Source organism: Paenibacillus shenyangensis, assembly GCF_000346635.1.
Taxonomy (GTDB): domain Bacteria; phylum Bacillota; class Bacilli; order Paenibacillales; family Paenibacillaceae; genus Saccharibacillus; species Saccharibacillus dauci.
This window is the reverse complement of the sequence record NZ_AOIG01000018.1, coordinates 115,343-173,013: the sequence shown is the minus strand read 5'-3', so window position 1 is coordinate 173,013 and position 57,671 is coordinate 115,343. Positions and strand designations below refer to the sequence as shown.

The following is a 57,671-nucleotide window of genomic DNA, read 5'->3' as shown; positions in this document are numbered from 1 at the left end:
TTCCTGTTCAATCTGCTGTTCGATCTTTTTCAGGTCCAAGGAAAGCACCTCCTGTAGATTACCCCTTTCACTTCTCGCCATTACCTTATATTTGAAATAGATAAAATTTGTAGTAATACATTGTTTATACCCTAAAATCATGCTCTTGATCAAGTTCCTACGGTCCCTATTTTATCCTTTTATTGGAAACAAAAAATGACAAAAAATCCGGTTTCGAATTCTGTAGTTTGCCTGCGCATTTTACAAAATTCGTCACCGGATCGTACTACACTATATTGAATTTCCTGTTATACGAATCGTTGCCGTATTCGTACCAGAAAGACTATTAAGCATTCCAGGTCTGTTTTTGACCTTCTTTGTCGGTATATTCAATTGTTTGTGGAGTAATATCCAGTACTACATAGTCGGGATCATCCGGTCCGGAGAACCAGTTTTTGAATTCATCTTTCCATACACGCTGCTTCAGCTCATCATTGGTCGATACCGCGCAGGTTGCTTCAATCTCAATCACTTCATTGTTGCCGCCTTTTTCGTAACCGAGCAGCAGATAGCAATGAGGATTTTGTTCGAGCTCATCCACTTTTTGCGTTTTGCGGTCTGTCGCCAGATGAATATTCAAACCTTCATTATATACCGCCATATAGCGTACCTTTGGTTTATTATTCTCCACTGTGCCGAATGCACAAAAACGGTTTTCTTCCAGTGCTTTTACGATAGATTGTTCAACTGATGTTTGACTCATGATCAAGCTCCTTCCGCAATATGGACTTGGATTATTCAATACACCCGATAACAGGGCGCTGAATTTTATATAGTACTTAACTTTGAGTGCCTGTATGGATACTTACCCGGTCAGCAGCAAACTGAACCTTCCCCGTATTCCTGCCTGCTCCCCGGATGCCTCACTTGCTGGACAGCAGGCAGGCTCTCGTCTATAATTACACCTAGAAAAAGCGCATACGATCTGGGGGAGCTGGGCTAGCCGGCTGAGAGTGTATTCCATCAATACAGACCCTTAATACCTGATCTGGATAATGCCAGCGTAGGAAGCGAATCAAGCATTGTATGTGTTCTCATACGATATGCACCTATGTCGTCCCGATCCGGGGCGCTTTTTTATATACAGAGGAAGAAGGGGTAGAGAAATGAATAGACACTGGAACAAGCTTCTGCCGCTGCTGGCGGTATGCCTGCTGCTCATCACTGCAGGATGCGGAGGCAAAGGAAGCAGCAGTCCGGCCAATAACAGCCAGGGAGCCGAAGGAGCAAGCAGTAGCGCCCTCAAGGATGTACAGGTTGTACTGGACTGGACACCGAACACGAACCATACCGGTTTGTATGTAGCCCAGCAAATGGGTTACTACAAGGATGCCGGGTTAAATGTAGAGATTATTACACCGGGACAGGGCGGCGCCGATACAATGGTGGCTTCCGGGAAAGTTCCGTTTGGTATCAGCTATCAGGAAAGTGTTACCCAGGCCCGTGTGCAGGGTGTACCACTCGTCTCGCTAGCCGCCGTGATTCAGCATAACAGCTCGGGCTTTGCTTCACCGGTAGACCGTAATATCAAGACGCCCAAGGATATGGAAGGCAAGTCTTACGGAGCCTGGGGCTCACCGGTCGAGGAAGCCGTGATGAAATCAATCATGACAACCGACGGCGGTGATGTCAGTAAGGTCAAAAGTGTGAATATCGGAGATGCGGACTTTTTTACAGCGGTCAAGAAAGGCATTGATTTTGCCTGGATCTTCTACGGATGGACCGGGGTCGAAGCCGAGCTGCGCGGGGAACCGCTGAACATGATGTATGTAAAAGATTATTCGCCGAATCTGGACTACTATACGCCTGTTATTGTAACTAACGAAAAACAGATCCAGCAGGACCCGGAGCTGGTGAAGGCCTTTATGTCGGCAACAGCCAAAGGATATGAATATGCCATCGCCAACCCGGACAAAGCCGCTGATATTCTGATCAAGGCTGTACCGGATCTCGATCCCGAACTGGTCAAAGCAAGCCAGAAGTGGCTGTCTCCCAAATATCAGGACGATGCCAAGCAGTGGGGAATGCAAAAACCGGAAATCTGGTCAGGCTATGCCGACTGGATGTATGAGCAGGGTCTGCTGGATGCCAAACTGGACGATTCCAAAGCATTTACCAACGATTATCTGCCGGCTGCCGGGACCAAGTAAGCTTCCGAGTTATTCCCGGCGTAACCGATGAATGATCGACAGTTCACTGCTCGTCTTTATGATTCGTACCTGTATTTATTGCGCACAACAGATCCTATTTTCCACCTAATACATCTATCAGGAGGTTATCACTATGGCTACCACTCTACTGAGCATTCAGGTTATTCCCAAAACACCCAACAATGAAAATTCCTATGATTACGTGGATGCCGCTATCGAGGTGATCCAGGCTTCCGGACTGAAATATGAAGTACATCCACTGGAAACGACGCTGGAAGGCGAGCTTCCGCAGCTATTGGAAGTTGTACAGAAGATGCACGAGGCGCTGGTGGAAAAGGGCAGCCCGAGTATCATTTCCCAGATCAAAATCGCGCATAATCCATCCGGCATCAGCATGGACGGACTAACGGAGAAATACCGCTAATGTCCATCAGAGCATGGTGGAAAGGCATATGGCCGCCCTTTGGGGCGGTCGTTTTGTTGCTGGTCCTGTGGCAGCTCGCCACTTCCCTTTTCCAGATTGAAGACTGGATTTTGCCAAGTCCTGCGCGTATCGCCCAGGAAGCAGAGAAAAGTTACACCAGTCTGCTCGGACATACGTGGGCGACCCTGAAATTGACGCTATCCGGATTTGGCATTGGAGCGGCGACCGGGCTGATCGTGGCCGGTGTGCTGCACTATATTCCTTTTCTGCGCCGGGCCCTGTATCCACTGCTGATTCTGAGTCAAAATATACCGCTGATCGCACTCGGACCGCTGCTGATTATCTGGTTCGGTTTTGGGCTGCTGTCCAAACTGATTGTAATCGTACTGGTCTGCTTTTTCCCGATCACGGTGGCAGCACTAGGCGGACTCGCCGGCACTGACCGGGTGATGATGAATTATATGCAGATGATCGGAGCCACGCGTGGACAGATTTTCTGGAAGCTGGAGCTGCCTTACAGTCTGCCTGCTGTCTTCTCGGGACTCAAAATTGCCGCCACCTACAGCATTATGGGTGCCATTATCGCCGAGTGGATCAGCAGCAGTGAAGGGCTTGGTTATTATATGCTGCTTCAGCAGTCCGCTTTTCGTACCGACCGTATGTTTGTCGCGATTATGATTGTGATTGCTTTTAGCCTGATCATGTTCTCGTTGATTGTGCTGCTGGAGAAATGGTGTATACGCTGGCAGAATGACAGTACTGCCCATCCCAAAGGAGGAATCGACCGTGTCTGATCCTATTCATCCTGCCGCATCTATCCTGGTTGAACCAGAGGTAGATGCCTCTTCTACTCCTCTCCAGCCAAACGGGAATCCCCGTCCATTCCTGGAACTACGCGGTATCAGTAAATCTTTTGCCCAGGGCAAGCAGCTGCTGCAGGTCATGGAAAATATATCGTTAACCGTACATGAAGGTGAATTTGTATCCGTGATCGGTCCTTCCGGTTCAGGGAAAAGTACCTTGCTGCAGATGATCGGCGGAGTGATGCTGCCGGATCAGGGGGATATTATACTGCAGAATCAGCGGATTAACGGACTGCAGGGCAAAGCCGGTTATATGCCACAGCAGCCTGCTCTGCTACCCTGGCGCACGATCGAAAAGAATGTAATCCTCGCCCGCGAGACTGCCGGTATGCCGCGTCAGGAATCGTTGGCTCTTGCCCGAAACTGGCTGGACAAGGTAGGATTGGGCGGATTCGCTCGTGCCTATCCACGCACTCTGTCCGGCGGTATGCAGCAGCGGGTCGCCTTTTTGCGAGCACTGCTCGGACCGCAATCACTGCTTTGTCTGGACGAGCCGTTCAGTGCACTGGATGCTTTTACCCGTAGCGAGATGCAGGCCTGGCTGCTGCGCATCTGGGAAGAGAACCGGCGATCGGTCGTTTTTATTACGCATCATATCGAAGAAGCACTGCTGCTGTCCGATACGATCTATGTATTATCCAGCCGACCGGCTCATGTTATCCAAAAGGTCCCTGTTCCTTTTCCAAGACCGCGGCGTGAAGAGCTGGTGGATACGCCGGAATTCATCGCGCTGCGCAGACAGCTGACCGAAGCGCTGCGAGCGGAGCTGAACGGATGATGAGCGAACCCTATTCCCTGCATTCTTCAGCGTCGTCTGTCTCTGCTGCTTCGGTATCCAAACTACAGGAAGAATCACCCTCTATCCCGTCTATCGACAGCCATATTCATCTGGATCAATATGAAGATGATGCTATTCGTCAGATGATGCAAAGTCTGCCGGATCATCAGGTCGAATCGGTGATCGCGGTCTCGATGAATAAAGATTCCTGCCAGCGGATCGAGCAGCTGTCCCGGCAATATCCCGGTCTGGTACACCCTGCTTATGGCTATCATCCCGAGCAGCCTCTTCCTTCCCGGCAGCAGACCAGCGAGCTGCTCGAGTGGATAGAAGTACGGATGAACCAGTTGGTAGCTGTAGGCGAGATCGGACTGCCTTACTATCTGCGACAGGAGCTGGCTGAACGTGGAGAGAAACTGGATGAAGCCGGATATATTCAGCTGCTGGAACAGTATTTGCAGCTTGCCGCCAAGCATGACAAGCCGGTTATACTCCATGCTGTCTACGAAGATGCAGATACGGTATGCCAATTGCTGGAGGATTATCGAATCCGGCGGGCACATTTCCACTGGTTCAAGGGTTCCGCAGTAACTGTCGAGCGGATGGCGCGCCAAGGATACCACATTTCGTTCACGCCGGATATTGTCTATGAGTCGGAAATCCGTGAGCTTGCTGCTGTGTATCCCCGTGAGTTGGTTATGGCGGAGACAGATGGGCCATGGCCTTTTGAAGGTCCATTTACCGGACAGTCCACTCATCCTCGTATGACCGCAGATGTCTGCCGAGAATGGGCTGTGATTCAAGGGCTGAGCGAGTACGAAGCCCGTCAGATTCTGTATGCCAACACCCGCAATTTTTATCAACTTAACGGGTGAGGTGGATTGCGCATCCATATAGGAGAAAACTTACAATAACAAAAAGCCTGATCGGTGAGAAGGTTATCCTTCTTCAGCCAGATCAGGCTTTTATTATTGTATCAGCAGTCATGAGATCAAATCATTAGAGTGTACCGAATCTTGCGGTACAGTTGACGACAACCTGTACTCGCAAATCCTTTATTTATTATTTGACCTGTATCATGTGCTGATAAGAATGAGTATACCTATTGATCACTACAAATAGCTGAATAAAACGATATCAGGCTTTGTAATCATCACTTTTGACAGATGCTGCAGGACTCAGCCATACGAGCAGCATAGAGAACAACTGCTCCATCTGCAGCGGTTTGCTGAGATAATCGGATGCTCCGGCTTGAAGACAGCGCTGACGATCATCCTTCATCGCTTTGGCAGTTAGTGCAATAATCGGCAATTCTGCCCACTGTGACTGTCGGCGGATATTCTCCATCGTCACATATCCATCCATTACAGGCATCATAATATCCATCAGGACCAGATCCGGCTGACCCTGCTCCAGCATTTCCAGGGCTTCTTTGCCGTTATAGGCACTTATTACGTTCATGCCTTTGGATTTGAGAGCACCTTCTAGTGCAAAGATATTACGGAAATCATCATCCACCACCAGGATTTTTTTGCCTTTGAGCATGTCCAGTTCTTCCGGCAGACCGGCAGGAACCGATAAAGCAGTCTCCGGGCTGTCCGGTGCAAAGTCTTCCGGCAGTGAAGGAATGTACAGGGTAAATGTACTTCCGCGGCCTACCTCACTCTCGACCGTAATAAAACCGCCCAGCAGCCTTGAGAATTCGCGGCAGATCGATAATCCCAGTCCGGTCCCGCCATAGTCCCGATCGGTTCGCGCGCCTTCTGCTTGACGGAACGCTTCAAAAACCACCTGCTGCTTGTCCGGCGCAATACCGATCCCGGTATCTTTTACCGAGATGGCGAGCATATGATCTGCCTTTTCCGGCAGGCTGTAACCTGCAGGCAGCGGAACTTTCTCTGCCGGAGCAATCCGCAATTTGATCTTGCCCTCACTCGTAAACTTGAACGCATTGGAAAGCAGATTTTTGAGAATCTGCTGCAGTCTTTTGCCATCGGTGTAAAAGGTTGGCGGTGCATCGTTATCCACTTCCGTCCAGAATTGCAGATTCTTCTGCTCGGCCAGCTTGTTAAAGTTGTAGCCCATTACTTCCGGAATATCATGGATGGAGATCAGCTCCCGCTGCACCTCTACCATGCCTGCCTCCACCTTGGACAGGTCCAGAATATCATCGATCAATGCCAGCAGATCCTGAGCCGATCGGTGAATAATATGACCATATCCCGGCATTTCGTCTTCGTGATCCCGTGGAGTGCTCTCGGCCACCAGCTGGGACAGAATCAGAATACTATTCATCGGTGTACGCAGTTCATGAGACATATTCGCGAGAAATTCCGTTTTGTAGCTGGAGCTGAGCTTAAGCTGTTCGGCGTACAATTCCAGTTCCTGACGAGTAGTTTCCAGTTCATGCGCTTTAGTCTCCGCAAAATTCGTACGTTCCCGCAGCTGTTCATTGGTCGCCTGCAATTCTTCCTGTTGGACCTGCAGTTCCTCCTGCTGGGTCTGCAGTTCTTCTTGCTGCGCCTGCAGCTCCTGATTCAGGATCCGGGTATTGCGCAGCAGTTCATCCACCTGCATCCGCTTCTCGATATTGCTGATAATCGCTCCGAAGCCTACACAGATCTGCTCGATCAGCTGACAGTAACGTGGAGCGAATTCAATCGCCGCTCCAAGCTCCAGTACTGCTATCGTACGTCCTTCAAAAACAATCGGAGTAACCACAATCTGCCGGGGCACAATATGACCCAACCCGGTCTGGATACGGATCGGATAATCTTCATTTGCTGTCAGCAGCTGTGTTTTCTGTTCCACGGCTGCACGTCCAATCAATCCCTGACCCGGTCCGAATTCATGGATGGTTCCCGTCATATTGCCATGAGCGCCGTACGAATATTCCAGCTGGAACTGATCTCCCTTGGTATCCGGATGCACATAATAGAACAATCCATAGGAAGCTTCCATCAAAGGAACGATTCTGGCAAGCAATTTCTCCGCCAGCTCCGGTGTATTGTTAATCCCCTGATATACGTTGCCGATCTGTGCCAGCTGGGTCTGTACCCAGTTATTGTCCTGCATCTGATCCGAAGCTTCCTGTACCTGGCGAGTGTGCTCTTCCAGAGCTATCGACATTTTGTTAAATGCCTCGGCGATATTCGCTACTTCATCTCCGCCTTCTACCTTGAGGCGCGGGATATCCTGTACTTTATCGAAATCCACATCATTAATAACCTGGGTGACCTGCTTGAGTCGTCCGGTTGTACGGCGTAAAGTCCAGATCGTAATTCCGATGCCTGACAACAGCAGCAGAAAAGCGAGTATACCGGTCAGTACCCATCGTTCGGACATAAGCGTATATTGTAAAAAGAAACCTTCTATAATAATGAATAGAATTGCCAGCATCAGCATAAAGCTAAATCCGATAATCTGTTGGTATTTATAATTCATAAATATTGCATTCTTCCTCTCTCATGATGTAGGCAAGATTATAGCAGAAAAGCTGGCTGAGTATACTCTCAATGATACGTGAACATTGGTACTTTGTCTGTAGAAACTTGGACTTATTTTCATTTAATAGCAGATCGTATTTAGCTTACGAAAGTAAAATAAAAGATTATCCAGCAATATCAGGTGTGGAATATCCCCTTCCGATTGGACATTGTTAGATGAATTGTAATGGTTTTTGCTTGACGCCTATCTTTGTTCCGGTATACGATTTGGAATGCTTCATGACCATGTAAAGGGTGTAATGGTATCCATTACGGATAATCCCGTACATACGAATAGACAGCAAGTATAGACATTACATTGAAAAATCAAGCAGGAGGAAGGAATCAAACTCTATGTCCAAGCAAACCAACCGGGCAATGGTAACGGTCGGATTACTGGCTGCACTTTTTATCGGTGCACTGGATTCCACGGTTGTCAGCACGGCTTCACCACGCATTATCGATTCACTGGGCGGTCTTAGCCTGATCAGCTGGATCTTCTCCATTTATACATTAACCACTTGTATTGCTACTCCCATCTTTGGCAAGCTCGGGGATCTGTACGGACGCAAGTCGGTATTCGCAATCGGACTCGGCCTGTTTATTGTGGGTTCGGTACTATGCGGATTCGCTGGTTCCATGACCGAGCTGATCTGGTACCGGGCACTGCAGGGGATTGGTGCAGGTGCGCTGACACCGGTTACCTTTACCATTGTCGGCGATCTGTATCCAGGCAAGGAACGTGCCAAAGTACAGGGGATTTTCTCCTCGGTCTGGTCGATTGCCGGCTTGTTCGGACCGCTTGTGGGCGGTTACTTTGTCGACTACATCTCATGGCGCTGGATTTTCTTTATTAATCTGCCGGTCGGTATTATCGCGGTATTGTTTATTTTTATGTACTATTATGAATCCTTTGAGAAAAAACAAAAGTCTATTGATTATGCGGGTGCTCTTACCTTTACGATCGGTATGACCGCACTTCTGCTGGCACTGCTCACCGGTGGCGAGGAGTACGCATGGACATCCCCGATTATTATCGGATTATTTATTGTCACTGTCATCTTCATGGCATTGTTCCTCCGTATTGAAAAGCGGGCAGAGGAGCCGATGCTGCCACTGTCCCTGTTCCGTACCAGTGTATTGACCGTGCCTTATATTCTGGCCTTTACGACCCGCTGGACAGTGATGGGGGTAACGGTATACTGTGCACTGTGGCTGCAGGATGTATCGGGATATAGCGCTACTTTTGCCGGACTGGCATTAATGCCGATGTCGATTGCCTGGCCAGTCGCTTCCACTCTATCAGGACGACTGATGTACAAGCTCGGTGCCAAAGCACTGATCATTTTCGGTTCGGTGCTGGCAGTGGCTGGCAGTCTGCTGGTGGCTATCATGAGTTCAGACTCGCCTTATCTGATTATTGTCGCTTCGCTGGTACTGATCGGCTTCGGAATGGGTTGTATTGTCACTCCGTCGATGGTCATTATCCAGGGAGCGGTAGGCTTCCAGATGCGCAGTGTGGCGACATCGACCAATACGCTGATGAACTCGCTCGGACAGACAGTAAGCGTCGCCGTATTCGGACTGGTGTTCAATGCGATTGTGACCCACAATACTGCCAGTGAGCTGGCGCTTGGTATTCATTATGTATTTATCCTCATGCTGGCGGTCGCTGTAGTGAATCTGCTGGTCGCCCTGCTCCTGCCACCAAGCAGCAGACTGCTGAATCATCAGCAGTAAGGAAGCACGGTTATATGTAGCTATCGAACAGATGAATGCACAAGGCAGTAGATTTATTTTCAATAAGAGACAGTATGCGGAACGATAAAAAAGGCTGCGATTCCCGAGAATGAGGAATCGCAGCCTTTTTGTGAACACGAAAAATATTATACCTTACACACTTCCATAAAAGCGAAATGCAATCATGCGTATATCAAGCTGCTTGTCTATTCTATTATTCATGTTCCGCTGCCCGGCGAGTGCGGCTGTACCAGCGGCTTACCTGATCGGCATCCCGGTGATCCAGCCGATTCGTCTGAAACGTAGCATGTCCCGCTGCTATATACAGGTGGAGGCTGAGCAGATCCTGTCTGCGCTGCAGCCGGCTGCCCGTGAAACGGAATGCTTCGATATGCTTCCATAATATACAGTGCGTCGAATGGGAGACATACCGGTTCACCAGTATCAGACGTTCTCCATCCAGTAAGGCACCGGAACGGCGATACCTGCCATAATCCAGTATCAGCAAAATGGCAGCCAATAGAATACCGATCAGTAGACCGTACCCCGACAGAAAATACGTTCCGACCGCAGCGAGTATGCCGCTGATCAGCAGACTTGGCCATACATATGCCCACAGCGCCCGCGATGGCGACCGATAGACAGGAGCCCGGTACAGAAATCCGGGGACCATCGAGTCCAGCAGACCCTGCACTTCGCTGCTGCGGATAAAGGGATGCAGTACGGGCACTTTGGCATCTTTCCCTGAAGAGACCACATGCAGCTGGATCTGGGCAAAGCCGAGCCAGCGGCGAATCAGACTTTCCTTGACCGTTACTGCCTGTACATGCTTGGGATGAAAAACGAATTGTCTTCGTTCCAGCAATCCATAACGGACAGACAATCTTTCTCCGCTACGATAGACAGAGAATCCGGCATACTTGACGATAAACAGCACCAGTGATAGCAACCAGGCGAATATCAGACCGATCAGTACGGCACCGAGCAGCGCCTGAATGCCGGTAATATACCCTCTGGCATTATCCATTAGCTGGTTTAGCAGGCCACCAGGCAATATATCTCCTGCAAAGGAATATATCCCCGCTATAAAGGCCAGTCCCAATCCCAGATTAAGCTCGGTCAGTGCTGCCCGCAGCAGCTGGGGTGTGGTCAGCCGGTAGAGCAGCTGTGCTGTGACTGGCGAAGAGCCGGCTGGTGCAGTGAGTCGACCTGCTGATGATACAGATCTACGACCAGCAGATGAATCGGCAGAAGGGTCTGCTGATTCATCTGTCTGTCTCTTTTCGTCCGAATAGGGATAATTCTCTCCCGAAGAGTACGACTGTTCCCGATCCGAAGCTTGATCCTTTTCCAGATCCTGTACCGGAAATCCGCCTTGCTCCACCGCTGCATCATTGGGTAAAGATCCAGCTTCCCGATCAACAGCTACAACCGCCTGCTCCAGCACCTGCTGTAGACGTTCTGCTTCGGCAGCGGATAACACCTCGAGTACTGCATCTCCATCCGAGCTACCTCCCGGTGTCTCGATTTTGAGCTGTACTACGCCAAGCAAGCGCTGGATCAGCGGCTGCTCAATACTGACCGAGTGAATGCGTGAATAATAGATCGCTTTCTCCCTGCGCTGGAGCAGTCCGCTCTGGATCACAAAACGGTCCTCTTCCGCGTGGTAGGTAAATCGGCGCCATGTACCCAGATGATACAAACTGCTCAGCACAAGCAGCAGTATGAATCCACCGAGCGTCCAGTAAACGGAAGCAGACAGACCATCTCCGCTCAGAATACGTACAACTGCCAGGATCAGCAGAAACGCCAGATTTTTGATAGTACGCAGTATTGCAAAAGCCACATACAACGGGTGCATTCGGCGCAGCTGCCGGCTCATTCGTCTATCCTCCTGGCCAGACGGCCGATACGCTGTTTGAGCTGCTCGGCTTCCTCCAGCTTCACGCCACCGATCGTATGCGTGGTTGCTGCTGTAACAATATGGACTTCGGCGAGATGATATCGGCGCAGAATCGGTCCAATCTCCAGCTCCACATGCTGCACCTTGCTCATGGGAACCAGCGTCTCACTAATAAAAAACAGTCCGTTATGTATCTCCAACTCTTCATCCGATACGGCAAACCGAAAGCGATTATACCGTACAGCCGGGGCTACAATTACATAGAACACAAACAGCAGCACACCGAGCGCAATCAGCCCTGTCTTGAGCCACCATGGCATCTCGAACCAACCCAACCAACCAGGCAGCAGCGCAATCGCAGCCAGAATCAGCAGGAAAATTCCGTAGCCGATGACTGCACCCTTCCGCTCTGCCGATTTCCAGTCCGGATGAAGAGGTCTCATTTCTGCTCCGGTAAATGACATCATATCCCTCCTCCATGAATCAAGTGTTATGTATTCGCAGGATCTTCGTATAACCATTCACTTGTATAGAAGTATACCTTATTAGTATATACATGCTCTGCCTGCTTAAAGTCGCATATTCTTGCCATTGCATCGAAAATAAACCAAAAAGCTGCCGGAACAGTAGCGATATTCCGCAAAGGAATACATGACTGTTCTGGCAGCTGCTGATATAACGGTAACCTGTAATACTGATATAATATCTGATCTGATATACATTGGCCGATTCATTATCTGTCCGGTCTGGCAACTAATCCGCTTAGCGTTTATTAAATCCTTTTCTTTCCAGAAAATCCTTGAGCTGCATTCGGGAAGCAGTAGTGAACTTCTGGGCCATTAGTGCAGACCATGGCGTACTCTTGGCGCCGGCTGTACGGGCTGACAAATAACTTGCCATCTGTTCATCGTACTCGGCGACCGTCTGCTCTGTCGTCACTGCATCATAAGATTCATGATGCAATACGGCTTTGAGCGGCAGGCGTGGACGCAGTCCAGGCTCCTGATTCGGATAACCTACACACATACCATATACCGGATAGACCCGGTCCGGAAGACCAAGCAGCTGTGAGACTTCTTCGATCTCGTTACGGACTCCACCGATATAGACGATACCCATTCCCATGGATTCGGCAGCTATGGCTGCATTTTGGGCAGCCAGCGTCACATCCGCCGTAGCTACGATAAAGTTCTCGACTGCATCCGTATATGATTCTTCCTGCGGAGCATGCTGCTGCACTGCCTTTTCCAGACGATACAGATCCGCACACCAGACGAGGAACACCGGGCATTCCACGATATAACGCTGGTTGCCAGCGAGCTCAGCCAGACGTGCCTTGCGCTTTGGATCACGAATAGCAATTACACTGTATGCCTGTACATTACTGGAGCTGGAAGCCACCTGGCCGGCAGCAACAATTGTCTCCAACTGCTCATCGGTAACCGGGTCCGGCTTATAACTCCGAATAGAGCGGTGACTCATTAAAAGATTAATCGTATCATTCACAGTTCAATTACACTCCTGTCTATATCATCTGATCGTATTTTAACCACGCACAAGATTCAATGAAGCAGACGATGCATCGATGATTACCCTCATCCTGTTCGGAATAGGCATCGTACGCCGCCCTACCTTTCCACCATCTCCTGCCGGGATTATGATATCGAATCTATCCAGAACATCAATCCGAAAAATCCGGCCCAGCTAACGATCTGCAACAGTCCAATCGTCAGACTGGCAATAGCGAATCCACGTCCTCGTGATGAACGAAGGGACAGAATCGAGAATACGAGCGACAATATAATAATGACAAAAGACACGATCAATCCAATCATACTCAGTACAGGCATCACACCAAATTCTGCATTACCAACAATCAACAAAATCAGTGCAAAAGTAACTGACGTCATGCTGATCAGACCGACAATACTCAGAATAAACGAAGTTAATGCCAGTACAAACCGATCCCGTCCGGGCTGCTGATCCGGACGATGCAATGGATCATATCCACCTGGAGATGGTCGATACCCCGGCGGCGCCTGGTGTGGCTCGCCCACAGGACCAAAATCATTTCCGTTCATAATACCCTCCCAAAAGACTATATCAAATGTCTTAGTTACAGCTCCAATCGGGCTGCCTTTAGGAGTATAGTATACCTTATTTCCCAGTATTCGGCTGTACCTTTTGCAGCTTGATACGCTGTAAACGCAAAGCATTCAGTACGACCGACACCGAGCTGAATGCCATCGCTGCTCCTGCCAGCCATGGTGCCAGCAGACCGGATGCCGCAATCGGAATACCAATGACATTATAGGCAAGAGCCCAGAACAGATTCTGACGGATATTACGAATCGTACGTCGGCTGATCATGATTGCGTCGGCGATACCATTCAGATCCCCGCGCATCAGCGTTACATCCGCCGCTTCCATAGCTACATCAGTACCTGTGCCGATTGCGATACCAGTATCGGCAGTTGCCAGGGCAGGGGCATCATTAATACCGTCTCCGACCATGGCGACGATGCGTCCTTCCTGCTGCAGACGCTTGATCTCGGCTGCCTTGCCTTCCGGAAGTACACCTGCCAGAATACGATCCATTCCAGTCTGCTGACCGATGGCCTGCGCAGTGCGTTCATTGTCACCGGTAATCATAATGACTTCCATACCCATCTGTTGCAGGCGCTGTATTGCTTCTTTGGATGTTTCTTTGACCGTATCGGCTACTGCCAACCAGCCGGTATATTGCCCATTTACCGCTGTCAGCATTACGGTCTTGCCTTCACTCTCGACCTGCTGCACTTCTTGCTCCACATCTTCGCCAGAGATGCCGGCTTCCTGCAACAGCAGACGTGTACCAACCAGCAACTGCTGTCCATCCATAACTGCTCGGATACCCTTGCCCGGTATATTTTCAAACGAATCTACAGATGCAGACGTAATATGCCGCTCCTGCAGCCCTTGTACAATCGCACGGGCCAGCGGATGTTCAGAAGCCGCTTCTGCACTGGCTACATGCTGCAGCCAGATCTGTTCGGTGATTCCCGAAGTTCCCGGTACAAAATGAATATCGGTCAATACAGGCTCACCGCGTGTAATTGTGCCGGTTTTGTCCAGTACCACGGTATTCACTTTGTGAGCCGCTTCCAGATGTTCGCCGCCTTTGAATAGGATGCCGTATTCCGCAGCCCGGCCCGATCCAGCCATAATAGATGTCGGTGTAGCCAGACCCAGCGCACATGGGCACGCAATAACGAGTACCGCGATTGCTTTTTCCAGAGCACTGCTAAAGTTGCCCGGTTCCAGCCACAAATACCATATTCCAAAAGTCAGCAGCGCAATCCCTACTACAATCGGTACAAATATACCCGAGATCACATCCGCCATCCGCTGAATAGGGGCTTTGGATACCTGTGCTTCTTCCACTACACGTATAATCCGGGCGAGCGCTGTATTCTGTCCAATCCGACTCACCCGAAAGCGCAACCGGCCATTCTGATTAATCGTGGCTCCAATCACGGCATCACCGATTGTCTTCTCCACCGGTAGACTCTCACCGGTGAGCATCGACTCATCGACCGAAGATTGTCCTTCCACTACTTCGCCATCTACAGGGATTTTCTCGCCCGGTTTGACGATTACAATATCATCTATCCGTACATCGTCTATTGGAATCTCCAGCTCCTGGCCTTCCCGCTCGACTCTTGCCATCTGGGCACGCAGATTCATCAGACTGCGAATCGCTTCGGATGAGCGGCCTTTGGCACGATGTTCAAACCATTTGCCCAGCAGAATCAGGGTGACCAGAATCGAGCTGACTTCGAAATAAAGCTCCACCTGGGTTCCCGGTACAAATACGGAACGGATAATCATAAACAGGCTATAAAAATAAGCCGCTGACGTACCCAGCGCAACCAGCACGTCCATATTGGCACTGCCGCTGCGAAGCGCTTTGTAAGCTCCCACATAGAACTGCCAGCCGATAATGAATTGTACTGGTGTAGCCAGAATCAGCTGGAACCATGGATTCATCAGAATGGAAGGTGTACTAATCCATGACGTAATACTAAAATGACCCAGCATCGCCCATAGCAGCGGCAAGGACAATACTGCAGCTATGATCAGTTTCCACTTGCGCATAACCGCTTCGCGTTCACGCCGCTGCTCGATGCCCTCTTCCCGCTTGAGTTGGGCTTTGTAGCCAAGCTTTTCGACTTTGTGTGTAATCTCATCCAGCGTTACACTGCCGGGATTGTATTGTACCCGTGCAGTTTCCAGTGCCAGATTCACATTAACCTCCGAAATGCCATCCATGCGCCGGATTCCTTTTTCAATACGGGTCGCGCAGGCGGCACAGGTCATGCCAATAATATCAAGATCGGCAGTCTCCTTGAGCGGCTGATAACCCAGCTGCTCGATCTTGCGTTCCACTGCTGCTCCATCGATCTGTGCAGGATCATAAATAATAGAAGCGCGTTCCAGTGCCAGATTCACGTTGGCTTCCTGTACGCCTTCGAGCCGGCGCAGTCCCTTTTCGATCCGTGCCGAGCAAGCTGCACAGGTCATGCCGCCTATTTGCAGTTGCAATTGACGTGTAGCGCTGCCGGAAGCCGGATCCGACGATGGTAAGGGAACCTGCTCCGGTGCTTCAGTAGTAGATTTGGGAGAAGTGTTCATGGCGTAACCTCCTGTCTGTAATCGTTTCGATTCATTCTTAATGAAGCATTGGATCATAATTTATTTTCTAAATACCCCCTGGGGGTAAATTTTTGTGCTAAATAAAAGCCCATTTGGGCTTTGTTGCTGGACTATCCAATGATCGGTATACAATCTGCCAATTGGAATTGGTGTCTGTGGTTTACTTTTGAATAATTACGGTTAGCACCTATCTATCGAGTCCAGTCCGCTATCCTGCATGGTTATCTGCAAAACGGATACCGGACTGTAAAGTAACCCTTGATCCATACGTATGGAATCAACAATCCTGCTGCGATAGATTATTCAATCGGTAGATGCCTTAGGCTCCAGCGGAGACTACATCATATCCTTGTTCTTCAATCGCTTCTGTCAATTTCACAACATCCAGCTGCTGCGCATCGTACTCGATATCTACAGATTTGGCTTCCAGATTCACTTTGCCATTGGCACCAATCTCTGCAAGTGCACCTTCTACGGATTTTACGCAGTGCTGGCAGGACATGCCTTCTACTTCGAGAGTAACCTGTGTCATTTGTGTCATGGGTATTCCTCCTTAAAATGTATAGGTTCTTCATCCATTTGGAATGGATGTTATTTCAATAATTTATTAATCGTAATCAGCAGCTCGTCAATCACTTCATTCTCGCCAGCTTCAATACGTTCGACTACACAGCTCTTCATATGACCTTCCAGCAGCAGGCGACCGACTGAATTCAGGGCGGACTGGGCAGCTGCAATCTGATTCAGCACATCATCGCAATACGTATCTTTCTCGATCATGCCCTTGATGCCGCGAATCTGTCCTTCGACCCGGTTAAGACGGCGAACCATGTTGGTCTTCATCTCGTCGGAATGATGACTGCGCCGGGTGCTGCTGCACTCCGTATGATCTGCCAGCGCTGTATCCTGTTGATGTCCTTCCCGGATCATTCCTGTTTCTTCCATCGCATGGCCTCCTCTGTTATTTCCCACTTGTATCCAGCTAACAGACAGCAAGAATAAATAATCTTGTTAATCCATCCTAACATACCCTATGGGGGTATTCAACTACTAATTCAAAATTCATTTTTTTCTTATAAATTAATTAAAATTTGATGTATTTACCATTCTCTTCAATTCACGAACCCTCTATAATTATGATAAAATGAGGATTGACCATTTACTATATTTGGAATTTGCGAGAAGTATTGCATATCACCGTATATGCACCTATTTTCAGATTGATATTTCTCCATTTTGATTGCCTTAGGGCTGAAATGCTTCAGGATTACGATGCATATCGTGTACACCTATCATGGAAGAAGGGAACTCCTATGTCCAAAGCAGATCGCTATGAGCGAATGATGGAACAGACCCGTATTCGTTTTCTCGAGGACGCCGAACTGAAAATGGCTGATTTGCGCACCCTTTTTCATGACTATTATAAAGATTCTTCCCAAGCCGGTATATCCGGACTCCAGTATGCTATTCATCGTCACGCGCATGCCATCAAAGGACTGGCGCTGCTTTTCTCCTACAAAGAGATGGATACGGTATGCGGAGATATTCTGATGATTGTGCTACAGGAGCCTCCGCGCGACTGTACGCCAGACGAGATCGAGCATCTGCATCGTCTGGTGACGGCACTGGAATATCTGCTTAAACAAGCCTCTATCTGATCAGTACAGCATTGGTCTCTGCAGTATTTCCTGTTACAATAGATCAGGCTGACAGAGCAAATGATACTGAGAAAGGGGCTTTTTTCCCATTGGCACAGTTATTTTTTAAATATGGCGCAATGAACAGCGGCAAGTCGATCGAGATTCTCAAGGTTGCCCATAACTACGAAGAGCAAAACAAGCATGTCCTGATCTTCACCTCGGCGCTGGATACGCGCGATGAGATGGGTTACGTCTCCTCCCGGATCGGTGTACGTCGTCAGGCTATTGCTATTCATGAAGATACGGACATCTATACAATTGTCCAGAATTATACTCCCAAGCCTTCCTGTGTACTGATCGATGAATGCCAATTCCTCAAAAAGGAAGCGGTGCTGCAGCTGGTCGGTATCGTGGACGAACTAAATATCCCGGTCATGGGGTTTGGACTGAAAAATGATTTTCAGAATCATCTGTTCGAAGGCAGCAAGTATATGCTGCTGTATGCGGACAAGATTGAGGAAATGAAGACGATCTGCTGGTTCTGCGAACGCAAAGCCACTATGAATCTGCGCATGAAAGACGGGCACCCGGTATATACGGGAGAACAGATCCAGATTGGCGGCAACGAAAGTTACTATCCGGTGTGCCGCAAGTGTTACAACAATCCACCCATTTAAATGCTTCGGATGGAAGTATAGGATAGAATAAGACCGCCTACAGAAGCTTGTCAGTACAGGACAGGAGGATGCAGGTAGGAATAGGCTGACGTTTGCACGGTAATCGGTGCGTGACGTCAGCCTATTCTTTATTTGGTAGTATTTTGATGTCTTTATTACTAATTAGCGATGCAGGCTGATATACTGCAATTCGCTTGCTGTATGGAATCCAGCTTTGTGATATAGACTTATCGCTACAGGATTATTGTTATTGACGCAGAGAGAGACTTCCTTAACCTTGATAGATCCAAATAGATGCTGCAAAGCATGATGAAGCAGGTATAATCCAATTCGGTGGCCCCGACGATCTGGTCTTACCGCAATGTATTCAATTTGTCCTTCCCGAAATGCACGACTTCCCTCCAGATAGACATAACCAGCAAGCTCATTTGCGTACAAGCATATAAACAAGCGGTCTTCAGCCAGTCGGCTCAAAATGGCCCCAGAATCATAATAAGTGGATGGGAAACATTCGTTATGCAGACTACGGAATGAAGAGAGAATAGCGTCCAGCTCAGCTGGTATGGGCAGCTCGGAAGAACTACTCATTATTTCTCCGATATCAACAATCTTTAGCTTCTGGTTATCTATTTGGTCGATAACGAGCTGCTGTCCGGACAATTCTTCCAGCTTCAATATAGTATGTTGTCCTTGTTTTACAGCTTGTTTGGTCTCCATCCAGGCAAGAGCATGATGATTATGTATATGATAGAATCCGGCAATCTTCTGAATAGAAGGGGATAATTTAGCGAGAGATGCTGCCCATAATTGATCGGCAGCAGTCTGCCATTCACCCCAATCACCTTTTATGATAAAAGGTCCCCAGAGTTCAGCCTGTCCTTCTTCTTCATCGGCATCGAGCAGCAGCAGTCCGATCAGCTCTTCATGCTCATACAGAAGCGTGACATACTGATCCAATTCATATTCCCCAAATTCTTCTTGGATGGAATGTTCGATCTCTTCTGCCTCTGTTCCACAGTAACCCACATGGTGAGCCGGATCGGCATTCAGTTCGCTGATCAGTCGAGCCATTGCCGGGACTCGTTCCAATGTACCAGCTTTCACTTGTCTCATGAATAATTTGCCTCCTTTCCCGATTAAAATTAAACTGTCGCACAGTAAAGCTTCTTTTTAGAAATCCAATTGTCTGCTCTACTGTGCGGCATATTTATTTCTCCTATACCAATGGGGGGAATGACTCTCCCATTTTTAAAAGTGTAGTTTGGCATTATTTCTATTATGACGCAGTTCCAGTAGCATAAGCATCGCCATCCATATCAGTGCAATCACATGCAGACCGGCGACGAACATGCCCCCGGTTGCCTCCAGCTGGCTGTTTACGACCTGCCACAGATTATAGGTGATTGTCAGACTGAGCAGAGCTGCCAGGCCAATCCACTTCCGATCCAGCATGGCGGTGAAGAGCAGCAGGATCAGTGCAGGAATGCTATACCGTTCGTGAATCTCTGTCGGCAGCATAAAAAAGGCAAAAGATACCCATACACCTGCTTTGAGCAGCGTTGCGGTAGTTATCGTGCGCAGCTTCCACAAATACACACCTGCATAGAGAACAGCCAGCAGCAGTAACACAAATCCGATGCTGCGCAGCGAGAGAATTCCTACTAACTGCACAGTGTCGCTCGTATCCGGTGCAGTGCCGACCAGGTAATACCAGATATTCAGTGCATTCATCGTGACCTGGGTATACATACCGACTGCACTCAGATAGGCTGCCCGGATCATCGCTTGCATGCCGCCGTAACTGGCAAAATACAGGCTCGTCACAACAAAAGGAATACATACGCCGATAACGATCCACAGCAGCGGAAGCAATCGTCTGTTCCGCAGCTCGCGCAGCACATACATACCCAGCACCGGCGCAATAATAATCGACTGCAGCTTGGTCAATAGTGCCAGTGCAAACAGAATACCTGCTCCCAGCGGAGACAGAAGCAGCAGGACAAGCGAACCGGCCATCAGCATACCATTCAGAATATCCACCTGTCCCCAAACTGCACTATTGACGATCAATACCGGATTCAGCGCAAACGCTGTTAAGGCAAGCCAGCGAAGACGTTTATCCGCGTTTCCTGCCGACCACCCTGTTACTACTGCCAGCGCCAGCATATCCAGCACGATCAGAATACTTTTATAAGAGAGTGACCCAGGGTCTACAGTGATGCCCAGCAGCTGCATCAGTGCTCCATATCCGCTAAGCAGCCAGAGAAACAGCGGCGGATAATTGATGCCACTATTATGAAGATAGACGCTCCCGAGTCCATATTCTCTCACCTGATTCATCCACTGCACAAACAGTTCCTGATCGCTTACAAAACCGGCGTATCGTCCACCGTACCCTATCCGTATTCCCAGCCCTGCAACCAGCAGCACAGCCAGTCCCCACCATTCCTGCCGGGTCATCTCTTTGCTATGGTTGCGCTGTATAGATGGTTCTGCGGGAACGGTTCTATTTCGGATTGCTTTGATTCTCATCTGCCATCCCTCCCTGTTATTCACAAGAGACAGACGTTCCTCCAAGGAAAGCAGGGCTTGTTCACCACCCATGCCAGAAACGTTGCTGCGTCCATTATACAGCGGATCAAGGTACAGGTTGCAACCTTGCGGTAATAGCGAAAACCAGTTGTCGTGCAGAGTGAGTCATAAGGCTGTAATCTGTCTTTCTTTATGTATAATTAGCTGGTGCATCTGTACCTGATCCACCTATAGAATCAGTCTGGTTAATATTTCCTGTTTGCAACTAGGGCTTTTTATCGGAAAATGGAAATTGTGCATCTTTTTATGACAGAATGCGTAAACATGGGTGTACTTGATAATGAAAGATTCAAAAGGGAGTGAACATCATGCAATATCCTCTACGATACATAGAATGGTCAGAGGACAAACAGCGCGAACTGGGCCGGATTCACGAGTATCCGTCCATGAATTCGGATGAGCTTTTTGTGCATAAGCTTGTAGACGCTATCAAACTGAATCACCGGATCTGGGTACATATCTCCCATGAATCCGAAGACACCGGGCAACATATTGTATATGCCCGTCCTTTCGCAGAGGAACTGCCTTATCCGTATCAGAAAAGTCTCGCCCGCATCATTACCGGACAAAAGGATTATCCTTCTTCTCTGCAGCCCGAATACTGGGTATGGAATGGGGACAGCTTTGAACGGATCAGCGGCTATGATTACTCCATGGCTGCACTGGATATTGCCCGCCGGCTGTTGGATCATTACTGGGTAGAGAATGGGGTAACCTACGATATGCTCTATACGGTACTGGATGCAGATCGCCAGAAAGTCATGTTTTTCCTGAGTGAGGTGAGATACGGATGACGAACAATTCACAGAACCAACCTTCTACCCAGCTGCCGGACCCATCAATACGTTCCATGCATCCATCATCCACTGCCATGGCTCATGTAGGCAAGCCCGAACCGCTGCCGGAGATTACCGGCACACTGGCAGAGATGTCTGCTGCCTCGCATCCTTCTACGGACAAGCCGGCTCGAACGCTTGGCTCCAAAGCACGTATGGCGGCGTTCTCCCTTATGCTGGTCGTGCCTGTCGCACTGACCGGCTGCGGAGACGATGACGATTACTGCCAATATGACCAGAATGGCAATCCATACAACTGCGATGATAACTACAGCGGTGGCAGCCATGGAGGGTCCTACTTCTTTGGCGGGTATAGCTCTTCCCACAAAAGCAGCTCATCCGGATCGCATAGCGGCTTTGGCAGTAGCGGATCGTCCAGCTCCTTTTTTGGAGGGTAACGGTTATGCGCAAGACATTCACTATCCCGTTATCCCGGGAACAACTGTTTACCGGCGAGATTGCCCGTCGTATCCCTTACCATGCCATGTATGGACAGCCGTACTGTCTGCCGGCTATGACAATCTATACTACCGATGAATATGAACAGCTACGGCTGGGGTCCGAGCGGGTCGATCATCTATACCGTAAGACACTGCATTTTATTCAGGAATATCTGCCAGACGAGTATCTGGTCGAGCAGCTGGGCATCCATCCTCTACTCGCCCATACAGCACGGCAGTCGATCCCATGGGATGGATTGACCCGACTGGACTGGATTATCAGCCCGGATGGCGAACTGAAATGTATAGAAAATAATACCGATACTCCGAGTGGTGTACCCGAGGTTGCTGTTCTCGAACAAGAACTGCTTCGATATGCACCCGGACTGCTGCCCGCTTCGGATAAAATGAATACACAGATTCAGCATATGTTTCGGGAAGCATTCTCTTATTATTCGAAGCATGGTCTCGGACCGAAGATTTATTTCACCAGCTATGACTGGCATGAGGAAGACCGGATGAATACGATGTATCTGCTGGAACAATGCCAGGCTGCCGGAATCCATGCCGCCTATGTACCGCTGGAGCAGCTGACTATCGTGCCAGAGCAGGGATTGTATTATCAGGAGGAACAGATTACAATCCTGTACCGCCTCTACCCGCTTGAATATCTGGTTGAGGATCGGGAAGAAGATACCGGCCGGGCAGTCGGGGAAGATCTGCTGCAGCTCGTTGCCGACGGAAGACTTGGTCTGATCAATCCGGCGCAGCATATTCTTACACAGAGCAAAGGATTTATGGCGACGCTATGGTCGCTGTATGAGCGCAATGACCAGATGCAGGATTATGCCGGATTCACCCTGTACAGTGACGAGGAATGCAGCTGGATCAGCCAGTATTTGCTGCCAACCTATTTCACGGATGAGCCGTTTCGGCAGAGTGGTATCCCGTATGTATCCAAAGGGTACTTTGGACGTGAAGGGCAGGGCACCCGGCTTATCGAGCAGGCTGAGCCAGAGCAGATGCCGCAGGAAAAAGATCTGGCGATAGACGGAGCAGATGCAGAAAATGGGGCTTCCAGCTTACAGGGTTCCGGTGAGCAGAATGCTTCGAACATGCGCTTTGGCAGCAATGCTGTGCCCGAGAATCCTCAGGATGCCGATCACACCGAGACTGATCCTGATGTGACTGAACAAGAGCGGCTAGCCGCAGAAGCTATTACTGCCTATTACGAGCAGCAGCCCAAAATTTATCAGCAGCTGCATCCAATGGAGCCGATTCGGGCAGTGACGGATACCGGTACGCATGAGGGATATCTACTAACTGGAGCTTTTGTAATCGGTGGTACCTTTGCCGGACTGCTGCCACGGATTGGTGGTAAAGTAACCGACAATCTGGCCTGCTACTGCGCAGCAGCCATTGCTCCAGGAAGGGTACAGGATTAATATTCGGTCTGTATTGAACGGTATCCTTGCATGGACTAAACCGGATTATTGAACTGATTAAAATACCGCATAACTGCAAAATCATACAGGATGCACAAAAGCATCTCATTTACAGGAGGGTTAATGTTGAGACATTTTGGAACAGATTTATTGCATGTCGGGATTGGACTGGTTATTCTATTCGCCGTACTGCTGGTCGGCTATTACATATTCAGTCTGATTACCCGCTATAACGATAACAAGGAGATCGCCGAAGGCAATGAAGCCGCCGGAATGTATATGGGCAGCAAATTGCTCGGTCTCTGCATTATCGTAGGACTGGTATCCATTAACTCGAGCAACTGGCTGGATGTTATTATCTGGTCCGCCGTCGGCATCGTTATTTTATGTCTGGTATACATCATATTTGATTTGATCACCCCCAGCACCAAAGTCTGCGAACAGATCAAAAATGGCAATATGGCCATGGCACAGCTGCTGCGCTCGCTGATCATCGGTATTTCCTTTGTGATTGGGACTTTTCTGATGTAAAAGCAGCTCTACCGACAACAAATATACTTCTGACGATATCAGGCAATATACGATGAGTAATGAAGGAAATTAGCGCATAACAAACAGCCTCTTTCTCTGTAGATCTACAGGGAAAGAGGCTGTTTTGTTGTATCCAGTTGTCCTCAGAAACGCTTGGAAACGTTACGCGACCTAGGAAGAGTCATAGCAGCGATGTACTTGCTGCCGGATGATCCCAAGTTGTCTGTATGTGCCACTTGACGATTGGGCTTAGGAAGCGGCACCGTAAGAACCGGCTTTGTAGGTTTTTGGATCATACCATTTGTAGCCTGCTTGCGGAGCTGCCCATGGTTCTGCCTGCGGCTCTGTAGAAGAAGCAGGTGTCTCGATTGGCAGTAGTGGCGTCGGGCTGTCCAGAGTCAGACCGCTGACGCTGCTGAAGCTGGTGTAGCTTTCTTTGTTAGCGAGCCATCTCACTGTCTGTACGAGCAGTGTGGCATCGTCCACTTCTTTGAATCCATCATAGGTTTTCTTGGATGCGCCTGTCTCTTCACGCAGATATTTTGGTGATGCATCTTCAACAGGAGAAGAGTCCCCGATAAAGGCTGCTTTACCAGCACCCACTTTGGAGATTGCTGCATACGGACCTTCACTGCGTCCGCCACCATTGTATACGCCCTGATCTACCGCGTTACCCCATTTGGAGACGCCGGATGGTACGTAGACAATCCCTTTGGCTTTGCTAGGATCGAGAATAGCCAGCGTAGAGCCTGCATGCATGGCTACCGATTTCACACCTGCTGTGATACCAAACGATTGGTTGGATGCGGCAATATCTGTCGCGTTCACATCGCCCAGCGCGTTATAACGGAAACGAATACCGAAGTTCGCGCCCAGCCAGTCAGAGCTGCTCACGCCCTGCATTGCTGGAGAAGCTGCTTCTTCTGCAGTCATGCCTTTGGCCGGATTGCTGTAAGCTCCGCGGCGGTAACCGTTCATTGATTCAGAACCATCCCAGCGGTTTTTGTTGCGGTCGGCATTGTAGTGGTCACCGATAAAGAAAATACTGCCGCCTGCTTTGACATACTGCAGCATCGCTGCCTGTTCGCTCGATTTGAAAGGAACATTCGGTTCAGCCAGAACAAATACATCGTAATTTTTGAGTTTGTCATACGTGATCGCCTGCTCGCCAAATGTGTAAGGAATCGGACGTTCTAGGGATTCCACGGTAAACCCGACAGCACGCAGCCCACTGGCAAAGTCGGAGAATCCGCCGTTGATTACCCAATCTGCCGCTCCGGCAGTCTGTCCATGCGTATTGTCGAACAGCACTTTTTTGCCTGTGCCATCCGGCAATGTTGTTCCTGTGCCCGGTGTACCCGGTGTCGGTTCTGTTGGCTCGGTTGGCGTTGTACCGCCTACTGTCATGGACGTCGGGCTTTTTACACCGGGATAATTATTGTATGTACCCGCTGTACCTGTCACTGTAATCGTCTGACCAATCAGCCCCGGATTGGATTGCAGTCCAAATTGGGAGCGGAAGCTGCTCGGAATCTGTACATCCAGCAGCTTGCTGTTGCTGGTCTCACCTTTGCTGTCTGCCAGCAGCAGATTATAGTCATTGGCAAATGGACTGCTGAAATCAGCGGTCTGTGCACCACTCGCATGTCCTACCACAACTCCGGTAACTGTAATCGTACCTGCTGTCTGCGACTGGATCGCCTGTGCGACAGTCAGCGTCGTTGCTGCTTCTGCTTTGGAACCAGGCATACCTCCGAACAAGGATACCGCTGTCAGCATCAGGGCAAGAAAAATCAGATGAAACCTTCGGGATACTGCATTTTGCATATACGTTCCTCCTCTGGCTAAATGGTCAAACGATACAACAGTTGATTCTTAATTATCATAATTCGTTTTTATCTAGCGTATTCCTCTTTTATGTAAAAATTAAATAAAAAGGAATTTAAATTTGGAGTGGGGTGTGGAGTGGAGAATAGTTACAGCGCTGCGGGAATGGATCCTTCTGTCGCCCTCTGTTAAGAACGGATATCTGGAATAACTGCTTTCAGCAGTAGATATCCGTTCTTAAAGGATGGCTTTAGAAGGATTCCATTCCCTCCGCTACGTGCCCGCCTCTCCCTTCGCCGCATTCCAGAAAAGATTTAAATTCCTTTTTATTAGGGGGAGTGGCCGGGAAGCAAGGCTATAGACGAAAGATGTACAGAGACGCGTTATAGTTTGGCATTAGGTTGTAGGTTATTGACTGCTGATTGTTAGTTGTTAGTTATTGGTTACTGGCTATTGTTTATGGACAGATGGTTGTTATTTTTTTGTTTGTTAATTGTTGTCTATTGATTGTTGGTTTTTTATTAGTTAGTTATTGGCTTTTGAATGTTAGTTTTTGTTGATTGATTGTTATCTACGAATTATTAGTTGCTTATTACTGATTGCCACAAAGTGCATTTATAAATGTTAAATTCTCCCTTCCCCCTTGGTAAGGGATTACCTCTTTGACATAGTCACATCGCGATACGGAGCGGAGGAAAGGAAATAAGGGCAAAGGACGACATTTAAGCCTGGAGATTCTCATTCCCAATATGCAATTCAAGAATCTCCAGGCTTAACCGGAGGACGTGCCCTTATTCCTTTCTGCAGCGGCTGAACTTCAAACCAGAGTAATCCCTCCCCCACTGCCAAATTAAGTTGCGTAATGCAGAAGATTCTTATAGAATAGCCAATGTACCAATCATCCTACCTTTAGGAGTGAGTGTTTTGTTTGACAAATTGGAGAAAAAGTCGTTGGTCGATCAGGTGTATGCGCAGATTGAACAGCGGATCAAGGATGGACAGTGGGAGATTGGCACTCGGATTCCGCGGGAAGCGGAACTGATGGAGCAGTTTGGGGTCAGCCGCAATACGTTACGTGAAGCGGTACGGGCGTTGGTGCATGTGGGCCTGCTCTCTACCCGGCAGGGAGACGGAACCTTTGTGACGGCGAGCAGTGAACTCAGTTCGGTTCTGCAAAAGCGTGTGCAGCGTTCGACGATGGTCGAGATTATGGAGGTACGTCATGCACTGGATCGGGAAGCCGTACGGCTAGCCTGTCTGCGGCGTACCGACGAAGATCTTCAGGCGATGGATCAGTATGCGGATTTATGTCATCAGCATACCGAAGCGGGCGATGTAGAGGCGTTTGTGGAAGCGGATATGAAGCTGCATCAGGCGATTGTAGCCGCATCTTATAATGGACTGCTGATCGATCTGTACGCTAATTTATTTGAGCAGATCCAGATGTCCATCCTCAGTACAACCGAGATGAGCAATGATCGCTACCATACCGGACACTGCGATCTTATCCAGGCAATCCGTGAGCAGCAGCCGGATCAGGCGGCCTCCATTGTGGACGACTACATTTCTCATTTCACAGGTATTCTTTTCGAAAGGAATTTATAAGCAATGCACAAGGCAACTATTGAAACACCCGGCTCGTCCGTATCGATGCGGAATATGGCCTTTCTCGTTTTTTGTATCCTGTTTGTATCTATTAATATGCGGGGACCGATTACCGGTCTTAGCCCGCTGCTGGAATTGATGCGGCAGGACTTTACCGTATCCAATACCATGGCCGGTTTTCTGACAACGATTCCGCTGCTGGCCTTTGCGCTGCTGTCTCCGTTTGTCGCCAAACTGGCAGGCAGCCATGGTATGGAGAAAATTATTTTCTTTGCCATGATCATTCTGGTGATAGGCGGTTGGATGCGTCCGTTCGGCGGTATCAGTCTGCTGATTACCGGAACATTCCTGACCGGGCTTGCGATTGCCGTACTGAATGTGATTCTGCCCGGTCTGATCAAGCGGGAGTTCCCGCACCGGATCGGTATTATGACAAGTGTCTACTCGATCTGTACAAACGTCTTTGCAGCGATTGCCTCGGCGCTCAGTCTGCCTCTCGCAGTGAATTTTGGTCTGGGCTGGCAGGGCTCCCTGCTCACCTGGACCGTGCTGGCGATGGCGTCTATGCTCTGCTGGATCCCGCAGCTTCGTCACAACAAGGTCGCCAAGCTGGCTGCACGTTCGCATGCATCCGGCCACAGTGTATGGCGCTCTCCGATTGCCTGGAAAATTACCTTTTTCATGGGTCTGCAATCGATGATCTATTATGTATCTATCGCCTGGCTGCCGGATATTCTGCAGGAACAGGGCATGAGCCGTGTACAGTCCGGTTATATGCTGTCTCTGATGCAGTTCTCAATGCTGCCGTTTAACTTTATTATTCCGATTCTGGCTGCCCGGCTGAAAACGCAGCGGGTACTCGTGCTCGGAACCGTAGTGCTGTATCTGATCGCCCTGCTCGGCATTATGATGGGCAGTGGACATATCGGCTGGATTGCCTTTTGCCTGATTCTGCTCGGTGTTGCCGGAGCGGCAGCCTTTAGTCTGTCGATGATGTTTTTCAATCTGCGCACCCGTACGCCGGAGGAAGCCACCGAGGTATCCGGTATGGCCCAGTCTGTCGGTTATCTGCTGGCGGCCTGCGGTCCGACCCTGTTCGGTATTCTGCATGATACGACTGGTACATGGACGGTTCCACTGATGCTGCTCGTCGCTGCTGCAGCCAGTCTGCTGTACACCGGATTTGGTGCTGGCAGCCGCGGATACATTTATCCGGAGAAGACAAATGACAAAAATATACGTGCTATCGATTAATAACTATGAAATAGGGTATGATTTATAAGAAGCGATCTTAGCATACTGAGGAGGAATTCAATCATGACTACTGATATCCGATCCACCAAAAAACTGAACAATGGTGTCGAAATGCCATGGTTCGGTCTAGGCGTATGGCAGGTAGAAGAAGGAGAAGACGCGACAAAGTCCGTCACGGCTGCTATTAAAGCAGGCTATATCTCTATCGACACTGCTGCCGCATATAAGAATGAAGAGAGCGTGGGTAAAGCCATCCGTGAATCGGGTGTAGCCCGTGAAGATCTGTTCATTACGTCCAAGCTGTGGAATGGTGACCAGGGCTATGAATCCGCTCTGGCTGCATTTGACTCCACCATGGAGAAGCTCGGTCTGGATGTACTGGACCTGTACCTGATCCACTGGCCGGTCAAAGGCAAATACAAAGATTCCTGGCGCGCCATGGAGAAGCTGTACAAAGAAGGCCGTATTCGTGCCATCGGCGTAAGTAACTTCCAGCCGCATCATCTGGACGATCTGCTGGCAGACGCGGAAGTAGTACCGGCTGTCAATCAAATCGAATTCCATCCGCTGCTTACGCAAAATGAACTGCTCGACTATTGTGCACAAAAAGGGATTCAGGTCGAAGCATGGTCCCCACTGGCACAAGGCAAGCTGTTCGACAATGAAGCAGTAACTACTATTGCCGAGAAATACGGCAAAAGCCCTGCACAGGTGCTGCTGCGCTGGGTACTCGACAAAGGCGTGGTCGTACTGACCCGTTCGGTCAAAGAAGAGCGTATCGTGGATAACGCGAACATTTTCGACTTCCAGCTCACAGCGGAAGAAGTGGATCAACTGAACGCGCTCAACAAAAACGAGCGTACCGGTCCGGATCCGGACAACTTTAACTTCTAATCATTCCTGGCTTCAACTACAATACCAAAGACACATCGGTGCATATGCCGGTGTGTCTTTTTTTGCGGTCTGATTAATGTGGCCCTTATTCTATGTATATTTTTGCTCTTTCTTTTTCATTTTTTAGCCATTCTTACTGGCCGATAGACATAAAAAAGCCCCCGTTTACACGGAGGCCTATCCATAATGCGCTGTTTATTCCCGATTAGATCCCAAGCTATAAGTATAATTTACTCCACCACTTATATTCCCTGCTTGATTACTTATGACCCTACGATTGAACTTCGAGTACCTAATAATGCCTGCTTCAAATGATTGTAATGGTTAAGTATGGTGTCTACTCTTCTCGACTGGTCCAATACGCGGTGGTCATGAAGGTCATAAAATTGTACCATTTCATTAAGTTCCCGGCGCTCTTGTTCGATGCATGCTTCAATCAATTTAAGCTCTTCCAAGAAACTCACCTCCTGCCGCGATGTCTTGAAGAAACAGCTGCAACGATCTATCTGTTTAGTCTCTATTTGTGCAGTCTGTCATCTAATGCTCTGTCTACGAATTTTACCAAACGATTCCTATTTCTACCATATCACATTTATATACACTTTAAATTATAAAGTGACATAAACCTAAACGATACTCTTTATACTTTATAGAAATATAACACAACCGGAAGCTCTGCTGCATGAATGTTCTGTGAACGATGCAGACCAATCTTCCGGTTGTATAGGGTTAATCCATAATAGCCTGAGTCAATGGTCCACTGCCAAAATGCCCTGAGCGGTCTACCTTGGTCTGCAGATATTTTTCGTTGAATTCGGAAATGTCGCCCCACAGCGGTACACGTCCGCTCACTTCTGCACCGGAGCGCTGAAGTGCGTCCAGCTTGCGCGGATTGTTGGTGATCAGTGTAACCGGCAGCTGACGCAGCTGATTCAGTACCGCAATCGCATCGTCATAATTGCGCATATCATCTTCAAAACCCAGTTCCAGATTGGCTTCTACGGTATCCAGCCCCTGCTCCTGCAGTACGTAGGCCATCGCTTTGCTGAACAGACCGATGCCGCGTCCTTCATGGTTCGCCAGATAGAACAGCGCACCTGATCCGTGAGCCGCGATCATTTTCATGGACTGTTTGAGCTGGTAACCGCAGTCACAGCGCTTGCTGCCAAAAATATCGCCGGTATGACAGATGCTGTGCATCCGGATCAGTGCATCCGGTGAACCCTGGAAATCACCATAGACAAGTACACTCGACTGCTGGGCTTCTGCCAGATTGGAAGAAGACAGCATCTCGATAATAGCGGCATGGTCGTAATTGCGGTCGCCACAGTTGGCACCCGGCATACTGTCACAGCGCAGCCAGCAGTACCACTGGAAAACTACCGTCTCACCGTCCAGGTTCACCGGCAGACGGATCGGGCCGACCAGATAAATCGATTTTTCGCCGCTTGGCACGATTTGAATATGATTCTGGAGTGCCGCTGCAATTTTAGGATTGATCATATGGATTACCTCCGGAATTGGGAATGCTGTATTTGTAAATACGTCGATAGATGTCTATTGGATCATGATTTAGGTTGAGGAATGATAGGTTGGGAAATGAGCACGAAAACCGGCTTCTCTCGTAAATTGGCTGTCCAGTTCATTTGCAGTCTCCTGTCGGCGCAGCTGTTCAAATACCTGAAGACGCTCCACGCTCATATCCTCTGCTTCCAGCGCCTCCAGAAGCAGTGGCGCAAGTACATGGGCATCCTGCATCGCGCTATTCACACCGATAGCACCAGTTGGGCTGAATGTATGGGCAGCGTCGCCCATAATAACCACTCCCGACTGTGCCCAGTTGTCGCATACACAGCTCTGTACCTTAAGCAGTACAAAATCGTCCCAGGAACGGATATGATTGTGCACCTTAGTCTCCAGCTGCGGAAAAGCATCGATTAATGCTTGTGCAAATGGATCTACCGGCGACTTGCGCAGCTGTGGATACGTATCCTGCGGAATATTCCAGCCGACCTGGATATATCCGCCATACTGGGTAAATAGCGCCAGCTGAGCATCCTGTGCCAAAGCCATTCGTACCGTAGGCGGCCAGCCATCCGGCGCAGGAATACGTGCCCATAACAGATCAAATCCATGCCGGAGAATGGTTGTCTGAATACCGGCAAGCTTGCGTACCGTCGAATATCTGCCGTCTGCTCCGATAACGATCTGGCTATGAATCGTCCACTCTTCGCCGTGATGACGAACCCGCACACCGGTCACCGGTCCTTCTGTCGATTCCCGGATCAGCTCTGTAACGGTTGTATCCATCATAAGTCGGTAGTTGGGGAAGTTCAAGGATTGTCCGAGCAGAACCTGAAGCAGATTTTTCTGCGGCACGTGAATACCGGTGTGCCGCTCCCCCGGTCCAGGCAGGATACTTTTGATGATCTGCCCCTCCTGAAAATATTCTACACGCTCCATTTCCAGCAGTCCGGCCTCTTCTACCTGATCATATAATCCATGCTCGCGGAGAATGGCTTCCCCGGTTGTATTCAGATGTTCGCCGCGGAACTCTTTGTCGATATGTCCATGACGTTCCAGCAGAATAACGGATATACCCCGGGCAGCCAGCAGATAACCCAGCAAGGCTCCACCAGGACCTGCTCCTACAATACAGACCTGTGTATTCAGATCCATCAGATTCTCCTTTCTCTGACGTTTTTCAGTATCTTTATTTGTCATAGCAAATACGTTTATGGTCGTTAACTTACTTTTAATAAGTAGATTATATTTAAGTGAAAGTATATTGTCAACTTTTATAATCCTTCTTCTTTTGTATACAACAAAAAAGCCTCTTTTATAGTTATCGGATCGGATACCGGTATATTTATCCTGGATGACCATAAAAGATGCTTTTGCGTATATCGTATAGGATTGTTGTTACCTGTCAGACGATTTGAGAGACGGCAGTGATCTGCGTAGCGATATCCTTTTCCATATCTCAGGGAAAATAATACCCAGCACGATCAGCAGCATACCGATATAATGCGGCAGACCGACATGCTCATGAAGCACTACCGCCGACATCAGGACAGCAGTAGGCAGCTCTGCAGCCCCCAGAATAGAGGCCATGCCGGACCCGGTCAACGGTGCTCCCTTGGAGAACATCAATGTGGACAGAAACGGTCCGAGCACCGCCAGTGCCAGCCCGTATCGCAGCGCCAGTTCTATAAACAACCGGGCATCCAATAGAAATGCCGGTGGCAGCACGATCGTACAGATAACAAATCCACCGGTCACCATCAGCGCAGTCTTGAATATCGGATTCACTTGCACCGCTACCTTACCGCTTAGCAGGATAAAGATAGTATATGAGACAGCAGCTAGCAGACCGTACAGGAACCCCAGCCAGTGAATGCCGCCGAATCCGGTTGCCAACAAATTGGTGGCACTCAGTGTACCGATCAGCAGCGGGATCAGTGACAGCAATTTGCCTGCACCCGGCAGTCTGCGACTGATGATAGCCTCGGCCAGTACGCCCAGCCAGGTAAACTGGAACAGCAGTACAATCGCCAGCGATGCGGAGATATACTGCAGTGCCAGATAATAGAACATGCCTGTTAGCCCTGTAGTGGAACCGAGCACAATTAACAGAAAAACCTGTTTTCGGCTGGCAGCGGCGTATCGGGGTGGACTGTTCTTTTTGCGGCTTCGGCTGATAAGCAGAAATCCCCACAACAGTAGCGCTCCCAGCAGCATCTGTATGCCTACAACATCATTGACGATAAATCCATCATGATACGCCAATTTTACAAAGGTAGACAGCACGCCGTAGCTGCAGGCACCCAGTAAAATATAAATCATACCTTTCAACACTTCACCCCATCTTGAATCTTACGAAGAAATTCCTCTTCAGCACTTCACTATGATTACATTTGTTCCAGAGTTCCTTTGATCAATTGGACAAAATTAGTTCTGACCCGGCCCGCTACTTCGATAACTTCTTCATGGTTCAGCGGTTGGTCCAGAATACCACAGGCCATATTCGTCAGACAGGAGATGCCGAGTACGCTCATACCGGCATGGGTGGCCACAATCGCTTCCGGCACGGTCGACATGCCCACCGCATCTGCCCCCATCGTACGAATCATGCGAATCTCTGCCGGTGTCTCATAAGCCGGGCCGCTCCACCATGCGTATACGCCCTGCTGCAACGAGAGATTCATCTCCTGCGCAACTTCGGTCGCTATCCGGCGCAGCTCGGGATGATATACTCTGGAGAGATCAGGAAAGCGGGTACCCAGTTCATTATTATTAGGACCGATCAGCGGGTTGGCTGCTACCAGATTGATATGATCGGTAATCAGCATGAGTTCTCCTGGCTGGAAGTCTGTATTTATTGCGCCACAGGCGTTGGTGATGATTACATTTTGTACCCCAAGAGCTTTCATAACCCGTACCGGGAATGTCACCTCATCCAGTGTGAATCCTTCATAATAATGGAAGCGGCCTTTCATGGCAATGACCGTTTTGCCCATCAATTGTCCAATCACCAGCTCATTGGCATGTCCCACAGCATCGGATTTGGCAAAATGGGGAACCTCGCTATACGGAATAATCAGTGGATTTTCTATATCATCTGCCAGAGCACCCAGTCCTGATCCGAGAATAAGACCGATTGTAGGGCGGTGTGCTGTCTGATTCATAATAAAATCTTTGGTCTCTTGAATATCCTGTAGATTATGCATGCTATATTCCTCCATTATCTGAATAGTATGATTACGTCTGGATGACTATTCTATACGTTATACTCGACGTTATTCAGTCTAATGGATAAAATTATGGATGTAAACGCACTTTATCTATATTATATAAAAAGTATGATTATATATATCGATAAACAACTAAAATAAATATATTCATCTGAATAATGTCTAAATAAAGCAGACTATATATACAATTAATAAAAACATATTAGTAACTACTAATGATAATTCATAATTTTCTTGTTATCCTATCGATTCCTATCAAACAAAAATGATCCTGACTTCGGCCAATCCACAATATGGAGGACTATCATGTTAAAGCAGTTTATCGGTTCTACCTCTCCAAAGCTCAAAAATCTCAAACTTCTTTATAGCCTGGTACGCAAACTGGGACCTGTTAGTATACATACACTAGCCGAAATGACCGGATACAAAAGTGTGACCTGTGCGCGGCTGCTGGAGGAACTGGTGCAGGAAGGTCTGATTTACGACAGCGGGATCGGCGAATCCAGCGGTGGACGCCGTCCGCTCATGTATGTTATCCAGCCAACCGCCTGCTATCTGATCGGTGTGGAGATTACCAGTTTGTATACTACCGTACTGCTGCTGGATCTCAAGCTGAATATTCTGGATACTGCCAAACTGCAGATGGATGCTCACTGTACCGGTGAATATACACTGAACTTTATCGCCGATTGTGTCCGGAACTGGAGAGTCAGCCATACGATCCATGACGAGCAGCTGCTGGGCATCGGTGTAGGAGTACTGGACCCGATCGACCGGGAGCAGGGTATTCTTTGCAAGGCCAATCTGTTCCCGGCTGACGGATGGGATGGGCTGCCTATCACCGAGAAGCTGGAGCAGTTAACCAATATCCGAGTGCTGCTGGATAATGGCACCCAGCTGGCAGCATTGGCAGAGTATCGGATTCATCACTGGAAAGAGTCGGGTAGTCTTGTATTCGTCTCCAGTGATATTGGTATCCGCTGCGGAACCATTGTGCAGGGCCGGATGGTCAGCAGCAGCACCGAGATGGATGATTCTTTTGGACATATGATTGTAGATATCCACGGGCATCGCTGCAGCTGCGGATCATATGGTTGTCTGCAGGCATACAGCAGCCTGCCGGCAATTCGGGATGAAGTGGTGCGCCGGATCAAGCGTGGTCATGTATCCATGCTGCACCATGAGCATCAGAATATCGAAGAGATCGGATTTCATCATGTGCTGGATGCACTGGAGCGGGAAGATCCACTTTGTCTTGAAGTCATTCGGGATGCGGCTTATTATTTTGGCATTGGTCTGAGCAATCTTATTTTTATGCTGCGACCGGATGTGGTTATATTTGGAGGGACACTGGTGCCCAAGCCGCTTTTTTACGAAGTGGCTTCGGCTACCGCGCAGAGTCGGCTGCGTCATTATCCGAACAGCCGTATGCAGATTCACCCATCCACCGAAGCCTACGATATTGTGGCGCAGGGAGCCGGATGCATGGTGCTGGACTATTTTACAGAAGAGGGATAAACAGGCGGCTGTGCATATTAACGAATAGACTGGCTATCCATTTTCGACCCTGTTTGCTGGTTGATTCATGCTATGCCCAAGCCATCTATCGTGGCAGACGACTGATAGCCACTTCTGAAGCCACTGTATCTTCAGCAGGAGTATAGCAGCTGCTTAGGCCTCATTATTTCTGCCATCATCAAAGCAAAAAAGCGACTGAAATCCTACTCCAGTCGCTTTTTGCTTAGACAAACATTTTAATAAAGAGTCCCTATCGCATCAGCATGAAACGGCTTCAGCTCATCTTCGCGGCCATCACGAATCTTGACTGCCCATGCCGGATCGGCAAGCAGTGCACGTCCTACAGCGACCAGGTCAAATTCGCTTGTAGCCATTCGTTCTGTCAGATCATTCAGACTCGACGGTTCGGAGCCTTCTCCTGCCATAAAGCCGGCAAAGTCCTGCTGCAGTCCGACCGAGCCTACAGAAATTGCCGGTTGGTCGGTAATCTGCTTGGCCCAACCAGCCAGGCTCAAGGATGAGCCTTCGAACTCCGGCTCCCAGAAACGGCGGGTCGATGCATGGAAAATATCTACGCCTGCTGCTGCCAACGGCTTCAGCACCTCTGCCAGCTCTTCTGGATTTTGCGCAAGCCGGGCGGTATACACCGGGAATTTCCACTGGGAAAAGCGGAAAATAATCGGGAAATCCGGCCCGACTGCCTGGCGGCAGGCTGCTATGACCTCCGCAGCAAATCGGGTGCGCTTGGCAATACTGCCTCCATATTCATCGGTGCGGTGGTTCGTACCTTCCCACAGAAACTGATCTATAAGATAACCATGAGCTCCGTGCAGCTCGATCCCGTCAAATCCCAGTCGCTGCGCCTCGGCAGCCGCTTCTGCATAAGCCGCTACGACTTCGTGGATTTCCTCTACGGTCATCGGCTCACCCTGCTGCTCTCCATTTACATCAAGACCGGACGGACTGATCGATGGTGCGGCTCCATCCGGCTGTGGGATCGCTGCTCTGGCTATTCCGGTATGCATCAACTGCGGAATAATCTTCCCGCCGACACGGTGCACTTCATCCACTACATGCTTCCAGCCTGCCCGGGCTTCCTCACTGTTAAAGTCCGGATAGATCGTCGGGTCCTGATTGGCAGAAGGATGCGGGATCGATATATTTTCGGTAATAACCAGCCCTACCTGATGTTCGGCACGACGGCGATAATAATCGGCTACATCGGGTCCGGGTACACCATTCGGGGAGAATCCACGCGCCATCGGCGCCATTACGATCCGACTGGATAATTCAAGCGGTCCATAACGAAAAGGTTCAAACAGCTTTGCGACAGCAGGAGCGGGAACAGCCTGCAGATTATTTTCGGTAAATGTCATTTTTATTCTACCTCCGGCATCATTTTCGTTTATACTATAATCATTACTTTTGGGAAATTAGTATTAAAAAGTAAGTATTGGGATAGCAGTATTTCCTCAGCAGGTGCATGCAACCTGATCGGTTATGTGCTTATTGTATAAGCGACACATGCCCAGTACAACCAACAAAATCCATGATCTGTCGTTTAAGTAAACACTACTCTGTATCTGTCGTTTAGGCAGAAGACTATTGGATATAGACAAAGGAGGACATCAACTTGACTCTCTCGACTCGCCCTAACGCTCAAGACCCGCGGGTTATCCGGACTCGCCAGCTGATCCAGCAGGCCTTTCTGGAGCTGCTGCGTACCCGGGATTTTCAGCAGGTTACCGTTAGCGATATAACCCGTCATGCTACGATTAACCGGGTAACTTTTTACACTCATTACACGGACAAATATGAACTGATGGATGACATGATCAATAGCCAGCTGATCCAGCTTATTTACAAAGGTATTGATACCCATAACGGATTACAGCCGGAATCTCTCACTCTACTGCTCTGCGCGCTATGCGATTACCATGAATATTCGGCCAATGAATGCCACCGCAACAATCCCGAAGTGCGTCAGATGATGGAAAAGCAGGTAAAGATCCAGCTGGAGGAATACATACTGGACCAGCTGACCAAGCAGCAGCCGGAGCAGCAACTTGCCCAGCTGAAAGTCGCCGCTACCATGATCAGCTGGTCGCTATATGGTGCCTCGCTGCGCTGGAGTCAGGAACGTAACAATGCGCGGGAGACCTCCCAACAGCTGGCAGCGCGTATGACGCCGCTGCTGACTGCGTTGTTCTGAACCATTTCATTTATCCGCCAACTAACCAAAAAAAGAAGCTGGAGATCAATACTCTCCAGCTTCTTCGCGTATCGGTTTATTACTGTGTTCATTTATAGATTCATTGGTGTCTTCGTTTGCCGCAGGCATCAGATTGATCTGCACCCCCGGCAGATTCAGCCCGCTGCGCAGTCCTTCCATATCCAGACCATCCATGGCAAAAGCCTGCCGAACGAGTCCCGGCTGGATAAACTCATCGTATTTGCCGAGATACGGAGCTTCCTCATCGGCCAGCAGCTGCTCGGGATAATCGATCCGTTTGCACTCGGCGATAATCTCGGCCAGTACTTCTTCTGCATCCGCTTTGCCGGAGACGACCAGATAATACGGCTCCATCGGTGTTACGGCGCGCAGAGCGAGACATTCGGACAGATTGTTCTTAAGCAGGCGTTCCAGTGTCCGGAACGCCTTGCTGCCTACCCATGGCAGGATAAAGCAGGAATCACCACCTGCCGGAATAACGATCTGTTCCAACAGTCCGGTTTCTCTGGCAAGGCGGCGTGCACGTTCCAGCCGCGAAGCGGCATTGGGTGCCAGATAGGAGTAGATATCGGACGATGCCAGAATATCACGGATTTTCTGCATAATCCGGGTATCCACATCACCGCCTGCACCAAGCCAGAGCGTATCGACTTTGCCTTTGGACGATTTGACGTAGACCGCTTTGTGGCGGGTATCAACCTCTTCCACTTTCCACAGCTTGCCGGCGAGCGAGAAGCAGTAGCCCGGCGGCGGAACGGTCGTAATCGAACCGATCTCTTCCGATCCGTTATAGACGGAATGCTCCTCGTCATCCTTGAATACCGCATAAAAGCGGAAATTATTCACGATCTTCTCTCCGGCCAGACCAACGATCAACGTGCCTTCCTCGGTGCGCTGAATATGATCCAGCTGCAGCAAATACTGCAGGAACAGCTGATACTGCTCCACCGTAAAATGACGAAATGGCGGAAGTGTCAGAATCGCACGTGCCAGCTCGGAAGGTTCTGCTTCACCTATACTTTTGAGCGTACTCATCGTCTGGTGATACAAAATGCCAATCGGCAGCTTACGTGCGCTGAACGGCTCGACCCAACGCTCTTTGACATACAGTTCGATAACTGCAATCGCGCGCAGCATGATCCATGGCATCCGCGCCGGCAGCTGCGCCTGCTCGTCTTCTTCCTCCGGACAGACGAAGATCATCTCGGAAACAGAGCCTTCCCGTCTGCCAGAGCGGCCCAGACGCTGAACAAAGCTGGAGCATGAATACGGCGCTCCCAGCTGAATGACCCTCTCCAGTTCACCGAGGTCGATTCCCAGCTCCAGCGTGAGTGTGGCTGCTGCGACTGCCGGACCATACCCTTCCCGCAGCGCAGCTTCGGCTTCCTCACGCAGCATCGCCGAGATACTGCCATGATGCACATGGAAAATATCCGGCTCCTGCCGCTTGGCAGCGACCCGTCTCATTTCCAGTGTCAGATACTCTGCATCCGAGCGGCTGTTGGTGAAGATGAGCGCCTTTTTGTGATGGGTCTGATCGTAGATAAAGTTGTGATACGCCTGCTGCGCATACTCCAGCTGTTGGGCCTGCTCTTCATTGCGTGCATCGGGAAAGGAAAAATGCTCGATGCTGATACGCAGCTTGCGCGAGCCCTGCGGCGAGACCACTTCAACCGGTTGACCAGTATCCGAAGACAGCCAGTTACAAGCACTCTCGTAATCACTCAATGTCGCAGACAATCCGATCCGCTGCGGACGACAGCCTGCCATCCGCTGAATCCGGGACAGCTGTGACAACACCTGAATTCCCCGGTCTGCTCCCATAAAGGCATGGACTTCATCCACCACAATATAGCGCAGATCGCCGAATAATGCCGGGATGGCATTGGGCTTGTTCATAAGCAGACCTTCCAGCGATTCGGGTGTAATCTGTAAAATGCCGGACGGATTCTGTACCAGCTTGGTCTTGTGCGATTGCGGCACATCCCCGTGCCAGTGCCAGACGGGAATCTCCGAATCGCGCAGTACACCTTTGAGCCGTTCATACTGGTCATTGATCAGCGCTTTGAGCGGCCCGATATACAGAATACCGACCGAGCGGGACGGCTGCTCATACAGTGCCGTCAGCGCCGGGAAAAAGGCAGCTTCTGTTTTGCCAGAGGCTGTGCCCGAAGCGATCAGCAGATGATTCGGTGTATCCAGCAGCACCCGGCAGGCTTCGACCTGGGCTTCACGCAGCTCTTTCCAGCCGCTGCGGTAAATATATTCCTGGATAAAAGGCGCGAGCCGGTAAAACGGATGCCCGCTCACAGATCAAACTCCGCCAGAAAATCATCCACTTCATCCGGAGGACTGGCTGCAGCCGGTCCACGCTGGGCGACTGCACCACGACTGCCACCTGCCGCAGCAGAAGATGCGGGATGAATAATCATATCGGGATCATTGCGATCGATGTTACCGGCATATACCGGAGCAGGCGCTGCTGCCAGTTCGCCGAGCAGTCCGTCAAAGGTCAATTCTTCATTAAAATGCAGCGTGTTAAGCAGATCCACAAAATCCCGTACCACTTCGCGCGGGGTCAGCAGCTCGTCCGCTCCCAGCCGCGATACCGCTGTCTGCATAAAAGCGACCAGCTGATGCTGTTCCAGTACACTTTCATACTTGTAATGCTGACAGTGAATATCCTGCAGCTTGTGCAGCATAAGCAGAATCTCTTCGTGCGACAGCATCTCCAGCCGAATGACCGGACCTGCAAAATTCTTGGTACCACTGCTGCCGAACCGGCTCTCTGCCAATCGTGAGCGCAGCGCTTCATAGCTATATAGTCCACGGCGCGGATCTTCGACGAACTGCGGCGTACCGCCGACAAAGACGCCCAAATGTCCGGCTTTGCCCTGCATGGTGTCGTTGAAGATCGTCAGCAGCTTCTCGTAATTGCTCTGACGGGCAACACTATTGGATATTTTATATAAATTCACGCCTTCATCGACGAACAGCAGCAATCCCTTGTAGCCAATCCGGGCAGCAAATTCCGCCCACAGCTTCATATAGTCATACCAGCCGTCATCATCGATAATGACACTTACATTCAATTCTCGGCGTGCTTCGGTCCGTGTCTGGTATTCTCCGCGCAGCCAGCGCAGGGCAGACTGCTTGAGGGTATCCTCATTCAGACGGATGCCCTGCCAGTAGGCAGACAATACTTTGGCAAAATCAAAACCGTGTACCCAGCCTTCCATCTCTGCAGTCACCGCATGAATACGCCGCTGCACCTCGATACCGATCGAAGGATCATCCGGCGAGACCTGATGGTCTTCCATAACCTGCTGCTGCAGATTGGAAATCCACTTTTGCAGCATGGATTCCAGTGCTCCGCCATCCGGACGTGTGCGGGTCGACAAATTGATCATCAGTTCCCGGTAGGTGGCAAGTCCTTGCCCTTTAGCACCGGTCAGGCGCCGCTCGGGAGACAAATCGCCATCTGCCACGACAAATCCGCGATCCATCGCATAATTGCGAATCATCTGCAGCAGGAAGCTTTTACCACTGCCGTAGCGGCCGGTGATCAACTTGAATGCGGCGCCGCCATCGGCTACATTTTCCAGTTCACGCAAAATGGATTCCACTTCATATTTACGACCGACTGCGATATGCTCCAGTCCGATCCGTGGGACTACACCGGCAGCAAAGGAATTTACCAGTGCCGTTGTGACCCGTTTGGGTATTTTCACTTCATTCATTTCCAGTTCACCTCATGATGATTGCATCCAGCAATGATCTGTATTCTTCCATCACGGTCCCATCTTCCAGCAGAAGATCGCCGATTGTATCCATCGCCAGGTCGTTAATCTCATCTGCCAGCAGCGCAGCCATTGTGCCATGCGTACCAGCGATTTTTTGCAGTTCATGCTCTCCGGCGCCATTCAAAATAGCAGCCAGGAAGCTGATATGCTGCTGCTGCAGCGCCCCCGCCCATTCTATCCATTCTTCCTCCAGATCATCGGGCAGCTGCAGTTGTACAGACATTGAACGCAAGTCTGCCGGTTCAGCGGCATCGGTGTGTGTATGAGCTGTATTGGCAGCATCTGCTGCAATATCGAATGCTGCCAGCCTATCTATTTCGATTGTATCCGGAGCTGGGCGATCTGTCGCTGTATTGTCCAAGTCATCGATATGCGATTGTTCTGCCCCGATGAGGTAAGGGGATTCTTCATATTCTTTGGCAGTGGAAACGGCTATCATTTCCTGCATTTCTATACCCAGGTTTTCTGCCTGAATCTGGCTAGTCCTATCCTGCTCCCGATCCACAGTATCGACAGAAGCAGAGTCTGCTGACAGAGCAGCTGTCTGACTCCAATTGTCCAGCAGTGCTTCCTCGGCCTGTTCCCGGCGAATAGCAGCTTTTTCCTCTTCCTGGAGAGTCAGCATATCACGTACCACTGCAGAATCCGCCTGCAGCTTCTCCAATACGCTCGCATCGATCTGTACCTGACGCGGTGCCGGAACTTCTTCCGGTACGGTAAAGGCGCGTTTGATATAGCGCTCGATCAGACGGGCAATCTCGGGTTCAACCGGCGGACTGATCCGCAGACGGCCGCTAAATCCCAGATGACGCCGTAATTCATTTTCCGTCAGCTTGACGATGCCGGTCAGGAATTCACGCAGCGGACCATGCTCGGACAGCGGCAGACGTCGGATTGTACAGGTACGTCCATACCGGGTCGCATCATATACAGCACTGCGGAACAGATATCGATCCGTCTCGCGATAGACCGGCGGCCGGAACAACTGGATCAGCCGAACGCCTTGCTGCTTATCCAGAAAAGCATCAACTGCGGCGAGGATTTTCGGTATATACTCCCGCATCTGTTCGCCGCCTACCTCCGCATAAAAACGGCTGCGCTCGATATCATAATTGATCAGCTCGGGCAGCAGGTCAAATGGAATTACAACCGGAGATGTACTCCAGATGCGCTCCCATTCCAGATCGGCCAGTTCTACCGGGAGATGACGTGGTACTTCCCGCAGCAGTTCAATCAGCGGCTCCTGCAGTTCATGCACCTGCGCAAAGTCCACAATCCACTGTGGCAGATAACGATCCAGCTTGCTGAAACGGTGTCTGTACTGCTGCCACAGGCTCATCAGCAATCGATGTCCTTCTACAGGCTCCTGCCATCCTGCACCATTGATGACTTCATAACAGAGCAGGAAAATATACGATAGATCCGTGGCCGGATAATATCCTTTGCGGACTTCCTGACGCCAGTAGAAATACCATTTCTTTTGCCGCCAGGTCATGCTCTCATAAGTCGGCCAATAACTCATAAAAGGTACAAACTCTGCTTCTTCTTCGACTTGGTCCATCATTTCATGCGCCCGGCGGGCAAAAATATGCTCGGCACTCTGAATGGAGGACATGGAGCGCGTCTGTTCCTGTTCAATCTCCGTCATTGCCCCATTGTCACTCTTATCTACAGATGACGAGGTGAACGCAGATATATCAAGTGGTTCGATCGCGATATCCATGTCCAGTTCATAGCCGTTGGTCAGCACTTCTCCCTCATCTGCTGCTACAGTGGAGAAGTACTCGGGCTCTGTCCGCTTCAGTAGGATATCCATAGAGTGGGTATCATATTCCGGAATAACAACTGGACCGGACACATCCGCCAATTGAATATTGTGCATGGATGGAGCTTTGACCGGCTCCAATGATATTTCGATACCGTCATATGAATCAGTTGTTCGGCCAGCCTCGCCATGAATCAGCGGCGGGATCGGTGTCCCTCTCTGCTCTGGCTGCTGTATTTCCTGTCCGGAGCGTATGGGATTGGCCGAGTGACTTCCTCCAGAATATCCGGGAATGCCAATCTCTATTCCCTGCAGGGACAATTCTTCCAGCAGTCCGGCTGTTCGCTCCGAGCGGCTGGACGAATCGTTCCATGTACGCGGTGCAGCCATTGGCCGTTCTTCTCGCGCCGGGATACTCCATCCCTGGCCTTCGCTGCCCAGCTCGAACTCGGCGAATCCACCAGTTCGCAGCTCCGCTTCTCCTGATCCGGCTGCAGACGATTTGCGCATCGTCATGGCAAAAGCAGGCGGAAGACTGGTCAGCGGATGATCCGGATCGGCAATCGCATATTCGCGCACAACCGAATGGAATAATTTGAGCAGACTGGTCTGAGCGGTTCGCATATGCGGATCGTCGAGCCGCTGCTCCTCCGAATAGATGGACAGACGAAGACGAGCATTGATTTTATTCATGGCTTTGTACATTTTGCTGGATACATCGCTGGTCATTTCATCCGGCTCTAGATAGATCACCATATCAACACCACCCGGCAGGACTGCACCACGCTGTGTCAGCATACTGACCGGCACAGCAATTAATCCGCCCTGTTCGGTACTGCCTTTGCCAACCGGACGTGTATCGGCTTCCTGCCAGAAGCCGCCCAGCGTAACCGACCACATTTTGTGCAATGTATTCAGCAGCGTCTTTTTGCCGACCAGGCCGATGCGGCAGCCCGAAGCGCGGCGAAGCAGCTCATACAGCCAATCGCCCAATTCTTCGGCATGTCTCATGACTCCGCCCATTATGCCACCGGAGATTCCCCAGCGGCTCAAAAACTCAAAATGACCATAAATTCCCTGTTCGGTATCCGGCAGCTGCAAATCGGGAATAATAATCTCTTCCCACGGACCACGCAAACGCTCTGATCCACGCTGAATAATCTCTTGCGGAGTCAGCTTGCTATTGCGATCCAACGAAGTACCGTCCGCCATTCTGCCCATCGGTCCAAGCCCCAGTTCACGCAGACGTTCCGTCTCGATCTGACCATGTCCGTCGAGCTGAACATACGTACCTGCCGATCCCAGACGGCGTGACAATTCGATCGCCGGATAGCGGATGCCTCCGATCTCGATCATCGGGATCGCTGTTACCTGTCCGATACCGCCGCGCTCTTCACGACGTCCTTCCAGCACCCAGCGAACTTCCTGATGAATATCCCCGGCAAAAATCTCCTCTTCATAGGGAATATACTCATTCGATCCGGCACTGCCAAGCCCATTTGACTGTATAGCAGCCGAATCCGGTGCATACTGTGCAGAATCGATCTGACCCGCAGCATATATGCTAGACTCCTCATGAACTGCTGCTGCATATTCATTGATGCCCACATCGAGCGCATCGTCGAATTCATAGAGGGGAGCTGACGAATCCGATTCGCCTCCGGCCAGTACGGCGGCGGCATGTTTGTCCCAATACGTCTGTACCGGAATGCCCTCTTCCAGCTCCAGGGTGCCAGGCAGCAGTCGCAATAGACGACTGTAGAGCTTGCCTGCTTCCTCCGGCATCAGAAGACATTCACTGTGTCCCGCAGCACTGATCTGCCAGCGGTCACTGCCGCTCAGGGAGCGGCCCATTACTAACTGCTGCACTTCCATGGCTTTCTCCAGCTCCATCGCTTGAGTTCCATAGGAAATATGCAGGAAAAAGCCCCGATCTTCCTCGAAGCTCAGCAGGGCAATATACGATTTATCCGTACAGGATACTGGAGAAGATAACATCATAGTGCAACCTTGCCTTTCTTCCGTAATTAGTCAACATAATATCCCATATTATACATGATGCCTTCCCCGGATTGGTATAGGAAACGAACATATTTTCGTGATTCGGATAGGCAGCAGTATTGCCAGGGTTATCATGAAAGACTCACAATAGCCGCTGCTTATACAGTTGTCTGCTGCTGCACCATCCAATATTTTTTTAGGAATACCGGGCTGGGATATGGAAAAATTGATTAATACACCCGATTAACTCCAGTTCATCAGCCAGACTTCCCACAAATCCGATATAACCATCGGGTCGCAGCAGCACATATCCACCGCGCTCCATCCCGTACAGACGATGCATCTGCAGATCGGAATCCACCTCATAATGAGCAGGCAGAGGCTGCGGCAGCATGAGCGGCTCATCCGGTAGCATAATTGACAGATCGATCACTTCCCTCCATGCATCCGAGACTCGCATCCAGAGTGGACGCTTGTCCTCTTCCTCCAGATTCTCTTCGTAGGCAAGAGAACGGGAGGTGGTTATGGCAGGCGGTAACGTCGTATCGGGAAAAATGAGCAGAGTATGCCTACCCGAGACGATCCCTTTATCGGGCATACTGCCATCCGGTGCCCGCTCTCCGGCCAAAGGCATGCCTTTGTGCCAGCCTTTTCCCTGCCGGACGATCTGACTGTGCGGATAGCGAATACCGGTCTCAGACAAACGTTCAGCCATGCGCAGCTGTACAAACCGGCGCGAAGAAAGCAGCGGTGCTGCTGTATTGCGCATAAATGTGAACGGTCTGATCCGGCTGATCACAAGGCGCGTGAACAGACCGGTCCAGCGCAGCAGTGCGCGTGCAACAGGCTCACGCTCTTCCTCATAGCTATCCAGTATGGCTGCCGATGCCTGGCTATGGCAGACCAATGCCAACTTCCAGCCTAGATTCACTGCATCCTGTATACCGGTGTTCATCCCTTGCCCGCCTAATGGAGAATGAATATGGGCTGCATCGCCTGCCAGAAATACTGCTCCCTGACGATATTGCTTCACCTTGCGTTCATTGACTCTGAAATGGGCCATCCAGCTCGGATCATGCAGAGTCACCCGTTCCTGCGCGGGCATACAAATATCCAGAATCCGCTGGATATCCGTCAGCGTTATCTCCCCGGAGCCATCCGGACCGGTACTCTCTAGCGAATATGCATCTCCAGCATCCGCTTTGTCCGAATAGGAAGCTTCCTGGTCTGGCGAAGTCGGCTGCCGGGATTCCGATAATTGATCCTGCCGCTGGCCACCTGTCCATGATACATCCGGCGGTGCAGCGATAATAACGCGGTACCGCTCATCGGGCATCGGGAAAAAGGCAGCAATATGCCCTTCATGCAGATAGATACGAACCCCTTGCGGTTTCACCGGCCACTGAACCTCTACATCTGCCAATCCAAACTGCTGATCGATCGCATTGCCATCAAAGGAAAGACTCAGCAAATGCCGTACCTTACTGTGAGCGCCATCGCAGCCGACTACCCAGCGGGCCTGAATCACTTCAGAGCCGCCAGACGTCGCAATCGTAGCCTTCACGGAAGCTTCTGCCGATCCGGTCACAGCAGCCTCTGCGTCCAGCTGTTCCAGGGATAGCAGTTCGGTGGAACGTTCAACCTGCCCGCCCAGCTTGTCCAGATGTTCATACAGTATGCGTTCAGTATCACTTTGCGGCAGAGTGAGTATATAGGGATACCGACTGCGGATAATCGGCGTCAGCTTCACATCCGCCAGCAGATGGCTGCCGCTGCGTACTTGCACTTCTTTTACCGGGTGGCCATGTTTCACCAACTGCTCCGTGATCCCCGAATGATCCAGTAGCTCAAGTGTACGCGCCATGATCCCCAGCGCTTTGCTCTGTTTGGATGGCTTCGGCGCCTTGTCGATGATCCGGCAGCTTACCCCACGGCGCATAAGCTCGATAGCCAGTGTGAGCCCGGTAGGACCTGCACCGACGATCAACACATCACAGGATTGTGGATGGTGTTGTGGCTGTTCTTCAAATCTGTTAGTACTTGTCATCTTCTTCCCTCCTCTGGCAAATTGGAATAATGGAAGTATCCTGTTCGATTGAATGAATTTGTTGGGTCTGTTCCGTGCATTTACAGTCTCTGTATAAAAAAAGACCGCTATTTATAATATATAAACAGCGGTCAGGTGAGCATGGTCTTACTTTGGTCAAACTGTAAAATGTATTTTATCGATTATGAACTCAAGGAGTCTCCTTGTTGGATAGAGTGTCATCTGCCGATTCGGCCAGTGAGGTGACTGGATACTGCTTGTTATCTACTTTGACCTGATTAATATTGGTTACTTCAATCGTTGGAGGCAGACTCACAGTCACGGTATAAGGATGTGTACTCTCCAACTGCTCCGGGGTCAGCGTATTGAGTGCATCCGAAGAATCGCTATCTGCGTTACTCGTCGCGGTGCCGCTTGCAGCTGTATCGCTGTCAGTCGAACTGACGGTACCCGATTCGCCAGCAGAGCCGGAAGTGGACGATTCAGTATTCGGAGCAGTTGTTGTCTCTGTTGTACCATCTGCCGTTCCGGTAGAAGTACCTGCTTCTGCAGCCGCTCCTTTACTGTCTGAAGCTGCTTTAGTACCTGAATTGATTCCTGTACCGGTTGCATCAGTTGTTCCAGTCTCGCCCGTTGTTGACTCTGTTGAGTCAGAATGATCAGTGCTGCCGGTCGTCGACGATCCTGTCGTACCTGTTGCAGCAGCAGATGAATCACAGGAAGATTGCGGCTTAAGACCATTATAATCAACGGTCTGTCCAGTCCCCATAATGAATGTAGCCTGTTTGGGCTGGAATGCCTGGCAGGCTGTCATACTCGTAAAATGGAATACCATTCGCACATCATCTGTACTGCTTCCCGAATCGGTACTGCTGCTACTATTAGCGGCAGAAGTACCGGTGCTGCTCGTCCGCACCATTTGGGATGAGTCGGCTTTACTGCCTCCTGTACGGGATGCTCCGGTCGAGCTGCTATTCGAACCATTTGCTGTTCCCTCTTCGTCAGGCAGACCAGTCAGCGTCACAATTACTGCCGGCAAATCAGCTACCGGCTGCTGTTCGGTTGTCGTATATTCCTGTGGATCTTCCGGTGTGGCGATCTGGATCGGATCACCGCTAAATACGTTAACCAGATACACACCAAGGAAAATGACTGCTGCCAATCCAATAACCGACAATATAGTCAGAAAAGGAAGGCGTTTGCGGTTACGTTTCATCCATTTGGCAAAAGGCGTGGCCAGTTCATCGCGGGCACGACTGTAAACTGCCCGCAGCGCAGGACCTTCGTTATCAAAGTCTCCTTTGGACAACGATCCTTTGCGGAATGCCTCTGGATCATATTTGCGGAAATAGGCGAGAATCGCTGCCTCATACGCAGGCGTAAAGCGCGGCGCAGCTGCACCACGATTGCCTGTGCGTTCGTTGCGTGTGTCGCGATTTCCAGTTTTGCGTGTCGCCGGCTCGGCAAATCCACGTTCACCTGCTCCAGTATTCTGCATAAATTCCGCCCGGCCCTCTGACCAACGGAAAAAGTCATAGATCGTCTGCGTATCCGGTGCCTGCTTGCGTACTGCTTCTACCATGGATGAATAGTCCATATCATTCGGCTGCGTACTGTAGCTAAAAGCTCCCAGCAGACGACCAAACTGCTTGTTGCGAATATCTTCGCTAAGCCAGGAACGTCCCAGCTGCTGGATCTGGTCTTTTTCAGCTACTGGAAGATTATCCAACCAGATAATCGCACGTTCCAGATCTTCTTTTTCCGTAAACCAGATATACAGCACCTGCAGCGCCAATTTTTTGGAAGCCATACGGCGATCAGCCAGTTCGGGATAATCGTCGCTCGGCAGTGGGCTCGAGAGGAAATCAGCCTTCAGCAGCCGCTCTCGGGTAAGCGAGGACCATTCCAGTTCACTCAGTAGATAACGTTCTGCCAAAGCACGCATTTCCTCACCCAGACCGGAACGTAGCCAGACTTCACTGTTGATCTCGCCAGCTTCGCCCATACCCGTACTTTTCTCTACTTCATCCAGCATATGAAAAGCATTGCCGGTGGCCAGCATCAGATCCGGACTGCGACGCAGTGCCTCCATAAATGATTGATTCGCACGATTGCAGTAATCTTCCATTTCCAGCAGCTGCGGGTATTTGCTGCCCCACTCGGCTGCCAGATGAATGACTTCTTCCACCGACTGCGCCTGCTGGAACTTGCGCTCAATCAGCGGCGTTAGCAGCAGGGTCGCCAGGTTGGGCTGACTGCCGACAATCGCGAGGAATGATTCATATAGACTGTGCTGATTTTCCATCATCGCATAAAAAGCCTGACTCTTGGCTTCCTGCCCGCTGCTGATAGCATTGCGGATCGACCATATAAAATATTCCACGATTTTGCGTCCGGTATGCTGCGGATCAATACCATAATATTCTGCAAATACTTCGGCAATCGATACTTCTGGAACCTGCCCACTGCGTACCGCATCGAATTCACGGTCAAACCGGGACAAGAACAGATCATTCAGCCGAATCGCTGATTCCAGTGCACCAGCAGGACGCAGATGTTTGAGCAGGGACTGCAAGATCATCCCCTGCTGCTCCCTGTACAGCTGCTCGTCTCCCTGTTCTACCCGGTATAGCAGTGTCCATTCGTCATACTGTCCCGGATCAGGCAGCGATTCACCGGCAGCATCTATGCCTGCCTGGCCCTGATCGGCAAATTCCAACAACTCGCGAAGTCGCTCCGGCTGATTCAGATGCCTCCATGCCCAATCAATATAGATCTGACCGGACTTGCCAGCCTGTGCAGCCTGAATCCGTCCACTGCTCAGATCGAAAATATAATCACGTTCAATATTGCGGTCTCCCGTACGAATCGAGCCGCTCTCCACGAACAGAAGCTGCATTCCTTTGCGGCTTTCCGGTTCTTTGGCATAAGTAGTGAATCCCAATCTGCGGCGGAATGCGTAAGGCAGTGCCTGCATCAATACGCCGATCAGCTTTTTCGCTTGCATCGGAAGTTCGGTCACCGGCACATTTAGCGAAATATATACTTTGCGGTGCTTGTGGATTGCCGACATAACGGCACCCAGCATTTGACGGAATAGCGATTCATCGATATTCAATTCAGCCAGCACCGTGATTGGATCGACCGATACATCTGACTGCTGTGGCAATTCATTCAGTGCTTCCAGTACCGCACCCTGCTCCAGATCATAGCTGCTGCGGAATGATGCATTCAGCCACTGCTCATAATGATGCACCCACTGCTCTGCCAGCGTCGCGGCGATCACATAATTATGGGTGAAAAAGGTACTGCGCAGACCCGTAAAGTCTGCAGCAACATATTGACTGCGTCCAAGTACCACATCCCGGTTATCCAGGCGTACCAGCTGCAGCGATTCGGGATACAGTGATGCTTCCTTTTCGCCCCGAGATACGAGTTCTGTAGGAGCATCATAGCTGCAGAGGGGATGAAGATATTTTTTGATATATCCGTCATCCAGACCCGGCGAGCGGGCAATCGTATCGTATCCTTCAGTTGTGCGGAATATCCCGCTTTTCTCGCGTGTATACAGCTGCTGCTGAATTGGAGTGTTCGACAATGAACTCAAACGTTTCGTCTCCCCTCAATATAATTCAGTTTGTACAGCAGCCAGATAAATGGCTCATCCACACGGATCGGACTGACCACACTCTGCAGCTTCTGCTCCACCGGATTACTGCCCAGCGCCGAGACCGCAAAGTAGGCGGTATCCTTGAAATAGACATCCATCGTTCCTTTGAATGGACGATCCACCCGCTCGATAAAGCGGCGGATTTCTCCATCAATATTCTCGAATTCATCCAGATCAAAATGATCGCGGTGCACCACATTATGGAAAATATTACTGTTGGATTTGATATATTCTCCATCATCGCCGCGCAGCGATTCCAGCATGTCACTTTTTGTAAGGACAACAGCAGTCGGAATATTGGTCTTGCTGTCTTCCTGATGCGCGATAAAGTCGCTGAACAGCGTCAGCACGACGTCACGCGGCTCATCATAGCGGGATACCCATTCGCCGCGGCTGTCACCAAGCTGGATACGGATGCGATCACGAATGGAGCGAATTTGCAGCGGATCGACCATAAACAGAATGCCTGATGAGTTTTTGATATGCTGCCCATGCAGTCCCAGATAATCCTGATCGACCATGCCTTCACCGGCGACATCAAAAAATACCAGTGTCAGCGGCGGCTTTTCCTCATCTTTGAAGACGAACTGGAAAATAAACGGCTCCTGCATCCGCTCCTTTTGGGTGGATGCCAGCAGATCACCGCGCTCGAACAGCGGCTCTTCGTAATTCATACGGAACTTGCGGCTGATTTCTGTCGTCAGCGGCATACAGGCAGCTTCAAAATTATCGGCTGTCGAGTTCTGCAGCGTATGGATCAGTGAGGTCATATAGACCGATTTGCCGACCTGGGAAGCGCCGACAATCGAGATAATATTACTTGGTACTTTGCCTGACGTGACAGGCAGTTCGTTATGACAGTGCGGACACAGTCGGCGCCGGGTTACTTCGCCATAGCGATCATTCAGTCCGACCAGTACATGATCCGAATAAATCCGGTGCTCTTCCGGTACATCTCCAGGCAGCAGTACGGCTTCCATATCCCGCACCGTATCCAGCCCAAAGCGCTCCCGGTATCGATTCAGGCGTGCATCTTCGCGCAGCGCATAATCTTCATCATCCTCACGGTGGTGACTGGCCCGAAATTCTACATCATCCGGCGAAAATTTGTTAAAACAATACGGGCACACAATATCGTAAAATAATGGTCTGGGTTCGGCATCCGGCTTTTTCTTGAACCAATCAAACATCTTCATCGCACCATCTTCCCCCTACTCCAAAATCAATTCGTACATCTGTCCATATGTACGTCCATCCGTGAAAAAGAGCCGTACATATTCATTCTTGCCTATTTCGATCGCCGGCAGTTCATTACGCCCAGCCTGGAAAGGTTCTGCAAACGGGTATACAATTCCGTCTTCCCGGTTCGCCGGATAACTGCCTTCCTTTTTGACATAACAGAGTACATCGCGGGCTACCGGTACTTCGGCATGCACTTCGATACGCACCGTTTTGCGTTTGCTGAGCCAGCTGCCCTGCTGGCGGATTGAATAATGAATTTTCGCCCGGCCGGCACTGACTTCGATACGATTATCTCCTTCTGGCTGATGCAGAAGGGCATGTTCGCCTTCCTGTTCTAGCACCAGATGGATTACATAACCTATTTTGCCAAAATGATCGAGCCGATCACGGTATCCATTGGCAGCTTTGTATTCTTCACGCGTATACAATTTTAGTCCCTCCGCCAAAGGAAGCTGGTCGCTCTGCCATCCTGCAGCTCCGCCAGATTCAGCAGCAGCATCCGCTGCACCACTCTCGGATAATTTCTGAATATATACCGCCTGTGCGTCCCGCGGCCATAACCACCGCAGGATGCACCATCCATCCTCTACCTGAGCGGTCAGTCCACGAATACCCTGATCGCTACCTGGTTCTGCATCGATATAACGCATTGCACCATCTCCTTTCTGCTTGAGGAACTTGATTGTACTGCTGTCATACTTTTCGCTTTCATTATTGCTCCGAGCATTTGCTCTTACGTGTTACGTAACGACGATGTGGCTGGCTTCTACCGCTGGAAGCTGCGGGCGCTCTCTCCGCGTCTGCGACGAGGACTACCCGAGCTGGTTGGCGGTGGTGGCGGGGTATCATTGCGTCGAATCATCCGTTTGTTGTTCTCACCGATTGGAATAACCAGTGTGAACAGCGCAATGATCAATGCCAGAATCATAATCGCGAGGAAACGGATAACTCCATCCGTCCAGTCGGTCTTGCCGATTCCCCATTCCAGCAGCAGACCTGCCAGCAGACCTCCGACACCGCCACCTATACCAAAGCTGCGGGCCAGGAAGCGATTATCAAACAGCAAGCCCAGACCGACTCCGAGCAGCCCGCCCAGAATCATCACAAGCACAACATGCAGAATCTGATAGTACAGATTGCTATTGAACGGTTCACTACGTTCGGTTACCAATGTGCGTTTGTCCAGTGTGTCATAGATTTGCTGGAACGTCTTCGGCAGATCGATAGCCTGGGATACATCATAGTATTGTCCGCCCGTCTCCGAAGCAATTTGAGGCAGCAGATTCGGATTCACGTTATCTTGCAGACTCAAGCCAACAGTGTGAATCGCAATCCCCTGCTGCTGAAAAGGCTGCAATGTATCGGAACCGAGTGTACTGTCTCCATCGGACAGCATAATCACGACCGTACCGCGGGTATCGTCATTGTGTTCTTTGATCATTTGCATGGCTGTATCGAGTGCCAGCGTAAAATCGGTTCCCCCATCGGTAGTAACCATCGTATCCATCGTCTGATGAACTTGCTGCTTGGAAGCTGCATTCAGTACGGTCAGCGGCAGTGCCACGCTGGCCTGATCGCTAAACTGCACAATACCTACACGCATATCATCATCCATGGAATCTACCATGTTTTTAACGGCCTGATAACGCAGGTTCTGCGGATCGGTACCCTGCATACTGCCAGAGTTATCAATCACAACTACTACGTCACGAACGGTTTTGGCTCCATTAAAATCAAGCTGGTACAAAGCTTCAGCTGCCACTCCGCCGACGAACATGACCACCAGCGTGGCAGGAACGAGCAGCTTCCACGATACATCGGTATACCGCTGTCTCCATGAAGCGCCATTTAATTTAGGTGAAATCATTTCGGCCAGCAGGCAGAAAATCCCGATCATTAGACTAATAATGCCAAAATAAATCCCCATCAAAAGAATGCGGGGCATCCGGTCAAAATACGAATGCAAAAACCATTCGCTAAGAACAAAACCGATAGCTCCTCCGATCAGACTGAATAAAACCATAAGCCAGTTTACTTTGCGCTGCATCTCTGGCGTCTCCCCTTTTCCATTGTTAAGTATCTGCGAGGTTTTGAGGGATGCTGCGCGTGGGAAGATGGGAAGAAACATCGCTCAGGGAAAAGATGATCCAGCCGATCGCTGTTGACCATGGATATCTCGAAAGACTGCCTGTAGCAGTCGATATCCATGGTCAAAGGCGAATGCTCGCTTCTATTGGATCATTCTTTCCCCTTCGCTCCGTGCTTCCTTCTACTGTGCTGCAGATCTGCCAAAAGCCTCGCATCCGGCGCTGCGCGCGCCATTTTGCCGTTTGGTAAAAATGGGTTGGTGCGTTGGAATTAAGAATACTTGCGTTAAGAATAGACATATCTAGTAGTGAGTAGTGGTGGTAATGGGTTGGCCTGGTATTGCTTCCTTGCTGCTTGTGTTGGTTTAGTAGCTGCGATAGTATGGTCCCATTTTATCCAAACGGCTATGCATGATTTATTTTGTTCAAGCCAGATTCTTCGGTATGGAACGTGTATCCGTTCTGAACATAGGTGTCGTAGTACGTTTTGCCGTTACGGTAATAGATTAGATCAGTAATACCGAAGCCGCCCATCAGGTTGAGCTTCTCGACGCCGCTGGTACGGTCTTCGTGAATAAATCCGGTTTTGTAAATGCGGGTCGTGTTATCGACACCGGCTGCATAACGGACAAATTCGCCGTTTGCGTTGCCGAACATGTACTTTTCCTCATACCGGTGCTTATGGGTGTAATCAAGCAGCCGGATATGAATCGTCGCCCGGTCTTCAAGTGTACGGTACAGTTCCTTGAACAGGTCCTCCTGCGATAGGGCCTGCTTGTTGGCATAATCGATCGTCACATTGGCTCGCTGCAGCAGCTCTTGTTCAAAGGTCTGGGACAGCACCTGTGACGGCAGTAATTCCTGACGGCACACTGTAATCAGGCGTTCGATAAGTGCCGGTGAGCCCTGCTCCAGCAGACTCGTTATATCGCCCATGCTGCGCTCTTCGAAAAAGGCACCTTCGCCGCGTTTGTCCTCGATCTCCTGCATTACCTCGGTGGTCAGGCGACTGTAGTAGTCCGTAATATTCTGGCCGATATAATCATCGGCGATACGTATACTCTCCGCAGCTGCGATATGGAGATCCTGACCGATTTGATCCATTCGGCGTACCAGTTCCATACTGCCCCGGTGCAGGGCGGCGAGCTGTTCTTCCCAGCTGCGATATAATCTCAGCCTTGTCTGCAGCCGCAGAATATGAAGGCGATGCGGATAGATCGTCTGGATCAGCGCCCGCGTCAGATTTCGTACATTATGCTTGTCCATGAACGGCATTTTCTGAAAAGACAGCTCATCCGTGCGGCTGTTATACCACTGTTCCAGTTCCAGCTGTGCCTGCTCCACTGCGATATTCAGATCACGAATACGGCTGCGCAGTACTTCCCACAGGCTAGTGTTACCTGCTTCATCACTCCAGGCAGCCAGCTGATAAAAATGGACATCTGCATGCTCACCCATCTGCTCGGCAACGATACGCTTGAATTCGTGCGCTGCGTCCCACTCTGTCAGTCTGCGCTCGGTTTCCTGCTCGTAATTATCCCGGAAGAACGCATCGCCTCCCTTTTCGAACAAAGCATATTCCGCTTCACGCAAACTCATCGATTTGAGCGAAGCGAAGCTGACCGACCTCGTCATTAGACTGTTCATATCCTCCAGCCGCGCTTCATCCGGTATCAGATACTCCAGCCGGCGATCCATAGATAGTTCATCCATGCCCAGCAGCTGTTCTCGTTCACGTGCGTTCAGTGAAGGCTCACTCTTCATCCGCTGCACAATCCCGAGGAAAAAGTGCTCCAGTACAGTTAGTGCGATGGCCAGATCCGGTCTACGTACACGGGCATACCCGGCCGATACCAATCCTTGGCTGCCATCTGCATTACGAATATTATTTTTGAAGGCCGTATTGTTATAATCCGAACCGCTAAATGCTGCATCACTGCCATGATCCGGACGCTGCCGGTTTTTTAGCAGACTGATCCGGCAGATCATATCATAATTGCTGTTCACGCCACCATTTACCGCTACTCCGCGTTCATTGCGGTCTGACAGTACATAGGCCAGTTCAAACAACGGCGCTGCCGTGTGATGCACCATAACGGATAGTCCATCCTCGGTACGCTGTAGTGGCGCACTCAGGCTGTAATCTTCCCGCTGCATCTGTTCCAGTTCCTGCAAAAAGGCAACACCTGCCGAGTTGGCATAACCGAAATTTTCTTCCTGCTCTCCTTCATGAATCAGCGCATAGATATCCATCTGCACCGACTTGAAGGACTGCCCCAGAATGGAACGCGCCAGCAGTGCAATCTGCGGTACCAGTATATTCATCGGATCCTCTACACGCGTCACTACCGACAGATGCAGCCGGTCAAAGGAAGAATACATTCTTCCAAAGTCGGCCAGTCTGCGGGCTGCCTGACGAAAAGCGCGGTTCAGCTCCAGCAGATGCCTACCATCCTGACGGAAATGCTCGCTCCAGTCGGGACGCTGCATCTTTTTGCCGGAAGCCACTTCCGGTAGAGAAAGGTATGACAAAATCTGCTGCGGATCATCCGCTTCTGGTGATCGGGAAGAAGAGTCTGCAGCAGATTCCGGTAATACTTCAACGTACATAACACCAGCGCCATTGTCCCATTTTTGGGCATTTACGCTTCTGATATGAGCAGCCGCATCGCGGACATGGTCCCCGATAAACAGGAAAACGGCGGGGTAGTGTATACTGCTCCGCCCGTCTCC

The 57,671-nt window shown here is 50.1% G+C and carries 45 protein-coding genes and 1 riboswitch (2 of these 46 running past the window's edge); of the genes, 17 read left to right on the top strand and 28 right to left on the bottom strand.

Annotated elements, in window-relative coordinates; all coding sequences use genetic code 11:
* Together H065_RS0115790 and H065_RS0115785 are read right to left on the bottom strand one after the other, a co-directional pair.
* Positions 1-39, bottom strand: partial view of an aspartyl-phosphate phosphatase Spo0E family protein gene (locus H065_RS0115790; protein WP_017814055.1) — the beginning only. It extends 147 nt beyond the left edge of the window; only the first 39 of its 186 coding nucleotides appear in the window; the start codon lies at positions 37-39; its stop codon lies beyond the left edge, outside the window.
* 286 nt (positions 40-325) lie between these two features.
* Complete coding sequence (locus tag H065_RS0115785; RefSeq protein ID WP_017814054.1) at positions 326-742, bottom strand: pyridoxamine 5'-phosphate oxidase family protein; 417 nt, start codon at positions 740-742, stop codon at positions 326-328.
* 214 nt (positions 743-956) lie between these two features.
* Positions 957-1,067, top strand: a riboswitch (TPP riboswitch).
* A 78-nt stretch (positions 1,068-1,145) separates the two neighbouring features.
* Here H065_RS0115785 and H065_RS0115780 point away from each other — a divergent pair.
* From H065_RS0115780 to H065_RS0115760, 5 genes are all read left to right on the top strand, one after another.
* Entirely contained in the window at positions 1,146-2,189 is a 1,044-nt protein-coding gene (locus H065_RS0115780; protein ID WP_017814053.1) for an ABC transporter substrate-binding protein, read from the top strand.
* A gap of 133 nt (positions 2,190-2,322) precedes the next feature.
* Positions 2,323-2,613 (top strand): MTH1187 family thiamine-binding protein, encoded by a 291-nt coding sequence (locus tag H065_RS0115775; RefSeq protein ID WP_017814052.1) that lies wholly within the window; start codon positions 2,323-2,325, stop codon positions 2,611-2,613.
* Positions 2,613-3,407, top strand: a complete 795-nt coding sequence (locus H065_RS0115770) for an ABC transporter permease (RefSeq protein ID WP_017814051.1) — start codon at positions 2,613-2,615, stop codon at positions 3,405-3,407. Before H065_RS0115775 ends, H065_RS0115770 begins: the two co-directional genes overlap by 1 nt.
* The gene (locus H065_RS0115765; protein WP_017814050.1) at positions 3,400-4,254 is read left to right on the top strand and encodes an ABC transporter ATP-binding protein; all 855 of its coding nucleotides are present in this window, start codon (positions 3,400-3,402) and stop codon (positions 4,252-4,254) included. The genes H065_RS0115770 and H065_RS0115765 overlap by 8 nt, the downstream gene beginning before the upstream one ends.
* Complete coding sequence (locus H065_RS0115760; RefSeq protein ID WP_017814049.1) at positions 4,251-5,129, top strand: TatD family hydrolase; 879 nt, start codon at positions 4,251-4,253, stop codon at positions 5,127-5,129. The genes H065_RS0115765 and H065_RS0115760 overlap by 4 nt, the downstream gene beginning before the upstream one ends.
* A 262-nt stretch (positions 5,130-5,391) precedes the next feature.
* On the opposite strand, the gene H065_RS26090 is transcribed toward H065_RS0115760, so the two are convergent.
* Positions 5,392-7,698 (bottom strand): response regulator, encoded by a 2,307-nt coding sequence (locus H065_RS26090; protein ID WP_017814048.1) that lies wholly within the window; start codon positions 7,696-7,698, stop codon positions 5,392-5,394.
* Between the two features lie 395 nt (positions 7,699-8,093).
* Here H065_RS26090 and H065_RS0115750 point away from each other — a divergent pair, with 395 nt between their 5' ends.
* Positions 8,094-9,479: an MDR family MFS transporter gene (locus H065_RS0115750; protein ID WP_017814047.1), complete on the top strand. Its 1,386-nt coding sequence runs from the start codon at positions 8,094-8,096 to the stop codon at positions 9,477-9,479.
* Between the two features lie 214 nt (positions 9,480-9,693).
* Here the strand turns inward: H065_RS0115750 and H065_RS0115745 are convergent, their stop codons facing one another.
* From H065_RS0115745 to H065_RS0115715, 7 genes are all read right to left on the bottom strand, one after another.
* Positions 9,694-11,361, bottom strand: coding sequence for a PH domain-containing protein (locus tag H065_RS0115745; protein WP_017814046.1), 1,668 nt, complete (start codon positions 11,359-11,361; stop codon positions 9,694-9,696).
* Positions 11,358-11,849: a PH domain-containing protein gene (locus H065_RS0115740; RefSeq protein WP_152425912.1), complete on the bottom strand. Its 492-nt coding sequence runs from the start codon at positions 11,847-11,849 to the stop codon at positions 11,358-11,360. The genes H065_RS0115745 and H065_RS0115740 overlap by 4 nt, the downstream gene beginning before the upstream one ends.
* Before the next feature lie 295 nt (positions 11,850-12,144).
* Entirely contained in the window at positions 12,145-12,888 is a 744-nt protein-coding gene (gene nfsA, locus H065_RS0115735) for an oxygen-insensitive NADPH nitroreductase (protein WP_017814044.1), read from the bottom strand.
* Positions 12,889-13,037: 149 nt separating this feature from the next.
* Positions 13,038-13,463: a hypothetical protein gene (locus H065_RS0115730; RefSeq protein ID WP_017814043.1), complete on the bottom strand. Its 426-nt coding sequence runs from the start codon at positions 13,461-13,463 to the stop codon at positions 13,038-13,040.
* Positions 13,464-13,539: 76 nt separating this feature from the next.
* On the bottom strand, positions 13,540-16,056 hold the full coding sequence (locus H065_RS0115725) for a heavy metal translocating P-type ATPase (RefSeq protein ID WP_017814042.1): 2,517 nt from the start codon (positions 16,054-16,056) through the stop codon (positions 13,540-13,542).
* 340 nt (positions 16,057-16,396) lie between these two features.
* Complete coding sequence (locus H065_RS0115720; protein WP_026136279.1) at positions 16,397-16,609, bottom strand: copper ion binding protein; 213 nt, start codon at positions 16,607-16,609, stop codon at positions 16,397-16,399.
* 59 nt (positions 16,610-16,668) lie between these two features.
* Positions 16,669-17,007, bottom strand: a complete 339-nt coding sequence (locus H065_RS0115715; protein WP_026136278.1) for a metal-sensitive transcriptional regulator — start codon at positions 17,005-17,007, stop codon at positions 16,669-16,671.
* A gap of 383 nt (positions 17,008-17,390) precedes the next feature.
* Between H065_RS0115715 and H065_RS0115710 the strand changes: the two genes are divergently transcribed.
* Both H065_RS0115710 and H065_RS0115705 read left to right on the top strand, forming a co-directional pair.
* Positions 17,391-17,735, top strand: a complete 345-nt coding sequence (locus tag H065_RS0115710; RefSeq protein ID WP_017814039.1) for an Hpt domain-containing protein — start codon at positions 17,391-17,393, stop codon at positions 17,733-17,735.
* Between the two features lie 89 nt (positions 17,736-17,824).
* Positions 17,825-18,394 (top strand): thymidine kinase, encoded by a 570-nt coding sequence (locus H065_RS0115705; RefSeq protein ID WP_017814038.1) that lies wholly within the window; start codon positions 17,825-17,827, stop codon positions 18,392-18,394.
* A 162-nt stretch (positions 18,395-18,556) separates the two neighbouring features.
* Here the strand turns inward: H065_RS0115705 and H065_RS0115700 are convergent, their stop codons facing one another.
* Both H065_RS0115700 and H065_RS26085 read right to left on the bottom strand, forming a co-directional pair.
* Positions 18,557-19,507, bottom strand: coding sequence for a GNAT family N-acetyltransferase (locus tag H065_RS0115700; RefSeq protein WP_017814037.1), 951 nt, complete (start codon positions 19,505-19,507; stop codon positions 18,557-18,559).
* A gap of 135 nt (positions 19,508-19,642) precedes the next feature.
* Positions 19,643-20,926 carry a putative hexosyltransferase gene (locus H065_RS26085; RefSeq protein WP_017814036.1) on the bottom strand — a complete coding sequence of 428 codons (1,284 nt, stop codon included), beginning with the start codon at positions 20,924-20,926 and terminating at the stop codon, positions 19,643-19,645.
* 368 nt (positions 20,927-21,294) lie between these two features.
* Between H065_RS26085 and H065_RS27070 the strand changes: the two genes are divergently transcribed.
* From H065_RS27070 to H065_RS0115675, 4 genes are all read left to right on the top strand, one after another.
* Positions 21,295-21,780, top strand: coding sequence for a hypothetical protein (locus H065_RS27070; protein ID WP_017814035.1), 486 nt, complete (start codon positions 21,295-21,297; stop codon positions 21,778-21,780).
* Positions 21,777-22,220, top strand: coding sequence for a hypothetical protein (locus H065_RS0115685; protein ID WP_017814034.1), 444 nt, complete (start codon positions 21,777-21,779; stop codon positions 22,218-22,220). The genes H065_RS27070 and H065_RS0115685 overlap by 4 nt, the downstream gene beginning before the upstream one ends.
* 5 nt (positions 22,221-22,225) lie before the next feature.
* Complete coding sequence (locus H065_RS0115680; protein WP_017814033.1) at positions 22,226-23,707, top strand: glutathionylspermidine synthase family protein; 1,482 nt, start codon at positions 22,226-22,228, stop codon at positions 23,705-23,707.
* A gap of 123 nt (positions 23,708-23,830) precedes the next feature.
* Positions 23,831-24,238 carry a DUF350 domain-containing protein gene (locus H065_RS0115675; protein ID WP_036630090.1) on the top strand — a complete coding sequence of 136 codons (408 nt, stop codon included), beginning with the start codon at positions 23,831-23,833 and terminating at the stop codon, positions 24,236-24,238.
* 249 nt (positions 24,239-24,487) lie between these two features.
* Here the strand turns inward: H065_RS0115675 and H065_RS28470 are convergent, their stop codons facing one another.
* On the bottom strand, positions 24,488-26,017 hold the full coding sequence (locus H065_RS28470; RefSeq protein WP_407944397.1) for a DUF6359 domain-containing protein: 1,530 nt from the start codon (positions 26,015-26,017) through the stop codon (positions 24,488-24,490).
* A gap of 972 nt (positions 26,018-26,989) precedes the next feature.
* Here H065_RS28470 and H065_RS0115665 point away from each other — a divergent pair.
* The 3 genes from H065_RS0115665 to H065_RS0115655 all read left to right on the top strand — a co-directional run bounded on the left by H065_RS0115665 (position 26,990) and on the right by H065_RS0115655 (position 29,818).
* Positions 26,990-27,670: a FadR/GntR family transcriptional regulator gene (locus H065_RS0115665; RefSeq protein WP_017814030.1), complete on the top strand. Its 681-nt coding sequence runs from the start codon at positions 26,990-26,992 to the stop codon at positions 27,668-27,670.
* A gap of 3 nt (positions 27,671-27,673) precedes the next feature.
* Positions 27,674-28,924: a CynX/NimT family MFS transporter gene (locus tag H065_RS0115660; protein WP_017814029.1), complete on the top strand. Its 1,251-nt coding sequence runs from the start codon at positions 27,674-27,676 to the stop codon at positions 28,922-28,924.
* A gap of 63 nt (positions 28,925-28,987) precedes the next feature.
* The gene (locus tag H065_RS0115655; RefSeq protein WP_017814028.1) at positions 28,988-29,818 is read left to right on the top strand and encodes an aldo/keto reductase; all 831 of its coding nucleotides are present in this window, start codon (positions 28,988-28,990) and stop codon (positions 29,816-29,818) included.
* A gap of 263 nt (positions 29,819-30,081) precedes the next feature.
* On the opposite strand, the gene H065_RS26080 is transcribed toward H065_RS0115655, so the two are convergent.
* The 5 genes from H065_RS26080 to H065_RS0115630 all read right to left on the bottom strand — a co-directional run bounded on the left by H065_RS26080 (position 30,082) and on the right by H065_RS0115630 (position 34,548).
* A complete protein-coding gene (locus tag H065_RS26080) occupies positions 30,082-30,273 on the bottom strand; it encodes an aspartyl-phosphate phosphatase Spo0E family protein (RefSeq protein WP_017814027.1) in 192 nt (63 codons plus the stop codon).
* Between the two features lie 274 nt (positions 30,274-30,547).
* Positions 30,548-31,321: a GTP cyclohydrolase II gene (locus tag H065_RS0115645; RefSeq protein ID WP_017814026.1), complete on the bottom strand. Its 774-nt coding sequence runs from the start codon at positions 31,319-31,321 to the stop codon at positions 30,548-30,550.
* Positions 31,322-31,390: 69 nt separating this feature from the next.
* The gene (locus tag H065_RS0115640) at positions 31,391-32,497 is read right to left on the bottom strand and encodes an FAD-dependent monooxygenase (protein WP_017814025.1); all 1,107 of its coding nucleotides are present in this window, start codon (positions 32,495-32,497) and stop codon (positions 31,391-31,393) included.
* 243 nt (positions 32,498-32,740) lie between these two features.
* Positions 32,741-33,664 (bottom strand): EamA family transporter, encoded by a 924-nt coding sequence (locus H065_RS0115635; RefSeq protein ID WP_238557970.1) that lies wholly within the window; start codon positions 33,662-33,664, stop codon positions 32,741-32,743.
* A 65-nt stretch (positions 33,665-33,729) separates the two neighbouring features.
* Entirely contained in the window at positions 33,730-34,548 is an 819-nt protein-coding gene (locus tag H065_RS0115630) for a purine-nucleoside phosphorylase (protein WP_017814023.1), read from the bottom strand.
* Positions 34,549-34,878: 330 nt separating this feature from the next.
* Between H065_RS0115630 and H065_RS0115625 the strand changes: the two genes are divergently transcribed.
* Complete coding sequence (locus tag H065_RS0115625; RefSeq protein WP_017814022.1) at positions 34,879-36,090, top strand: ROK family protein; 1,212 nt, start codon at positions 34,879-34,881, stop codon at positions 36,088-36,090.
* Between the two features lie 236 nt (positions 36,091-36,326).
* On the opposite strand, the gene H065_RS0115620 is transcribed toward H065_RS0115625, so the two are convergent.
* On the bottom strand, positions 36,327-37,466 hold the full coding sequence (locus H065_RS0115620; RefSeq protein WP_017814021.1) for an NADH:flavin oxidoreductase: 1,140 nt from the start codon (positions 37,464-37,466) through the stop codon (positions 36,327-36,329).
* A 257-nt stretch (positions 37,467-37,723) separates the two neighbouring features.
* On the opposite strand from H065_RS0115620, the gene H065_RS0115615 reads away from it, so the two are divergent.
* Positions 37,724-38,302 (top strand): TetR/AcrR family transcriptional regulator, encoded by a 579-nt coding sequence (locus tag H065_RS0115615; protein ID WP_017814020.1) that lies wholly within the window; start codon positions 37,724-37,726, stop codon positions 38,300-38,302.
* Between the two features lie 45 nt (positions 38,303-38,347).
* On the opposite strand, the gene H065_RS0115610 is transcribed toward H065_RS0115615, so the two are convergent.
* The 9 genes from H065_RS0115610 to H065_RS0115570 all read right to left on the bottom strand — a co-directional run.
* Entirely contained in the window at positions 38,348-40,633 is a 2,286-nt protein-coding gene (locus H065_RS0115610; RefSeq protein WP_017814019.1) for a DEAD/DEAH box helicase, read from the bottom strand.
* Positions 40,630-42,063 carry an ATP-binding protein gene (locus H065_RS0115605; protein ID WP_017814018.1) on the bottom strand — a complete coding sequence of 478 codons (1,434 nt, stop codon included), beginning with the start codon at positions 42,061-42,063 and terminating at the stop codon, positions 40,630-40,632. Before H065_RS0115605 ends, H065_RS0115610 begins: the two co-directional genes overlap by 4 nt.
* A gap of 7 nt (positions 42,064-42,070) precedes the next feature.
* The gene (locus H065_RS0115600; protein ID WP_081604149.1) at positions 42,071-45,892 is read right to left on the bottom strand and encodes a TerB N-terminal domain-containing protein; all 3,822 of its coding nucleotides are present in this window, start codon (positions 45,890-45,892) and stop codon (positions 42,071-42,073) included.
* Positions 45,893-46,088: 196 nt separating this feature from the next.
* Positions 46,089-47,939 (bottom strand): FAD-dependent monooxygenase, encoded by a 1,851-nt coding sequence (locus tag H065_RS28280; protein ID WP_017814016.1) that lies wholly within the window; start codon positions 47,937-47,939, stop codon positions 46,089-46,091.
* A 190-nt stretch (positions 47,940-48,129) separates the two neighbouring features.
* Complete coding sequence (locus H065_RS0115590; protein WP_017814015.1) at positions 48,130-51,546, bottom strand: GAP1-N2 domain-containing protein; 3,417 nt, start codon at positions 51,544-51,546, stop codon at positions 48,130-48,132.
* Positions 51,543-52,805 carry a TRAFAC clade GTPase domain-containing protein gene (locus tag H065_RS0115585; RefSeq protein ID WP_017814014.1) on the bottom strand — a complete coding sequence of 421 codons (1,263 nt, stop codon included), beginning with the start codon at positions 52,803-52,805 and terminating at the stop codon, positions 51,543-51,545. Before H065_RS0115585 ends, H065_RS0115590 begins: the two co-directional genes overlap by 4 nt.
* A gap of 15 nt (positions 52,806-52,820) precedes the next feature.
* Positions 52,821-53,501: a hypothetical protein gene (locus tag H065_RS0115580; protein WP_017814013.1), complete on the bottom strand. Its 681-nt coding sequence runs from the start codon at positions 53,499-53,501 to the stop codon at positions 52,821-52,823.
* 116 nt (positions 53,502-53,617) lie between these two features.
* Positions 53,618-54,898 carry a vWA domain-containing protein gene (locus H065_RS0115575; RefSeq protein WP_017814012.1) on the bottom strand — a complete coding sequence of 427 codons (1,281 nt, stop codon included), beginning with the start codon at positions 54,896-54,898 and terminating at the stop codon, positions 53,618-53,620.
* Positions 54,899-55,343: 445 nt separating this feature from the next.
* Positions 55,344-57,671, bottom strand: the 3' portion of a protein-coding gene (locus H065_RS0115570; protein ID WP_017814011.1) for a hypothetical protein. The gene runs 66 nt beyond the window's last position; 2,328 of the gene's 2,394 nt are visible here — the last part of the coding sequence; its start codon lies beyond the right edge, outside the window; the stop codon is at positions 55,344-55,346.

Bases quoted from the DNA above. Each gene is read 5' to 3' on its own strand.
- H065_RS0115675 (WP_036630090.1), top strand. From the start codon at position 23,831: ATGTTGAGACATTTTGGAACAGATTTATTGCATGTCGGGATTGGACTG.
- H065_RS28470 (WP_407944397.1), bottom strand. From the start codon at position 26,017: ATGCTGACAGCGGTATCCTTGTTCGGAGGTATGCCTGGTTCCAAAGCA.
- H065_RS0115745 (WP_017814046.1), bottom strand. From the start codon at position 11,361: ATGAGCCGGCAGCTGCGCCGAATGCACCCGTTGTATGTGGCTTTTGCA.
- H065_RS0115660 (WP_017814029.1), top strand. From the start codon at position 27,674: ATGCACAAGGCAACTATTGAAACACCCGGCTCGTCCGTATCGATGCGG.
- H065_RS0115585 (WP_017814014.1), bottom strand. From the start codon at position 52,805: ATGAAGATGTTTGATTGGTTCAAGAAAAAGCCGGATGCCGAACCCAGA.
- H065_RS0115625 (WP_017814022.1), top strand. From the start codon at position 34,879: ATGTTAAAGCAGTTTATCGGTTCTACCTCTCCAAAGCTCAAAAATCTC.
- H065_RS0115740 (WP_152425912.1), bottom strand. From the start codon at position 11,849: ATGATGTCATTTACCGGAGCAGAAATGAGACCTCTTCATCCGGACTGG.
- H065_RS0115710 (WP_017814039.1), top strand. From the start codon at position 17,391: ATGTCCAAAGCAGATCGCTATGAGCGAATGATGGAACAGACCCGTATT.
- H065_RS26090 (WP_017814048.1), bottom strand. From the start codon at position 7,698: ATGAATTATAAATACCAACAGATTATCGGATTTAGCTTTATGCTGATG.
- H065_RS0115720 (WP_026136279.1), bottom strand. From the start codon at position 16,609: ATGACACAGGTTACTCTCGAAGTAGAAGGCATGTCCTGCCAGCACTGC.
- H065_RS0115620 (WP_017814021.1), bottom strand. From the start codon at position 37,466: ATGACATTTACCGAAAATAATCTGCAGGCTGTTCCCGCTCCTGCTGTC.
- H065_RS0115770 (WP_017814051.1), top strand. From the start codon at position 2,613: ATGTCCATCAGAGCATGGTGGAAAGGCATATGGCCGCCCTTTGGGGCG.
- H065_RS0115730 (WP_017814043.1), bottom strand. From the start codon at position 13,463: ATGAACGGAAATGATTTTGGTCCTGTGGGCGAGCCACACCAGGCGCCG.
- H065_RS0115580 (WP_017814013.1), bottom strand. From the start codon at position 53,501: ATGCGTTATATCGATGCAGAACCAGGTAGCGATCAGGGTATTCGTGGA.
- H065_RS0115715 (WP_026136278.1), bottom strand. From the start codon at position 17,007: ATGATCCGGGAAGGACATCAACAGGATACAGCGCTGGCAGATCATACG.
- H065_RS0115645 (WP_017814026.1), bottom strand. From the start codon at position 31,321: ATGATCAATCCTAAAATTGCAGCGGCACTCCAGAATCATATTCAAATC.
- H065_RS0115785 (WP_017814054.1), bottom strand. From the start codon at position 742: ATGAGTCAAACATCAGTTGAACAATCTATCGTAAAAGCACTGGAAGAA.
- H065_RS0115700 (WP_017814037.1), bottom strand. From the start codon at position 19,507: ATGAGACAAGTGAAAGCTGGTACATTGGAACGAGTCCCGGCAATGGCT.
- H065_RS0115725 (WP_017814042.1), bottom strand. From the start codon at position 16,056: ATGAACACTTCTCCCAAATCTACTACTGAAGCACCGGAGCAGGTTCCC.
- H065_RS0115680 (WP_017814033.1), top strand. From the start codon at position 22,226: ATGCGCAAGACATTCACTATCCCGTTATCCCGGGAACAACTGTTTACC.
- H065_RS0115750 (WP_017814047.1), top strand. From the start codon at position 8,094: ATGTCCAAGCAAACCAACCGGGCAATGGTAACGGTCGGATTACTGGCT.
- H065_RS28280 (WP_017814016.1), bottom strand. From the start codon at position 47,939: ATGACAAGTACTAACAGATTTGAAGAACAGCCACAACACCATCCACAA.
- H065_RS26085 (WP_017814036.1), bottom strand. From the start codon at position 20,926: ATGAGAATCAAAGCAATCCGAAATAGAACCGTTCCCGCAGAACCATCT.
- H065_RS0115575 (WP_017814012.1), bottom strand. From the start codon at position 54,898: ATGCAGCGCAAAGTAAACTGGCTTATGGTTTTATTCAGTCTGATCGGA.
- H065_RS0115605 (WP_017814018.1), bottom strand. From the start codon at position 42,063: ATGAATGAAGTGAAAATACCCAAACGGGTCACAACGGCACTGGTAAAT.
- H065_RS0115635 (WP_238557970.1), bottom strand. From the start codon at position 33,664: ATGATTTATATTTTACTGGGTGCCTGCAGCTACGGCGTGCTGTCTACC.
- H065_RS0115600 (WP_081604149.1), bottom strand. From the start codon at position 45,892: ATGATGTTATCTTCTCCAGTATCCTGTACGGATAAATCGTATATTGCC.
- H065_RS0115685 (WP_017814034.1), top strand. From the start codon at position 21,777: ATGACGAACAATTCACAGAACCAACCTTCTACCCAGCTGCCGGACCCA.
- H065_RS0115760 (WP_017814049.1), top strand. From the start codon at position 4,251: ATGATGAGCGAACCCTATTCCCTGCATTCTTCAGCGTCGTCTGTCTCT.
- H065_RS0115630 (WP_017814023.1), bottom strand. From the start codon at position 34,548: ATGCATAATCTACAGGATATTCAAGAGACCAAAGATTTTATTATGAAT.
- H065_RS0115640 (WP_017814025.1), bottom strand. From the start codon at position 32,497: ATGGATCTGAATACACAGGTCTGTATTGTAGGAGCAGGTCCTGGTGGA.
- H065_RS27070 (WP_017814035.1), top strand. From the start codon at position 21,295: ATGCAATATCCTCTACGATACATAGAATGGTCAGAGGACAAACAGCGC.
- H065_RS0115780 (WP_017814053.1), top strand. From the start codon at position 1,146: ATGAATAGACACTGGAACAAGCTTCTGCCGCTGCTGGCGGTATGCCTG.
- H065_RS0115775 (WP_017814052.1), top strand. From the start codon at position 2,323: ATGGCTACCACTCTACTGAGCATTCAGGTTATTCCCAAAACACCCAAC.
- H065_RS0115655 (WP_017814028.1), top strand. From the start codon at position 28,988: ATGACTACTGATATCCGATCCACCAAAAAACTGAACAATGGTGTCGAA.